Genomic DNA, 55,431 nt, shown 5'->3' with positions numbered 1-55,431 from the left:
GTCGCCGGGACAGTGGATTCTCGCGGAGATATCCGTCGAGAAGGTAGTGGAAGGCTTTGGGATTCCATTTTTTGTTCTTTCGCATTAATAAGGAGAGAACACGACTGATATCTTTGGAAGGAAAATCAAAGCGAACGTCCTCCCAATCAATGACGGTAATTTTCTGCTTTTCCGAGAGCAAGTTTCCGTTGTTGAAATCGCCGTGACACAAGAAATGTCGGGAGGTAGGGAGCTCCCTCCAATTCTGATAGTACGATGATTTTTCCAGGCTCTCCATGGCGATTTTACCGGCGATCAGAAAGAACGGAAGATGCTGATAGATGATCTGATGCTTCGGGTCATTGCTTGACTCGTACTGCTGATTCCAGCGCTGCAGGGCAGTAAAATCATTTCGATATTCCTCGTCCCACGTGTTTGCGGCGTTGTACAGGTGGCTGTACGCAGAGGAAAAGCCGACAGATGCGGCGTGAATTCGCCCGAGGGTGGAGCCGGTTCGCCTGATGCGTGCCGGAAGATTGAGAGCGAGCATGGGACCGGATGCCCAATGCTGGATGAGAAAGGGATACCCGTTCCAATAAATAAAGCGTTGATTGGCCTTCGTTTTTCGTACTTTGGGTATGTGGATCCCTTTCTTTCGCAGATGATCTTCTGCATCCAGGATGAAATTTTGCCGCTCTTCAGTAGTAAACAGGCTTTTGCCTAAGAATTTGCCCTTGCGTGTCCGCAAGACAATCACCAAAGATTTATTGGTGTTCCGCATAATCTCGTAACTGAGAATTCCGAGGTCGTACTCCTCTTCCATGAGTCGGATTAGTGCTTCCATCTCTTCCCTCCTACGAAAAGCGAGTAAGCGACTATCCTTCATCGTACTGCGAACAGAGGGAATGTGATACTCAAGAGAGGGGATGCCATCCTTTTTCCCGCAGAAACTGGCTCAGCTCACTGAACATGGCCAGCCGTTCTTCCCGGGAAAAGGAGGCGTTTGCACCGCTTGTCGAGGGAATGACAAACACATAGCTGCCAGGCCAATCGTCTGTGCCGAATTCGAGCTTGGATTGGAGTCCGAGCGCAATCGTCGTTTTTTTCTGTCCGGTGGCGTGGCGGAAAGCAGTGATACCGTTAAAGCAAATAACGCGGGGACGATAGGTCTGAATCATTTGCACGAACTGCTCCGCTCCGGTCGCATAGTCATCCTCGCGCAGATCGGTAGAAGAGCGAGTCGGACGGGAGACCAGGTCCGTAATGCCATAGTGTAAGTCGAGCAGACGGGCGCTCTCTTCGGGAGCAAATCGATGAGGAGTCAATCCACCCTCGTACAAGCCTCGCCAAAACAGATTGGCGGGGGTGGCATAATGGTATCCGGCGGTTGCCGAGACGCGTCCCGGGTTGATCCCGCAAAACAAAACAGCCAGATCACGCCGAATATAAGTAGGCAGCCATTTTTCCGTAAAGTCAACCAACACACGATCCCTCCTATCCCCTCATCGTAGCATACTACCTGAGCTATGCGAAAAGGGAAGGGGAGATCGTTTGGAGCCAACCCGTTAATGTCCAATAAAAAAAGGCCGTCGCAACGAACGGCCAGCATAAATTTCGTACGAAAATTTAGGGATGCGGCAAACGATTACTCCTCTTCGTAGAACCAGAGAGGGTCTTTGTTATCGACATCGCCGTTGTAGTTGATCAGTACTTCTTCTCCCGCCTTGATGTCCGTATAGGCGTAGAAATCAAAGGTGTGGTTGTCAAAATTGATTTCGTATACAGCATTCGGCTCATAGGAGTGATTGAACAGCATGCCGTAGCCCAGAAGGATACAAGTGTGGTTAGCCCCATATTCAAAAGCGTAGTCGGCAATCATGGTTTTCTCAATATGCTCATGCTCCGCATTGGGATAGGGGAGAACGGGTGCTTCGTGAATCAGTTCGCCTTTGCGAATATCTTGTGTGGCAAATACCCCCCGATTGAGATCGCCATTACTGAGGGAGGAAGTTTTTACGGTAAGCATTTCAATCACCTGCACATTCTTTGTCGAGAACACGTTGTCTCTTATTTTACTTAAGCATGACAGTTGAATGGGATGAAAGCAATGGTTTCCATTTATTTTAATGAAATTGTATAGGGTCATTCGCCAAGCGGGGTACTTATTGAACAAGGGAGTAAGTAGATGGGCTTTCTTCCTGATCGCAGTTTCCCAGTCAATATTCCCCTGATTCAGTGAATGCGGATTTTGTTCAGATAGAAGAAATTTTTAGTCATTGCTTTTTTTTAGTATTAACTAGTGAGAATAGACATTAAAAATTCCTATCTAGCAATATCCCTGTTTGTTCGGCCATGTCACGAGGCGAGAGAGGCATTCCGTTCTTGAACCACCACTCCACTGCACCCACGATAGCTGCCCCAAAAAATTGAAGAAAGACCTCTTCCTGTATCCCTTGATTTTTCCCCTCGGTTATGCCTACTTCAGCCCTATACTCCTCAATGACCAAATCTAGGAATCGATTACGGAAATATGCTGCACTTTTCGTATTCAGCATTGTTGAAAAGAACAAATGATTTTCCGCAAAGTATTCGAACCAAACATAGTTTCCTTCTTTGAAAGTCATTTCCGATGCAGAATGGCAAAGTTCACGGAGACGGCTGATGTGTTCCTCAATTATCTTATCAAGCAAGTCATATTTATCCATGTAGTGGAGATAAATGGTGCCGCGATGAACATTAGCCTTGTCGGAAATATCCCGAATCGTAATGTCATCAAAATTTTTTTCCATCATTAGTTCAAGAATTGCTTTCTTGATTGCAGCTTGAGATTTGAGTACTCTTCTATCTGCTTTGGTCATTCTACTTGTCACCCTTCTCATTCATCAACAATTATGGATGGAGTGTTGATTACTCTACATATTGCGAGGTATTGAACATTGAAAGTACTTTCTTTTACTTTAAAATTATAAACATGAGTTGATTAACCGATCAATGTTCATTGTTGGGGAGTTCCTGAAGCCGTACGGTAACCATAATTTTGAAAAATGCGTCGGAGTCTCTCTACCGCAAAGAAACAAGCAGGAGGCACAGGGATGAATCGAATGGAAAAGAGCCAAGAAATATACAAACAGTTATTTGGGAATGGAGTGCCAGCAGCAAATGCTACAGACCCTGATTTTCAGGACATCCTGAACCCATTCATTTTTGGGGAAGTTTGTTACCAAGGCGATCTTGATATCAAGATTCGTGAGCTTATTACCCTAGTGGTGCTTGCCACAAACCAAACCTTGCCGCAACTAGGGGCGCATGTTCATGCTGCGCTGAATGTCGGACTTACACCGGTGGAAATCAAAGAGGCCATTTATCAATGTGCGCCATATCTTGGATTCCCCAAAGCACTGAATGCCCTCAGGGAGATCAACGAAGTCTTCAAAGCCAGAAATATTGCATTGCCACTTGAGAGCCAAAAGCAGGTCATAGAAGAGAATCGCTTTGACAAGGGGCTTGCAGTGCAGGTAGAAATCTTTGGAGAGGTCATAGCAAAGAATCGACAGAATGCCCCGACCAATCAAAAGCATTTTCAGGACTATCTATCCGCTTTTTGTTTCGGAGACTTCTATACACGCGGCGGCCTCGATTTGAAAACAAGGGAGCTGCTAACGTTCTGTATCATTAGCGCGTTGGGTGGCGCAGAAGGGCAAGTGAAGGCACATGTGCAGGGCAACGTAAATGTGGGCAACAACAAGGAAACATTGATTACGGCGATTACCCACTGCCTTCCCTATATAGGATTTCCGAGAACGCTGAACGCACTAGCATGTGTGAATGAAATCATTCCTGAAATGTAAGAGAATAGGGAATCCCTTATCTGAGATCAAAATGTTCAAGCTGATAAGGATACATGAAACGCTGGAGACTCTAGCGTACAGCACAAGGACAACAAAAAATAGATTCATGCAGAGGAGACAAAAATATGTTAAACGAAACTATCCAATTAGCAAATGGGATAGAAATCCCCAAATTAGGTCTTGGTACCTGGCTGCTTGACGATGAACAGACAGCGCAGGCAGTGCGTGATGCGGTTTCTATCGGATATCGCCATATTGATACGGCTCAGGCTTATATGAATGAAGCTGGTGTAGGTGAAGGGATCCGATCCTGCGGTGTCGCTAGAGAGGAACTTTTCATTACAACAAAGGTTGCTGCAGAAATAAAGAACTATGATGCAGTTATGCAGTCCATTGATGAGTCATTAGCAAAAATGGGGCTGGATTACATTGACCTTCTGATTATCCACAGCCCGCAGCCTTGGAAGGAGTTCCGTCAGGAGAGCCGCTACTTCGAGGAAAACAAAGAAGTATGGAAAGCAATGGAGGATGCTTATAAGGCAGGCAAAGTAAAGGCAATCGGTCTTTCTAATTTCCTACAAGATGACGTGGAGAATATTCTTGCAAACTGTGAGATCAAGCCTATGGTAAATCAGATATTGGCACATGTAAGCAATACACCTTCGGAGCTGATTGAATTCTGCCAGAAGAATGAAATCCTAGTAGAGGCATATTCACCGATTGCACATGGTGCGATCCTTGATCATACAGAGGTTAAAGAACTAGCTGATCAGTATGGCGTATCTGTTGCTCAGCTTTGCCTACGTTATGATATCCAGCTGGGTCTTGTCGTAATTCCTAAGACGGCAAATCCAGATCACATGAGAATTAATGCAGATCTTCATTTTGTTATCAGCGAGGCAGATATGGAGTCTTTGAAGAATGTAGAGCGGATCCAGAATTATGGGGAGCATAGCTTCTTTCCGGTATTTAGCGGGAAATGAAAGTAAACGGACAAGAGCGAGCGATCGGCAAGAGAATCTAAAACGTAATGCTATGTATTGGAGGTACCGAAATGATCAAACATGAAGAAGTAAAAAACGGCGTTATTTTCCCAGTGGGTGAAAAAAATGAAGCATACGCTCGATATTTTGTGGGACAAAGTTATCTTAAAACATTAATTTCCGATCCTAAAGTGAGTGTTGGCGTTGGGAATGTGACCTTTGAACCAGGATGCAGAAATAACTGGCATATTCATCGTGATGGATTTCAGCTTCTATTAGTAACTGGTGGCGAAGGCTGGTATCAAGAAGAAGGTAAACCTGCTCAATTTTTAAAGGCCGGTGATGTTATTGTCACCCATGATGGTGTAAAACACTGGCATGGGGCTACAAAAGACAGCTGGTTTGAACACATTGCCATCACCGCAGGTACACCGGAATGGTTGGAGCCAGTTGCAGACGTGGAATATAACAAGTTGTAAAAACAGAGAACTATGCAAGAAGGCAGCCGGGATTCGGCTGCCTTTTTTAACGTATAGGAATTTATAAGCGTAATGCTTATGAATTTCGGAGCGCATGGCGAAGTGCCTCAGCGTCCGCTTCTGGCATTACTTCGGTAAAACTTTCCGCTAAAACGCGGTCGCTCCTCCTCGAACAGGGCTTGATAGAGGTTTTCTTATCGAATTATCGAATGACGCGAGAATGTAGCAAGGAACGTTTATGGACACTCCCTGCAACCTCGTCCATTTAGCCCTGAGTCTAGCGGCGTGGAAATCACAAAACAAGTATTTTCACTATTCTCCATTTGTGATAAAGTGATTCACATCATTTTCATGCAGAGGGGAAGGAATGGAAGATGGGAAACTTTTGGTTGTTCGTCGTCATGTCTATTTTACTGATTATTCTTCCTGGTCCCGACACTGGACTCGCCACGCAAAACACGATTGCGCACGGAAAAAAGGGTGGGTTTCAAACGGTCTTCGGCATCACGACTGGCTTGGTCTTCCATACTTTGGCGGCGGTGTTTGGGCTTTCGGCGATCCTGGTCAAATCGGCAGTCCTGTTTTCTGTTTTTAAATACGTCGGTGCCGTGTATTTGATTTACCTCGGCCTTACCTCCATCTGGGCGTTGAAAAAGAACAAAGGAACGGAGCAGGAGGAGCAGCAGAGCAAATACAAGCATAAATCTCCGTTTCGTCAGGGGCTGCTGACGAATCTGCTGAACCCCAAGGTGGCGGTATTTTTCCTGACGTTTCTTCCGCAATTTTTATCGGCTGGGACCAAGCCTTTTCTCCAATTCTTGCTGATGGGCGCGACGTACACCGTACTTACGATTCTGTGGTTCATCCTCTACGTGTCGTTCATCAACTACATTCGCACCTGGATGAAGAAGCCGTCTACACAGCGGGCCATACAGGGGATCTCCGGGTTTGTACTCGTCGCATTTGGAATCAAGCTTGCCTTTGAAAAAGCTCCCAGCTAAGCTGTGAGAGATAGCGAGACAACTTCCTGTTTCTACGAAAAAGAAGCGCTCCTCCAAAGAGGAACGCTTTTTTCATGTACAGTAAGAATTTATAAGATTCTTAGCCAGTATAAGTGTAACTAAGGCTCCGTCACAAAGCTTGGCGGAGCCAAGTTTTCTAATCAACGAGGATTCCTTATAGCTGATAGATGGCAGAGAACTTCTTCTCCAGATAATCCATCAGGTAGGTAGCATTGGTCCCTTCACCGGTGATGGCTTGAACAAGCTCTTGAGGGCTCTTCATTTTTCCGTACTGGTGAATGTTCGTTTTCAGCCACTCGCGGATGGGAGCAAAATCTCCTTTGGCAATCAAGTCATGATAGCCACTGATTTGCTGCTCCATCACGTGGGCAAACTGAGCAGCATAGACGTTCCCCAGGGAGTACGTAGGGAAATAGCCGAAGCTTCCACCAGACCAGTGGATGTCTTGCAGCACGCCGAGTGCATTTGTCGGAGGAGTAACCCCCAGGTATTCTTGCATTCTTTCGTTCCAGATTGTAGGCAGATCAGCGACTTTCAGCGTACCGTTGATCAAGCCTTTCTCGATCTCATAACGAATCATGATGTGGAGATTGTACGTCAACTCATCCGCTTCGATACGGATGAAAGACGGAGTGACTTCGTTGATCGCACGATAGAAACCATCTACACTGACCCCGTCGAATTGGGCAGGGAATGCTTTTTGCAGATCGCTGTACAAACCGTTCCAGAAAGGCAGGCTGCGGCCGATCATGTTTTCCCAGAAGCGGGATTGAGATTCGTGAATACCCATGGAAGTACCATCGCACAATGGGGTAAACAGCAGTCTCGGATTGATATTTTGCTCGTACATGGCGTGTCCGGCTTCATGGATGGAACCGAACAGAGCTGTATTGAACTCGTTGGCATCATAGCGGGTCGTGATGCGCACATCTCCTGGGTTGAAAGAAGTACAGAAAGGATGCGCGCTGCGGTCCATGCGACCTGCTTGGAAGTCGTAGCCAATGCGTTCCAAAACGAAGCGGCTGAAGGCTTCCTGTTCTGCTACTGGAAAATGTCTTTTCAAGGAAGAGGTGTCAGGCTTATTCGGTGACTCCGCAATCGCGGCCACCAGCTTCACCGTTTTCTCACGCAAGGTAGTGAAGATCGGGTCTAGCTGATCGACGGTCATGCCGGGTTCGTAGAGATCGAGGAGTGTGTTATACTTGTTTTTTCCGTCGTGACCCCAGTAGTCGATGAACGCAAGCTGGAAGTCGACGATTTTTTCGAGGTAAGGCTGGAACAGAGAGAAATCATCTTTTTCACGTGCTTCTTCCCAGATGGTCTCTGCCTGTGAAGTCAGAACGACATACTCTTGGTATGTGGCTGCGGGAATTTGCTTGTTGCGGTCATATTCCTTTTTGCATTCGAGAACGGTGTGACGGGTTACTTCGTCAAGAGCTTCTAGAGCTGCGGGCTCACTCAGCGTCTCCAGAAACTCTTCCATTTCTTTTGAGGTCGCTAGCTTGAACTGTTCGCCAGCCAATGTACCAATGACCTCGGAACGCGCTTCCATTCCTTTGCGGGGAGCTTGGGTTGCCTTGTCCCAATGAAGGACGGCGATAGCCTGATTGTAGCTCGACAGCTTTTTCACATACGCTCGAAAAGCGGTTGAACGTGCTTCCAGATTGGTCGACATGAGGTCCCTCCTGATATCGTTTTCGTATGTACTTTCTTGAATGCAGTCAAAAAATTTTTACTACTACACATTATAATGGTTTTGCGGAAAAATACTAGGTGGATGCAGCACGAAAATGTCGGTATAATCGTAAGGAAAAGAATGAGGCTACTTACTTGTCATGACAGGAGAATGAAGATGAGTCAAATCAATCCCCAATGGGAGAAGGAAATAGCGAAACGACGCACCTTTGCCATCATCTCCCACCCGGATGCGGGTAAAACAACGATGACGGAAAAACTGCTCTATTACGGCGGAGCCATCCGTGAAGCGGGGATGGTCAAAGGACGGAAAAACTCCAAGCATGCGACCTCCGACTGGATGGAGATCGAGAAAAAGCGCGGAATTTCCGTGACGTCCTCTGCGATGGACTTTGAATACAAAGGGCATCACATCAACATTTTGGATACACCTGGTCACCAGGACTTCAGTGAAGATACGTATCGGACTTTGACGGCTGCCGACGCGGCCGTGATGATTATCGACGTCGCCAAAGGGGTCGAGGCACAGACGATCAAGCTGTTCAAGGTCTGTCGCATGCGCGGGATCCCGATCTTTACCTTTGTCAACAAGCTGGACCGTCACGGGAAGGATCCTTTCGAGCTGCTGGAGGAAATCGAGCGCGTGCTGGGGATTCGTTCGTATCCGATGAACTGGCCGATCGGAATGGGCAGCTACTTTAGCGGGGTATACGACCGGATGAAATCCCGCGTAGAGCTGTACCAAACCGGCACGCAGCACGAGGAGATCTCCTTTTTCCCTGTAGAAGGAGCAGAAGATCCGCTCATCGGAGATCGTGTCGGGCAGGAGCTGTGGCAGCAGCTGCAAGATGAGGTTTCCTTGCTGGATGTGGCTGGGGACGATTACGACGAAGAGCTGATTGCAAAAGGAGAGCTGACTCCTGTCTTTTTCGGAAGTGCGATCAACAACTTCGGGGTACAGACCTTCCTGGACAACTTCCTGCAAATGGCACCGCCGCCGTCGCCTAAGAAAAGCAACGCCGGAATGATCGATCCGTATTCGAATGCGTTCTCGGGCTTCATCTTCAAAATCCAGGCAAACATGAACCCGGCTCACCGCGACCGCATTGCATTCCTGCGCATTTGCTCCGGTAAATTCGAACGCGGTATGTCTGTGAAGCACGTGCGTCTGGGCAAAGATATCAAGCTGGCGCAGCCTGTGCAGTTCATGGCGCAGGACCGCGAAATTGTCGATGAGTCATTCGCAGGCGATGTGATCGGTTTGTTTGACCCGGGCATTTTCCAGATCGGCGATACGCTCTGTGTGGGGCAGGCATTCGAGTATGAAGAAATGCCGCATTTCTCGCCAGAGTTTTTCTCCAAGGTCATGGTAAAAGATGCGATGAAGCACAAGCAGTTCCAAAAAGGAATCATGCAGCTGACGGAAGAAGGGACAGTCCAGCTGTTCCGTACGCATCCGATGGAAGAGCTGATCCTGGGCGTGGTCGGGGTACTCCAGTTCGAGGTATTGGAGTACCGTCTCAAAGCTGAGTATGGAGTCGACATCATGCTGACTCGCATGCCTTACCAGATCGCTCGTTGGCTGGAAGGCGACAAGGCTGCGATCGACGCACTCAAAAACAAGATTGTAACAGATCGCTACGGTCGTCCGGTCATGCTGTTCGAAAGCGAATACCAGCTGCGGGTAGCGATGGATAAGCATTCGTCGATCAAGTTCCACGAGAGCTCGCTGGGCTTGAAATCCGTTCTGTCATAAGGGCAGGGCAAAACTATCATAGAAGGCGAAAAGGGACTCACCGCATAGGTGAGCCCTTTTTTTCACGAAGATAGGGAGGAACGCATGCAAATAGCTGCCCGCCATTCACTTGCTCCCTTATACAAAACGAGGCAGGCACATCCGCTTCACCACCAGCACACATCACCTAGCAGGATACTCCCTAGTCAGTCGTGCTGGCATGAGAAGCATCGTAGACGAACAGCCTCAACATCTCAGAATCATTCGCCATTTGGATCAGAAGCTCAAACCGCAGGCCGAGCTTTTCCAGCAAACGGCCAGACGACTGGTTGTCTTGCGTCGTAATAGCGACCACTCTGGTTAGACCGAGAGTTTCCTTCGCGTACTGCATGACGGCGGATGCGGATTCGTACGCATAGCCTTTGGAGCGATAGTCAGGAAGGAAAGCGAAACCGATATCGACATCCTCCAGCCCCTCTCTTTTGACCAGGCCACACATGCCTAGCAGGTTGTGGTCTTCTTTGCGTTCCACAAGATAAAAGCCAAATCCGTCTCTTTCATACGATTTGATAGCGCCATTGGCAATATAGGAACGCGCATCATCGAGTGTCCGAACACCACGATCGCCGATAAACTGCAGCCAGGCAGGGTCGTTTACCAGCTCGAGTATAAAGGGGGCATCGTCCAGTGTCTGGTAGCGAAGATAGAGGCGTTCGGTTTCCAGTACGATCAAACAGATCACATCCTTTCAGAAATGCAGAAGTTGATGTCTTTGACATGCCTGGCAGAAATTCCTTTATCGTTCTATATTTTCTTTTTTTGGTCACCTACCAACGCCGTTATCCTATTTGGACGACTCCCCTCATATACTGGGACAAAGGTCTGTAACACCCAAGGAGAGGAGGAGAATGCCTTGAGGGTTCTCCTGTTTGTCGTGTTGTTCCTCGTTTCATTTGACATGCACGCACAGACGCCGCTATTGGCGCCGTATTTAAACATCCTGGGAGTCTCAGCAGCCATGATTGGCTTTGTTCTGGGGGGATATGCCATCAGCAATCTGACCGGAAATCTGCTGGCTGGACCCTTTTTGGATCGATACCCGAAAAAGTGGTTCATCTCTGGAGGATTGATGCTAGCAGGGGTCATGCTGATTGGCCAAGGGGTCGTACAGCACACAGGAGGATTTTTTGCCTTTCGTCTCATGCTCGGCTTTTTGATGGCTTTCGTTTCCCCTGCCTGCTCGGCTTTGCTTGGTGAGACGGGCAAGACTGCTGTCGAGCAAGGAAAAATCATGGGCAACAAAGGACTGGTGCTAACGTCGGCAGGGATTGTTTCGCCTGCGGTGGGCAGTTTTTTGGCTGTCCAATTTGGCTATAGTCAATCCTTCATCATCTTGGGCTATATCATGCTGGTCGCGGGTGTATTTGCCGGATTGGTTTTGCCAGCAAGGGTACCCGGCAGTTTGATTGAGCCAAGCCGTTCCGCCGCTGCTGCCAAAAGGAAGCCGGGTGGGAAAGGGACTTTAACGCATGTCCTGGAAAATCGGTTGTTGTATCCCGCATTTCTAGGTGGCTTTGCGATCATCTACGCGCAAGGGACGATTATTTATGAGGTTCCGCTATTGATCCAGAAGCAAGGGCTTTCACCCGCTGTCACTGGAGTTCTCTTCAGCCTGAAAGGGCTGGGAGCGCTGGCAATCCTCGTTCAATTCTGGTTGTACAAGGTATCCATTGAGCAACGTGCGTTTGCAGGACTAGCCGTATTGAGTCTGCTGCTGTACACGATGGCGATCGGGGTAGCCATCCCACTCCAGATCATGATGTTTTTGTTGGGAGCCTGCTTTGGAATGCTGTTCCCGGCATTTGCGACGATGCTTACCGTACATTCTCCACGAGAGCTGTACGGCAGTGTATTTAGCATCTATTCGGCGATCCTCTCCATGGGAGCGGTGCTGAGTCCCATCATTGCTGGGTTGATTGGCAACTGGCACCACTCGTATTTCATCGCCTTTTTCGTGACGGCTGGGGTATGCTTGGCTGGGGGAATTCACCGGCTCATTCTCAGTGGAGTAACCCGTTAGGACAGCTTGAAAAAGAAAAGGCATTCCCAGGTCAGACGGGGAATGCCTTTGCCATGCAGATCGATGGCTAACGCTGCTTCGATTTGGGGTTGCCTTGCGTAATCCGGCTTTTCACATGCTTGAGCTGGGCCACGATAATGAAGCTGACAATGACCAGCAAAAACCACGAGCTGATCTTGCTGAGGTGGACGATTTCCCAGCCGTTTCGCTGGTTCGGGTAGTACCAGGCGCCAAAAAACGTAGCGATATTTTCGGCGATCCAGATGAAGAACCCGATCAGAAAATAAGCGAGGGGAAGAGGCATCCACAGCCGCTCCTCCGCGACGCGAAAATGGACTCGCGAACGCCAGAAGACGACGAAGATCGCGGCCATCAGGTACCAGCGAATATCCACCCAGAAGTGATGGACAAAGAAATTGAGATAGATCGCAGCTCCGAGTAGAACAGCTAACCAAGGAGCAGGCCATGCCGTTAGAGAGACGTCCAGACGGCGCCAAGCCTGACATAAATAGCTCGCGACACTCGCATACATAAAACCGCTGTACAAAGGAACGCCGAATATTTTGCTGTAAGCCTCTTCAGGGTATCCCCACGATCCCATATGGACCTTGAAAATCTCCAATGCCAAGCCGATCAGGTGAAAAACGGTAATCACTTTTAGCTCGTCTTTGGTCTCCAGACCGCTTTTCACCATGACGACTTGAAACAACAGGCAAAGGATAAGCAAGAGATCGTATCTGCCTAGACCGGGTATCGTCACGAACTTGGACAAGGCGAGTGACGCGAAGATAAATACCGGAAACAGACAGGACATAGCCTCCTGGTAGCCAAAGTGCAGCAGGAGGCGAAAGGCACGAATCACTCTTTGATCTCGTCAGCTGGAGTAGGGCCGACTGCAACAGGCAAATCGTAGGAGCTCCAATCGCTCCAGCTGCCTGCGTAAAGCTTCACATCTGTGCGGCCAGCAGCATGCAGGGCAAGCAGGTTCGTGCATGCCGTCACACCGGATCCGCAGTAGACGATGACATCCTGATCGGCAAAGGATGCGACTCGCTCCTGCAGTTTGTCAACCGGCAGCATGGTCATATCCGCACCAAGGTTATCCTTGTAGAAGAAATGACGAGCACCTGGGATATGGCCTGCTTTCGGGTCGAGTGGCTCCACTTCGCCTCGATAGCGTTCACCGGCGCGGGAGTCGAGCAGGATGGTTTCCGGATTTCTTTCGCGAACGCCACGGATATCGACGAGCATTTCGGAGCGTACATGTGGCGTGAAGGTGCGCGGAGTCGGTGTGCGAACCTCTGCCGTAACCGCATAGCCTGCGTTTTTCCAAGCGGCATAGCCACCGTTGAGAACAGCGGTTTTATCGTGTCCCAAATAACGCAGGAGCCACCAGAGTCGACCGGCCATCGCCATTTCCTGATCGTCGTAGGCGATTACGGTTGTCTGTTCATCAATGCCGTTTTGAGAGAGGAACGCAGCAAACGTTTCAGGGTCAGGCAGGGGATGGCGACCGCCATGCTCGGCTTTTGGGCCGGAAAGATCGCGGTTTAGATGGAAGTAGAGAGCGCCTGGAATATGATCCTGCTCAAAGCTTTCAGAACCTGCTTCTGCGAGGCTCAGATTGAAACGGCAGTCTACGATGACGATGTGTTCATCGTGAAGATGCTCGTGCAGCCATTGCGGTGAGACGAGTGCTTGCATGAATCTCCCTACTTTCACTTTTTTCCCTTCATCATAGCAGAAGAGCGATTAGATAGGGTACAATATTCTGGTTAGTTTGTGGGGAAGGAGCCAAGTCATGAGACGTTTTATCCGTTATTTCCTGGAGGGCTTGCTGTACGTCATTCCGCTGGCCGTCACGATCTATATTTTGTATACGATTTTTGTCACGGTAGATAGCTGGCTTGGTCTGGGAATCCCTGGTGTGGGGTTTGTTCTGACCATCGTAGGCATTACGGTCATCGGTTTTCTCGCATCCAACGTGCTGACGCGAGGGGTGCTGTCACTCGTATCCAAAGTATTTGAGCGAGTGCCTTTCATCAAATTGATCTACACGTCCATCAAGGATTTGATCGGGGCATTCGTGGGTGAGAAGAAAAGCTTTGACAAGCCGGTCCTGGTCACGCTATCCAAAGAGGGCAGTGCGAAAGCGATCGGTTTTATCACAAAGGAAAGCATGGAAGCATACGGCTTGGAAGACCATGTAGCCGTCTATCTTCCGCAGTCGTACAATTTTGCGGGGAATCTTTTGCTGTTTCCAAGCGAGCAAGTTCAGCCGCTCGATGTAGAAAGCTCGGAAGCGATGGCGTTTCTCGTGTCGGGCGGGGTTTCAGGAAAGGCAGAGAATGCAGCGAAAAAGCCGATCTCCTAAAGAAAGGAGCATCGGCTTTTATTCGTTTCCCCATCGAGTTCGTTTTTATGATCCAGAGCAGGCGCGATTTTGATTAAAAATGTACAGGAGTGCGCACTTGTGGTTTAGCCTGTGCGTTCGATCTTTGCTATCGAGCTTTTGTTAAGGCATGATCGAACGAATCTAGTATCTCTAAGAAATGAGACGCTTCACGAAACACGTGATCAGCCAATAAAGGAGGGATGAGGCTTTTGATTCTGCACGCCTCGATTAATTCATGGGCGGTTTTCTTGAAATCGCGGAGCTGGCGAACAGAAACGCGGTTTTGATCCACAAACTGGTCGAGAAGTGGCTGGGTTTGGGATTGGGGTCGCATAGAATCGAGATCTATGGCTTGGAACAGGAGCTGGTCAAAGTCATGACTGAAATCTCGTGCCTGCTCTACCAGTTTTCTTTCCGAGGGGTCCAGAAGATGGTTAATAAACTTAGCATGATCGGCCATGATTCGCAGGAAGAACACGTTTTCATTAATAACGGCATCAGGCAAAGCGTCCAGTGTTCCTGTATTGAGCTGCTCCAGACGTTTCATGAAATAGTTGGCTTCCCTGCTTACATGATCGACAAGTAACGGAAAATTATTGCCCAGTATTTTGCAGTGGAGGATGAGGCCAAGTACCTTTCGTTTAAATGCCCAAATATGGCATACTGCCTGATAAACGATATTGTTAAATTCGTAGATCGTTTGTGGATCAGAATCAGAGGAGTAGGAATGGGAGCGGTTTTCAATATCCTCAAAGACCCTATAAAACCGATCAGCCTCGTTTATCAATTGTGTATCGTCGCAATGAAATCCTAATTTCAGAAAGAGAGAATGCTCTTTCATGATTCGCGACCAGAAACGTATCTCTTCTAATGACCTCTCGACAAATTGGTCAGCCATACATACCTCCAAGAATCGCTGAATTTTGATTGATAGCTGTCGCTGCTCCCACTCGGAAACACACTGTATTTCTATGTGTTTACCCATCTCGATGAATAGGCGATAGCCCAAATTTTTTATATGAGGAAGCCCAATTTTACGTGGAGCATAAAAAAGCTGTCCCTCAAAGAGAATACACTCTTCAAAGGACAGCCTTTTTGGATCAGCTGCTGAAAAATCCGCTGTGACTGCTATGCTTCCTGCGGTAATGATGATGCCCATATGATTTATGTCCATGTGACCAAAATGGGCCGCGGCGCTTGTAATCACTGCTGCTGTGGTGCCGGTAGTGTCTCCCGCCCATGTTCCAGAGGAAGCTTGCCCCTTTTTTCAGTAGAACGACGACAATAACGGCAGCGATAATGAAAAGCACCAGGCCGATACCCAATATGGTTAGTATGACTGTCATCCGCATCTTCTCCTTGGCGATGAATCTACCATGTAATACGGATGAGTGGGTGAGTGGTTTCAAAAACGATCAGCTCTCGACGTTCAGGTAATGCTCATAGCGCTTGTAGTCGATCTGCTTGTCCTTCAAGTGCGAGATCAGAAATTTATGGTCTCGTTTTGGCGTAGCGAGGATATAACCTTTGACAATCAGGTCGATGTTGATGGAAGAAGCTTTTTCCTCCAAAGCGAGCTGACCGATTTTTCCTGCGATCGTGCGTCTAGCCACGTCCCGGAAAAGCTGAGGGACAGGATCGACTAGTTCGTTGAGCAGGGTAAGTCCGTCCTCTGTCCAAAGCGAGCGAGTCTGATCGATGTAATAGTCCTGCCAGTCCAGATCGGATTTGCCGTCTTTTTTCGGCATTGATTTTAAAAATTTGCGGAACATGAAATAGCCGCCGATCCCCATTAAACCCACGAGAAGAACGGACCAGCCGACGATAAACAGGGAAAACCCTGTAGACATTTGTGACATGCTTCGGCACCTCGTTAAGCGTACTTTTTACAGGAAAATGTTTGCTAATAGAAGTTTACCGTATTTTTGGCACGGCAACAAACTTTTTATGTAAAAGCCCATCCTGCCGGTTTGCTCTTCCCAAGAACACATACAATTTAGTATGATTAGAATTAATCTTTTTAGGGAGTTGACGCTCATGTTCAAGCTAGGACAACGCGTCGTCATTGTTGCCGACTCCTTTGAGCAAGGCTTGCCATTGGGCGAATACGGTTACTTGATCGCACGCGACCGGAATCCTGACAGTGCGTTTGCTTGGGTGGTTCGCATACCCAAAATAGATAAGCAGTACCCCGTTGTTGAAGAGGATATCGCCCTCGAGGCGAAGCTGCTTGAAGAAGAGGCAGAGAGGATCTCACGTGAAGCGCTGCTCGACTTTGCTCTGGCTACGCGCAACGAGGCCCTTTTCCGTCAGCTGGTGGGCTTGCAGGATGAAGAAGAGGCAAATGACGAACCTGTAAAGGAATCAGTAGAGGACTTTATTCGTAAAGTAAATATGAAGGCTTGGATTTAAAACCAGGGAGCGACAGCTTCTTGAAACAATTGCAGAGGAAATGAAAGCGAGGCCGTTACATGTCTGAATTTGTGTCGTTTACCAATGAGTTTGGTCAAACCATCGATATGTCCCGAGAGGACTACCAGAAAAAAGTGATCCCCCATAACTTGGACATGTACTGGGACAATAAAGAAAAGCTTCGCGATTTTGCGATGGAATTGGTGAAGGAGCAATTTCATGAGCAGGCAGCCGTTGCGGCCAACCGACTTTTGGAATTGTACGGTCCGATTGAGTCTGCGCTCATTTTTCGTGCAGTCGTCCATATGCAGGCGAGGGAGTTTGATCGGGCAAAAGCGATCTTGAGTGATTGCCTCGAGCGCTTCCCTTCGTCCGGCACAGCTTGTACGAACCTGGCAAAAATCTACGCCTATGAAGGCGATGAAGCCAAAGCGTTTGAAACGCTGAATACAGGTCTGCATAAAGACCCGAATCAGGAAAACGGCTTGAATATGTTCGTGGAAAGCTTCCTGCAATCGGGCCGAAAGGAAGAGCTGAGACAGCAGCTCGAGACGCTTGCTGGCAAAGAAGGCGCCTGGCGTCCACAGCTGCACCTGGCGAGATTGGCATTGACCGAAGAGAACCTTTTGAAAGCCATGCATTGGTATACGCTGGCTATTGAAGGTGCCAAGGATCGTTTTGAAGTCGTAATGACTGTGACCGGTGAGCTCGGACAAGCTGGCTACGTCTATCAGCTGATCCAGATTTGCGAAAAGTTTTGGACTCCGGATTTCCCGTTCCCGTATGCTGGATTCAACTATGCCAATGCGCTCATCGCAACGGACCAGAAGGAAAAGGCTATCGCCATTCTCCGCAACATGCAGGAGCAGCTGGCAGACAACTACAAGCCGATGGTCGATCATTTCCTCTTGCGTGTACCTGGCGCCCAGGAAGTGGAAGCAGCGGCGGCCGCAAAAGTGGCACAAAGCCAACCTGCCGATGCAGGCACCAAAAAAAGCTGGTGGAAAATCTGGAAATAGCAAAAAGCAATAAGAGCGCCCGTGCCATGTGTCCGGGCGTTTTTTGTTTTCGGGATATTAGAGTGTTAGATGCAGGAGAAACGCTTGCCAATCGCACTGAATAAGAAAAAAGCGGGCTGGTTCTCATCCCGGAAGAACCAGCGCCGCTGTTTGGTGTTGCCATCTATTTAAACTGGCTGGTGAGCCGCCTTTCCAGGTACGCGACGCCTTGGTACATCAAGGTTGCGACGACTGCAATGATGGCGAGGCTCATCATGACCAGGGTGAAATTAAAGACTTGGAAGCCGTAAATGATCAGGTATCCCAGCCCTTGCTGAGAAACAAGGAACTCTCCCACGATGACCCCTACCCAAGAGAGACCGACGTTTACCTTCAGTGTAGCGAGGATCGTCGGGATGGTAGAGGGGAGGATTACCATCGAGAAAATTTGCCGCTTGCTTCCACCCAAGGTTTGCACGACTTTTACGTAATTGGGATTCACTTCTTTGAAACTGGTGTAGATGTTGATGGTGGTAATGATCACAGAGATCGCGCAGCCCATGGCAATCACGGAGAACAGTCCCGGCCCGAAGCTGACGATAAAAACCGGTCCCAGCGCAACCTTTGGCATGCTATTGGCGATGACGAGGTAGGGCTCCAGAACACGGGAGAGGAAAGGCGACCACCAAATAACGGCGGCGATCACGGTCCCGAGCAGAGTGCCGAGCAGAAAGCCTACGATCGTCTCCCAGACCGTCATGCCAACGTGGGGGAGAAGACTGCCATCCATGAGTCTCGACCAGAATTCTGTCACGACTTTGGATGGGTAGCTGAAAATGAGCGAGTTGATCGTATTCGTCCGTGCGAGCAGCTCCCATAATCCGATGAAAGCGACGAACAGCAGAAGCTGTGTGGAAAGCACCCAGGATCGTGAACGGGCTTCTTGCTTCAGGAACTTTCGATGGGCGGATTCAATGTCCTTTTGCTGCATCAGAAACCACCTCCATCTCTTTCCAGACACGGTGGAACAGATCCTGGAATCCGTCTTGATTTCGTGCGTCAAACGGGATCGCATTGCGGATGTGCGCGGGTATATGGACCTCGCTGTTGATCCGGCCTGGATTGCGAGAGAGGATATAAACCCGGTCACCCATCGCGATAGATTCGGAGAGGTCGTGTGTGACGAGTACGGCGGTCTTTTTGTGCCTGCGAAGAGTTGTGAAGATCAGGTCCTCGAGCTTGAGCTTGGTTTGATAATCGAGGGCAGAGAAGGGTTCATCCAGGAGCAGGACGTCTGGCTGACAGGCCAGCGTACGCACGAGAGCAACCCGCTGTCTCATCCCCCCAGACAGCTGCATCGGAGACGATTTGCGTACATCGATCAGCTCCATCTCCTCGAGCAAATGGAGGGCGTATGCTTCGTTTTCTTTGGTCCGCAGCCCTTGAATATCCAGTCCGAGAAAGACATTGTCTTCGATGCTGCGCCAGTTGAAAAGGTAATCCTGCTGGAGCATGTAGCCGACCTGCCGGGAGGTGCCTGAAACCGGATTTCCGTCGATCAGGACCTTACCTGCCGTAGGTCGCTCCAGTCCGGCCATGATGGAAAGCAATGTTGTCTTTCCACAGCCGCTCGGGCCAACCAAGCAGATGAACTCGCCTTCCTCCACGCGCAGGTTGATATCCCTGACCGCCATGAATGCCCGGGTAGCGGATAGGTAGAGATGGGTCACGTGGCCGAGTTCTATTTTGGCCGGCGTTGAAGGAGCCTGGTTCATCCTCGCCTACTTCCCTTCTTTAGCAGCTTTGGCAAAGGTGGTGTTGACCAGTTTGGCGTAATCCGCGCGCTGCTTTAGTTCTCCTGCTTTATCCATGATGTCCTGGAGCTGGTTCCACTCGGCTTCATCCAGGATGGGGTCTATGGCGTAGGAGCCTTGATCCAGATAGCGTTTGACGGCGCTCTCCAGAATATCGGGCTGGATGGTGTCAAAGTATTTAGCGATTACGGCAGCCGTTTCCTGAGGCGTGTGGCTGGCAACCCATTGTTGCCCTTTGTAGACGGCATTGGTAAACTTTTGGATAGTAGCGGAATTGCTGTCGATATAGCTTTGCTTCGTCATGAAGACCGTGTACGGAACCGTCCCGCTTTCTTTTCCGAACGAAGCGACGACGTGACCGATCCCTTCTTGTTCAAAGCGGGAGGCTTCTGGCTCAAACAGCTGTACATACTCGCCAGTGCCGGAAGCGAAAGAGGCAGCTATATTTTTGAATTCGATGTTTTGGATGAGCTCAAGGTCGCTCTGCGGATTGATATTGTGCTGCTTGAGCACGTACTCGCCAACCATTTGCGGCATGCCGCCTTTGCGTTGACCCAGGAAGACTTTCCCTTTCAACTGGTCAAAGGAGAAATTGTCCACTTTGTTGCGAGCGACGAGGAAAGTGCCGTCTGTCTGTGTGAGCTGGGCAAAATTCACAACCGGATCCGCAGCGCCCTGCTGGGCTACGTAGATGCTGGTTTCAGATCCCACGAGTGCGACTTCGATTCCGCCTGAGAGAAGTGCAGACATGACTTTGTCTCCGCCAGGAATCGTAGACAGCTCGACGTCGAGTCCTTCCTCTTTGAAAAATCCTTTTTCGATGGCGACGTACTGAGGCGCGTAAAAGAGCGAACGCGTCACTTCGCCAATCCGTATTTTTTCCGGGGCACTCGAGCATCCGGCCAGTAGAGCCATGACGGCCAGGCCGGCGGCAAGACCCATAGAGATGAGTCGTTTCATTATCAGGAGTCCCTCCTTGCTAGGCTGTTGTTTGATGTAGCGTATGCGCCCATGGAAAAAAGGGTGAATGCCCATAGAGACTGACAGGCACCCCCCAAGAGGCAGGAGTGGAAGTAGAGCCAAAAAGGAGATGCACAGGACGTGATCGTAACATTTTTGGGAACAGGTTCGGGCGCACCAACCACACGCCGCAATGTCAGCGGCATGGGGCTTCGGTTTTTGCAAGCGGGCAAGTGGTGGCTGTTCGACTGCGGAGAAGGGACCCAGCATCAGCTCCTCCGATCCCCGATGAAAATCAGTCAGCTGGATAAAATTTTTATTACGCATTTGCACGGAGATCATTTGTACGGTTTGATCGGGCTGTTGGCGAGCCGGTCGCTGCGAAATGGAGAAGCCGCCCCTTTGGAGCTATACGGTCCGCCGGGGCTGGATCGCTATTATCGTGCAGTGATGGACACAAGTCCGGTGCATCTGCAATACCCACTGGAGCTCAAGGTCGTGAAGGAAGGCGTGGTGTACGAGGATGAGGAGGTCATCGTCACGTGCCGTTTGGCCAAGCATCGCGTTCCTTCTTATGCATACGCCATCCAAGAAAAGGACAAACCAGGCGCGTTCCAGGTCGAGCGAGCGAAAGCGGCAGGCGTGCCTTTTGGGCCGTTGTATGGTGCTCTCAAGCGAGGAGAGGAAGTGACGCTTGCGGATGGCACCATTTTGGCTGGCAAGGATTTTGTAGGGGAGCCGCAGCCAGGACGAAAGATTGTGTTTAGCGGCGATACCGAGCCTTGTACAGCGGTGCGGGAGCTGGCAGAAGGAGCGGATTTGCTGGTGCACGAGGCGACGTATGCACAGCGGGACAAGGAGCTGGCAGTGCGCAGCGGACATTCCACGGCGCAGGAAGCCGCTGAGCTCGCGAGGCAAGCTTCTGTGAACCAGCTTTGTCTGACCCACTTCAGTCCGCGCTATGAGGATGAGGAGGGCGATTTCACCATGGAGGATCTCTTGGCGGAAGCACAAGCCATCCATCCGTGCACCTTACTGGCTGCGGACTTCATGGATGTACCCGTCAAAAGGGTGCGAAAAACGATGGGAGAATCGGCAGATCCTTGTTATAATGAGTGATCCATTGCGTATGAAAAGAGGGAGAGCATGAAACGGATCGTCTTTGCGACACCCGAAGAGTTGATTCAGCATTGTGAAAACGAACAGGTTAGTCTCGTCGTGGAGTACCGGGATGAAGCGGGCAAACAGCGCCAGGTTGTTCTGGCAGGGGAGCGGCTGCCCGAAGCGAAAACGTACATCGAATCTCCAAAGGCAGAGGCGTACTACCGAAAAGACGGTGTGTTCTATGAAGTAGTGGCCAGCTGGAAGCCGTAAGACAAACGATAGAGAGAGCCGATTTGGCAAAAGCAGGAGAGGATAGGTGAGTGGCAGTGGCGGGTTTACGGATCAACAGACCGATTACCATGCGCTATGTCATGTTTATTTTGGGTCTGTTTATCGGGGCCTTTGGATGTGTCTTGACGATTAAGGCAAATATGGGAGTTGCCCCCTGGGATACCTTTCACATTGGGCTGCAGAGGACGTTCGGGCTTACCATCGGCATTTGGTCGCAAATTGTGGGAGTCATCGTCATTTTATCCTCGTACGTAGTGGCAAAAATCAGACCGAACTTTGCCATGTTTTTAAATATGATTTGCTTCGGGAGTTTTTTGGACTGGATCCTGTGGATGGATGTCGTTCCCGAGCCTCAGGCTTTTGTCACGAGGCTGCTGATGTTTTTGCTGGGCGTGATCGTAATGGCGATCGGAATCGGGATGTACATCTCTCCACGGCTGGGAGCGGGTCCACGGGATAGCTTCATGCTAGCCATGAACGAGCGGATGGGGTGGAGCATTCAAAAGGTCAGACTGATTATTGAAGTCACTGTACTCATCGCAGGAGCCGCACTGGGTGGTCCGGTATCAATCGGGACCGTACTGATCGCATTGCTCACAGGCCCGATGATCCAGCGCACCATCCCGTTTTGGGAAATGGTCATGAAAAAGCAGTACAATTTGCCAGAGCCTGTCAAACGCCAAGCAAGCTAGAGAAATCGAGGCTCGAAAAACGTTTTTGAGAAATGTCGTCAAAAATGGGCCATGGTCCAATCAACGCTAGCCTCCCGCACATACCCTATGATTAGTTGCCGATGAAGGAGGGAAAGCGAATGAGCGGATTCAACGGATTTGGCTTCGACGACTTTGCTTTGGTATTGGTGTTGTTCGTACTGCTGACGATCGTTGCGTGTGCCTGCGATTAAGTTCGCGTGATCTGATTCTTGGATAGCAAGAGGGAGAGCTGAGAGGCTCTCCCTTTTGCTGTTTCGGGAAGGTCCTACTCGGCATCCGGCTCTTTATGAATGTGGTATTTGGCTAGGCGACGGACGAGCATCGAGTGGGTAATACCAAGGGAACGAGCAGCTTTCCTGGTCGATTTGTGCTGACGATAGGCCAATTCAGATCGCTCAGCTCGTCCACCCCTACACGAGGCTACGCCTGCTTTCGGCGCAGCCAAGCTCGCTCGTTTATCCTAAGGCGTCGTGTACCTGTTTTTTTACGCTGGAAATCTGTTTGTCACTCAGCTGGATTCCTACGGCTTTGCTGACTTTTTTGATCAGCTTTTTCAGCTTTTCATCGTCCTTCAAGTCTTTTTTCGAGTAATCTTTCGCGAGTGCTTTGATGTCGCTCATCTTCCATTTTTTCTTGCTCTTTTTGTTGATCTTTTTCAGAATATCGTTTGGTTTTCCTTTGAGCTTGCTGACTTTGATTTTCTTTTTGGCCATCGCGTCATCGCTCCTCTCCAGGATAGAACACTTTCGTCCTATGCAGTTATATGGGAAAAGCGGATAGTCTGCTTGGACAGATGGACTAGACCAATCGCCTATTTTAGCAAGCCTGTGTGTATGCCCAAACCCACCCACCACAAGCGATCATAGGATGTTGTCAGGGCATGCATGACAGGAGGCTAGAAGTGTGAAAATTATCAGCTTTCACCGGAAGACGCCATTCCGTGATATTTTGGAGGACCTACAGGCGCATGTGACCGAGCAGAAGGAAAGGCAGGTTTGGCGCTGCTTTGACGATTTGTCCTGCCTGTGTGTGACAGAGCAGATCTACCAGAGGCACAAAGCGCATTTCAGCCGTTATCCCGCAACAGTCGAGGAGGATGTGACCGTAAGCGTCCATTCCGAGGAAGAAATTCCGTGGGGCGTCCGCTATGTCGGAGCAGAACGGCTATGGCGGAGAGGAAAAGGAACGGGGGTCAAAATTGCCGTCATCGATACGGGAATCTCCCGGGATCATTTTGAATTGAAGGACCAGATCAAGGGCGGAATCAATTTCGTGTCGGGAAGGCAAAACGGGCACGGAACGCACGTGGCAGGCATCATCGTGGCGGAAATGAATCAGCGTGGCATCGTCGGTGTATCGCCAGAAGCTCATCTGTATGATGTGCGCGCTTTTGGCGAGGACGGAAAATCATCGTTGGGGACGATCCTGCGGGCGATCAACTGGTCCATTGAAAACAAAATGGACATCATCAATATGAGCTTTGGCATGCCGCAATACAGTGAAGCGCTGGCCAGGGCAGTCGAGCGGGCAAACAAGCAGGGCATCATCATGGTGGCTTCGGCAGGCAACAACGGGGGAGAAGTGGAGTATCCGGCGAGGTACAAAGGAGTCGTCGGCGTAAGCGCGATTGATCAAAACGGAAAGCTGGCCGATTTTAGCTCGCGTGGCAAAGGAGCAAACACGAAGGCACCTGGTGTGGACATCTTATCGACATGGCCGGGAAATCAATTCAAAACGTTGAACGGGACTTCCATGGCGGCACCCCACGTTACTGGCCTCAAAGCACTCGAGCTTTCGCGTTCGAAAAGGCGAAAGCAACAGGCGTAAGCAAAAGAGCTGTGTACATATTGCACAGCATTTCCTAAAAAACGAGCATGAAAAAAGCCCTGGGATGATCTCCCGGGGCTTTGCTGTTACGTGCTTTCACGACATTATTGATGGACTTTGGTGTCATGATCTTGCTGGACGCGGAACCATATATTAAGATCATTAATGACACTGGCTAATTCGTGAATTTCGCTGTTCAGCTCGCAGGATCGAATGAAGTTTTCTTCTTCGGACATCTGTTTTGTCTTTTCGATGATGACCGTTTCGATCCGGATAATTTGGTCGGGAATCGTAGCGCGGATTTCCTCCCACTCCAACAAAATGTCGGCTCGCTCTTCTGTCGAGTACGACTCCCACTCCATATCCAAAGCGGGGAGTCGAATACCCAGTCGTTCGTCTAGGATAAAATGATTGCGCAAAGATTCGTTCACTCCTCTCCAAGACCATCATACCAAATTTGGCTCGGAACGGGGAGAAAAAAGCTCACGAAAGGGTGGATGTCCATGCACGAATTGCGCGTGCTGATTGATGCAGATGCCTGTCCACGCCAAGCCTTGGCGATCGCGCAGGGCCTGTGCAGGGAGTTTGGCTGGAACTGTTTTACATACGCGAGCTTCAACCACCAGCTGCGTGGAGAAAACCATATTACCGTTGATGCGGGACCACAAGCGGTGGATATGAAGCTGGCAAATGATACACGAGCAGGCGATATTGTCGTCACACAGGACATAGGGCTGGCAGCCTTGATTCTGGGAAAGAAGGCTGCGTCGCTCACCCCGCACGGAACGATCTTTGATCCGGAACGCATCGCGTTTCACTTGGAGGAACGAAATGAAAAAGCCCGGTTTCGCCGCGGAGGTGGCCGGACACGGGGACCTGCGGCTCGCACGCGTGAAGACGACCTGAAATTTGAAGAGGCGCTGCGTTTCTTAATGAAAAAAAGAGAGGGGGAATCGGAATGATCCAGTCGAAAAGAGGGGCAGGACTCATCGTCATTGCGGTAGTTTTTGCAGCCATTTCCGCAGCGATGATTGGTCTGTTCCTGACAGGGAGAGTAAGGGGAATGGACGACGCAGGCTTTGCTGCAGCCACCTTTTTGCGCACAGAGGAATGGACTTCTTTTTTTCACGTTTTCACTTATTTGGGAAGTGCAGTGGTACTCGCTCCTTTAGGGGTCACGATTATCGTATTCCTCTTCGTAAAAAGGTGGAAGGCGGAAGCCATAGCCCTACTGCTGGTGCTCGGTGGCGGCGAGCTTCTGAACGAAATCATGAAGGCCATTTTTGCCAGACCCCGCCCGACCGATTTTCACTTGATTCCACTGCCTGAATCTTTTTCGTTTCCGAGTGGGCATGCCATGATTGCTCCCGCCTTTTACTGCATGCTCGCTTTCTTCATCAGTCGCTGGCAAGAGAAAAAGGGCTGGGCTGTTTTCGTACAGCCGCTGATGCTTGCGCTGGTTGTCCTGTTGTCCGCTAGCCGGGTTTATTTGGGCGTGCATTTTCTCAGTGACATCGTGACGGGCTTTAGTCTGGCCATGTGTGGCTACTGTTTTGTTCGCTACGGCTATGAACGGCATCTGGAGAGAAAACGCGACACCGTACAGCCTGTTATACCGACGAGGTAGGACTACGTGGAATATCCCAATTCTTTCATCAAACCCAGCCATTTCTCTACGCTGGGTTTGTTCTTTTTTTCGCGCGGCAGGACGATGTAAGCGGAGCGCTTCGGCGGTTTGTTGCCGCTGATCTCAATTTCAATCAGCTCGCCAGCTGCCAAATCTGCCTTTACGGCTGATCGCGTCATCAGACTCACTCCCAGGCCTTCCTTGATCAGGTCAATGGCCAATTCCGCTTTGTCCACTGTCAGCTTCGGTACGTAATTCCGAGGGAGTGTCTGACGAATCCATTCGTTAAAAGGTGGGCCCCAGCTCATGTGGATGAGCGGTAGTCGGCGTAGCTCGCGGGAATCGATTTTCGGCGCCGTGATGTAGGTACAGCCGGGGCGGCTGACGAGGACGACCTCATCCTCCCAGGTGGGGATTACCTCAAAGTTCGGCAGAGATGGCGGCACGTATACAATCCCGATCTGAATCACGTTGTCGAGTAAATACTGAATGACATCCGAGGAGTGTCCCGTTTTTGTGCTGATGGCAATTTGTGGGTACCGGTAATGATATTCTTTGAGGATCGGCTCCAGAGTCGAGGTCCAGATTGCGTTCAGACTGCCAATCGATAAATAGTCCTCATAAGGCTGCAGGGAGGCGACCTCATTGAGTGCCTCATGGGAAAGCTTCAAGATTCGTTCAGCATACGGCAGCAGCGTCAGTCCGGCCTGGGTGATTTCCACACTTCGTTTATCCCGAATAAAGAGGGGTTTTCCTACTTTTTCTTCCAGTTGCTTGATGCGCATGGTCACGGTAGACTGAACAAGATGGAGCATTTCTGCAGCTTTTGTAAAGTTCTTTGTCTGTGCTAGCGTGTAAAATGCGCGTAATTGTTCAAAGTCCATAAAGTAAAACCCTCTTATCTAAATATTTGATTACCATATACAAAATTGTTCGTTTCTCAAATTATACCCTGTTCTTTAAGCTGAGAATATCCCTATTTCAAGCATTCTAAAGGGAAGAACGAGGGGTATTTCGATGAAGCGGGAAATCTGGAGGGAAACACCGTTTGGCGTAAAGCTGCTGTTGTCCACCTCTTTCATGATGAACCTAGGTTTTTACGCATTAATCCCGTATCTTACACTGTATTTGACTGGCAGTATCGGTTGGGCGTTGGCGATGGCCGGATTGGTCTTGAGTGTAAGGCAATTTGCCCAGCAAGGTTTGGCTTTTATTGGCGGAGTTGCAGCTGATGCATTTGGATATAAAGGAACCATGGTCCTTGGGATGGCCGTGCGTGCAATCGGGTTTGCCATGTTCGCGTTTTGTACGGAGACATGGCAGTTTTTTGTGGCGGCGATCTTGTCCGGCTTGGGTGGCGCCTTATTCGATCCGGCAGGGTCTGCTGCTTTTGCCGTACTGACACCGGAAGCCATCCGTAAAGAAGTATTTGCTTTTCGCAATGTTTTGACCAATATTGGCGTCGTAGGGTCACAAATCATCGGCACTGCCCTGTCTGCTGTCGATTTCACGTATTTGTCTCTCTTTGCAGGAGCTGTCTTTGGAATCTGTGCCTTGGTGTCGTTTTTCCTCTTGCCTCCAATTGCTGCTACAAGTACGCGTCACAGTATATGGGAGAGCATGGTTCACGTTTTGAAGGATCGGCAGTTTGTCCGTTTCACGGTTATCCTGATGGGGTATTACTATTTAAGTAATCAAATTTTCTTGACGATTCCGTTGTTGGTGGAAAATGTAACGCACAACAAAGGGGACGTAGGGATTGTCTTATCAGCTGTTTCGGTGTCAGTCATCCTGCTGCAGATGAAGGTCAGCCAGTGGATGGAGGGTTTTTCTCAGCGATTGACGCTGATCGGTGTTGGCACGCTGATCATGGGAACAGGACTGTTCATGCTGACGTTTGCGAGCTCGCTGTGGATGCTGCTGCTTGATGTGTTCCTCTATGCGCTTGGAACCATGATCGCGGTACCCAATCTGGTGGATGTCGTTCCGCGTTTTGCCCCGCGAGACCTGGTGGGTGCATATTACGGCTTTAACGGGTATTCGATCGCTGTCGGCGGCTCTGTCGGGCAGATTGCCGGAGGGTGGGTCTATGACCAGTCTATCCAGCTAGAAGCGACGTGGCTGCCGTGGACAATCTGTCTTTTGGTCGGGGTTCTGGTGGCGTGGATGCTGTATCAAATGGAACATAGCACAGGAAAAATTGGCAAAGACTATGCGAAAATCGCTCGGTCATAAGAAGGCAGGCAGTATTCACATTTGTCACAAAAAAAATTTGGGCTCTTTTTGAAACATTTTCCATTCGTGGTACGTATATAACGATAGAGATGATTGGAGCTAGAAAGTGAGGGAATGTTTCATGGAAGATATGAAGAAGCTGAAACGCATGCTGCTGGTCACGAGTTCCCTAGGATTTGCTGTCTTTGCAATGGTAGTCGTTACCGAAATCGTACGCATTTCCTTGTAGTTTGAAAACAAACTTACGTGTCATAAAGAACGAAAAGCTTGCATGCCCGGTTGAGAGGGCTGCAAGCTTTTCTTTTTCCACGGGAAAACCTATGCTGCGTTCTTCTGCAAAGGCTCGAGCTTCTTTTTGAAGTGCAGCTGGTACACGATAATCGCGATGATCATGAAAGGAACACCGCAATAAAGGGCGATTCGCTGCTCAGGATCAAACGCCAGGCTGACGAGAACGGTCAGGTTCAGAATCAGCGACAGGAGTGGAACGATCGGATACAGCGGAGTGCGGAATTTCAGATCCTCGAGCTTGCCGCCGTTTTTCAGGTAATGACGTCGGAAAGCGAGCTGAGAAGCAGAGATCGAGATCCAGCCTACCTGGGCACCGAGCCCGGCAATGGACAACAGAACCATGAATACGGTATCCTCTGCAAAAAATCCGGACAAGAGGGACAAAAGCGCGATGACGAAGGTAATGAGCAGGGCGTTCATAGGAATGCCTTTTTTGTTGACCGCTGCAAGCTTTTCGGACGCCATCCCTTCTTTTGACAAAGCGAATAGCATGCGAGTCGCTGCGTACAAGCCGGAGTTGGCAACGGACAAGAGTGCCGTCAGGACGACGAAGTTCATAATATCCGCCGCATAAGGAATTCCGATGCTGTCAAAGACGACGACAAAGGGACTCTCCACGACACCTGCTTGCTCGTAAGGAATCATTCCCGCCAAGATAAAGATCGCGAGGACAAAGAAAACCAGCGTGCGCCATACGGTGTTGCGAATGGACTTCGGTATCGTTTTTTCCGGTTCTTTGCTTTCACCGGCGGCGATCCCGATCAGCTCTGTTCCTTGAAACGAGAAGTTCACAGTAATCATCGTCATCAACAAGCCGGTAATTCCGTGCGGGAGCAAAGAGCTTGTGGCAAAGTTGGAAAACATCGGTGCAGGCTGACCATTTTTCAAGTCAATCAGGCCGAACATTGCCGCGCCACCCAAAATGATAAACAGAATGATGGCGCTTACTTTAATGCTGGAAAACCAAAACTCGGATTCGCCAAAAGCACGGGCAGATAAAGCGTTAAGCAGGAACAACACACCGCCAAAGAGGGCGCACCACATCCAGACAGGGGAGTCTGGGAACCAGCGCTGCATCAGAAGACCAGACGACAAAAGCTCCAAAGCAACTGTGACAGCCCAGCCTAACCAGTAAAGCCAGCCGACGCCAAAGCCGAGAGAGGGACTCACAAAGCGGGTCATATACGTCTGAAAGGATCCGGAAACCGGCATGGCAACGGTAAGCTCACCGAGGCAGAGCATGGTCAGGTACATAATAAAACCACCGACCAAGAAGGAGAGAATCGTCCCAACCGGTCCAGCTTGACTAAGCGTATAACCTGAACCGAGGAACAGGCCAGTCCCAATGACACCGCCCAAGGAAATCATGAATAGATGCCGGCTGTTCATACTGCGTTTGAGTTCGTGCTGTTGATCGTTGTGTGTGGTCATGTAGTCGACTCCTTCGTGCAAAATATAGGGTTGATGAATGCGTTTTCAGGATTCTGATATGTTCTGCAAGAATGATACCAAATAAAATAAGCAGAAAATTCATGGTTTCATCAACCTTATAATGGAGGAGTGCAATAAAAATTTGCATTTTTGTGCAAAATAATTAAAAAATACGCCAAGAGTTTTGGCGTATTTAAAATCGCGATGCTGTATTAACCTCTGATTCCCAGTTTGCGCAGGCGGTACTGAAGGCTCTGTCGGCTGATTTGCAATTCTTTGGCAGCTCGTGAAATATTGCCGTTGTACTTATCGACGACGTGGTGAATATAGGAAGTTTCAAATTCCAGCATCGTTTCCTTCAGCGGCTTTCCTTCGTCTGGAAAAGGGAGAAACGGCTGCTTCTCATGCTCGGCAATGATGGCAGCAGCAGGTGTGCGGCGCAGAAAGTGCAGGGGCAAATGCTCATACCCAATAATCGTCTCATCGATCATCAAATTCATGGCACCTTCTATTAAATGCTGAAGCTCACGCACATTCCCAGGCCAATCATGCTCATTGAAAAATTTGATAACCTCGTCGCTCAGACCACGCACTTCCATCTGAAACAGCTGGTTGTACTTCTCCACGAAATGATTGGCTAACAGGGGGATATCTTCTTTGCGCTCCCGAAGAGGAGGAATGAACAAGGTGACGACGCCAAGCCGATAATACAAGTCTTTTCGCAAATGCGAATGGGCAATGGCCTCTACGGGATCCTCATTGATGGCTGCGATGATGCGCACGTCGATGGAACGGTCTTTCGTGTCCCCAATCCTGCGGATGGACTTCTCCTGCAGAGCACGTAACAATTTTGCCTGCAGAGGCATACTAAGCGAGTTGATTTCATCGAGAAAGAGTGTTCCTTTTTCGGCTTGTTCAAACAGTCCTGGGCGCTCGATGGCTCCGGTAAAAGCACCGCGTGCCGTTCCAAACAAAAGGCCCTCGATCAAGCTGTCGGGAAGAGCCGCACAGTTTTGAGAAATAAGGGGCCCGGACGCGCGCAGACTAGCATTGTGAATACTTTGTACAAACAGCTCTTTGCCAGCTCCCGTTTCGCCGACGACCAAAACGGAGGAAGAGGTACGGGCTGCCCGTTTGGCGCTTTCGATGACGTCGAGGATCGCTCCGCTTCTCCCGATGATTTGATCAAAGGTATAGCGAGATCCGTTTTTCTCGAGCAAATTTTCACGAATCAGCCGCTCCATTTTGGTGATGTCGTCCGCTATTTCCATCGCACCCACGATTTTTCCGTTTTCCATGATGGGATACGTATTATTGATCGTTGTGATCTCTTTTTGTTTGTCATTGAAATACGTTTGGCGCGTATTTCGAATGCTTTTTCCCGTGTGAAGGCAGGTGAGCAGCGTGCTTTCCTGACCGTCCGGAAAAGCAAAGACTTCAGACAATGGCTTGTGCAGCACATCCTGAACCGTCATGGATTCAAGCTCCGTCATCTTCTGATTGTAGACAATCGTGGTTCCATTCGCGTCAATAACATGGACACCTTCATTCATTCTGTCCAATATTTGTTCGTAAATGCGTAAAAAAGTGTCGAGTGAAGAATGTTGCAGGGGAGACGACACAATTGTTCACCAGCCTTTCCTCATGAAAGTATCATATCACAGGAAGAGGAGAGTGCAAAATGATTATGCAGGTGCCGAAAAAATCAAAACGATATGCAAAAGATTTTTGCGGTTAGGGCTCGATTTTTTGCATCTTACACGGTAAATTCTGTTGGCATCATTTTTGCAAGTATTGGTGGTATGTGAAAATAAGGAGGTCGTCAACATGGAACAAACCAAAAAAGTCATTGACCAAACAGAAAAATACGGTGCACACAACTATCATCCACTACCAATCGTGATCTCCAAAGCAGAAGGCGTATGGGTAGAGGATCCAGAAGGCAACAAGTACATGGATATGCTGAGCGCTTATTCCGCTCTGAACCAGGGACACCGTCATCCACGTATCATTCAAGCTCTGAAGGATCAGGCAGACAAAGTAACCCTGACTTCCCGTGCTTTTTACAATGATCAGCTGGGTGAATTCTACGAAAGACTGTCGAAGGTAACTGGCAAGGACATGATCCTGCCGATGAATACAGGTGCTGAAGCTGTGGAAACCGCACTCAAGGCTGTTCGCCGCTGGGCATACGATGTGAAGAAAGTACCTGAAAACCAAGCGGAGATCATCGTATGTGAGGGCAACTTCCACGGCCGTACGGTTACCATTACTTCCTTCTCATCCGCAGATGAGTACAAACGCGGATTTGGACCATTCACACCAGGCTTCAAAATCATTCCTTACGGCGACATCGAGGCACTGAAACAGGCAATCACGCCAAACACAGCTGCTTTCATGCTCGAACCAATCCAAGGGGAAGCGGGCATTATCATTCCACCAGAAGGCTTCCTGAAGCAAGCGTATGACATTTGTAAAGAAAACAACGTTCTTTTGGTCAGCGACGAAATCCAAACAGGCTTCGGGCGTACCGGTAAGCTGTTTGCGAGCGATTGGGACGGCGTAAAGCCAGATATGTACATCATGGGGAAAGCACTTGGCGGCGGCGTGTTCCCAATCTCGGCAGTAGCGGCTGACAAAGAAATCCTGTCTGTTTTTGAACCAGGCTCCCATGGCTCTACCTTTGGTGGGAACCCACTCGGTTGTGCAGTTGCTGTAGCGGCAATGGACGTACTACAGGATGAAGGCCTCGTACAGCGCTCTTTGGAAATGGGGGAGTACTTCCTGGCGAAGCTGAGGGAAATCAACAACCCATTGATTGCAGAAATCCGTGGACGCGGGTTGTTCATCGGACTGGAACTGAAAACAGCTGCTCGCCCTTACTGCGAGAAGCTGAAAGAATTGGGCTTGCTATGCAAGGAAACGCATGAAACGACCATCCGTTTTGCGCCACCGCTCGTCATTTCCAAGGAAGATTTGGATTGGGCAATCGCACAAATCAAGCAAGTCCTGCATGTAACGGAAACAGCAAACGCATAAGGTCCCTTCGACAAAAGGCTATTCTCTTTGGAGGATAGTCTTTTGTCATGGAAAAAGAAAAACATGCCTCGATTTCGAGAATAATTTTTCGACAATTTTCGACTGTCTGTGGATAAAGTTGGAAAGAAAATCCACATGGGTACTTCAAGGATTTGGAAAGTTGCGCACATCTTACTCACACCTTTTCCACAACTTTTCCACATGGCGTGTGGATATCGGAACGGTTGTTCGATTCGAATGCATTTGATACAATGGGCTCATAACCAAGGTGGAGGTGAGCAAAGGTGAAATACTTGAGTGACCAAATGTTGATAGAAGTATATCATCGAGCTGTCGACCTTCAACTAGATTCAGCATTTATTGAGTTGCTCCGTTCTGAATTGGACCATCGAGAAATTCGGATTGCGCAAGTAAGTGCGTAAAAAGCGGGCTAGCATAAGATTGGCAAAGCCATCCCCTATTAGGAGGATGGCTTTTTCTGTGTCTGTTCATCATGGAGAGTTTCAAACAATGAATTCAATGGCATAAATGCGATCGATCGGTGCTTCCTTGGCGAGCAGGGTCTCCGGCAAATAAAAATAGACGGGTCCATTTTCGCGAATCGGCTTGCCGTCTTTTGCGAACTGCAGGATGGCACGTCTGGCATCAGCGATGGTCAGCTCATACGGTTCGAGACCTTCGCGGTGCAGGAGAACACGCGTCGCATCCGCCGAGGGCTCAGCATTGTTGATGAAGGGCGCCAGGAGAATGCCGTAATCGCCCTCGAGGACTTTCCGTTCCTCCGCGAGAGTTTTTTTGCGTTCGGATGGGGGCTGTGCCCCTTCCGCGAGCTCCTTGTCCCATTGGGAGCCAGTTCCTTGCAAATATTTCGCCTGCCTGTGATCAGCACTCTCATGCTCTCCTACGTACTCACGCAGGTCAAACTTGCGATCATCAAACACCCAGACAGTAGGGTCTAACGTTATAGGGTAGGAAACTGCCCCTTTAAACACGATAACATCTGACATGAAGCATTCCTCCGTAATCTATCAATCTCATCTTACATTTTACTGCAAGTTCACAGAGGTCGGCAAACGAATGCAATATAGCGAAAATTTCAGAAATTATTCCAAAAATTATTGACACTCAATTCTGAGTTTATATAATTGTAATAAAATAATAGATTGCTTATATGAGAGGAGTGTAAAAATCCACCCGGTTTTCTTATTCGTTATATCCCATTGTGAGAGGAGATTTCCCCCGATGAATCCGAGTTCTGTCTCATCATTGCTAGAATCCGTGCGCCAAGAAGTGATTACGTGGCGTCGGTACTTGCACAGGAACCCAGAGTTATCCTTTCAAGAGGAAAAGACGGCAAACTTCGTCTATGAGCAGCTGCAATCCTTTGGCAATCTGGAGCTCTCACGACCGACTAAGACCAGTGTCATGGCGAGGCTGATCGGGGCTGCACCAGGCAGGGTCATCGGATTGCGTGCTGATATGGATGCACTGGCGATCACGGAAGAAAATGATTTCGAATTTGCCTCTTCAGTGCCAGGGGTGATGCATGCTTGCGGCCATGATGGACATACGGCGATGCTCTTGGGAGCTGCCAAGGTGCTTTCCCAGCTGAGGGAGAATCTCGCAGGAGAAGTACGCTTTCTTTTTCAGCATGCGGAAGAAATGCATCCAGGCGGGGCGAGGGAAATGGTGCAAGCCAACGTGACAGAGGGCGTCGACCTGATGCTGGGAATTCACCTGATGTCCCATCTTTCTGTCGGCAAAATCGGGCTTACCTACGGAGCGGTCACAGCCAATTCGGACCGTTTTGACATCACCATCCAAGGTAAGGGTGGACATGCCTCTACACCGAATTCATCTGTTGACCCGGTGGCTATCGGCGCGCAGGTTATTGCGAATCTGCAGCAAATCGTATCCAGAAACGCGGACCCACTGGAGAATCTGGTCATCTCCGTAACGAATTTTCATGGGGGCTCAGGAGCCTACAATGTCATCCCGGATCGGGCGACGCTGAGCGGTTCTGTACGCAGCTTCGCCCCAGAGGTGAGAGAGCTGGCTGTCAACGGGATGGAGCGGATCATCAAAGGGATCACACTGGCGCATGGAGCGACTTACAGTTTTGACTATCGCTACGGATACGGCTCCGTCATCAATGATGAAGAGGTGACCCGATCGGTTGAGGAACTGATCGTGGAGGAATGGGGAGAAGATGTGCTTCTGCAGCATCCACCGATGATGGGTGGAGAGGATTTCTCAGCCTTTTCAGACGTGGTGCCAAGCTGTTTCATCCTCGTGGGTGCCGGAAATGAAGAGAAGGGCATCGTCTATCCGCATCACCATCCGCGTTTTACGATCGATGAAGACGCGCTGCAGGACGGGGTCAAGCTGTTTGTTCGATACATATGCAAGGCTTTGGCAGGGACACCAGGATCGTAAGGACATGTGAAATGGAGGCGGAGGAATATGGCAAATGGCGCAGCAGGACTGAATACGGAGCTGCAAAATCAAAAAGGAATCTTAAAATGGATCGAAACGGTTGGGAACAAGCTTCCCCATCCGTTCATGCTCTTCATCATCCTTTGCGGAGTATTGATGGTCATCTCGGCGATTCTCTCGGCGATGAATCTATCCGTCATTCATCCCGGAAAGGGCGAAGCGGTCGCGGTTAAAAACCTGCTCAGTGTCGAGGGGATACACTGGATTTTGACCAGCATGCTGAAAAACTTCGTCGAGTTTCCCGCGCTCGGCCTCGTCTTGGCGATGACGCTCGGGATCGGTCTGGCGGAAAAAGTAGGGCTCTTGACGACAGTCCTTCGCAAGATGATGTCACACGTACCCACAGCGATCGTCAGTTACGCGGTTGTCTTTGTAGGAGTTTTGGGAAACCTCGCTTCTGATGCAGCTATGGTGATTATTCCTCCGCTTGGCGGGCTCGTCTTCCTCGCCATGGGACGCCATCCGATTGCCGGGTTTGCCGCCGGGATGGCGGGAGTATCGTCCGGTTTTACAGCAAACTTGTTTATCGCAGGAACGGATGCTCTCTTGTCCGGAATCAGTACCTCCGTCGCTCAAACGATTGATGCGAATGCCCATGTCACACCTGTTGACAACTGGTTTTTCATGTCTGCCTCTGTATTCATTCTCGCTTTTATCGGTGGATGGATTACGGACAAGGTGATCGAGCCGCGCCTTGGCACTTTCAAGGGTGATACCAGCGTGCAGTTTGATGAGCTGACTCCCCAGGAAAACAAGGCGCTGCGCGTGACTGGGCTCGCCGCCTTGCTATTTATTGCCGTTCTGGCTGTACTGGTCGTGCCAGAAGGAGCACTGCTTCGCGACCCGAAAACAGGCGACTTTCTGACCTCGCCTTTCCTGAAAGGCATCATTCCGATCATTCTCTTGTTCTTCGTGACTATTTCGTTTGTTTACGGGAAAGTAATGGGACTGATCAAAACCTCAAAAGACATGCCGCATTACATGTCCGAGGCGATCAAGGACATGTCCGGCTTTATCGTTTTGGCATTTACGGCAGCCCAGTTCATCGCCTTTTTCAACTGGAGCAACATTGGCATCCTAATGGCCGTGAACGGTGCTGAATTTATGAAGAGCATCGGATTGACCGGCCTTCCCATCGTGATCGGCTTCACGCTGTTCACCGGGATTTGCAGCTTGTTCATTACGAGTGGTTCGGCCCTGTGGGCGATTCTTGCCCCGGTGTTCATGCCGATGCTGATGCTGCTGGACTACAGCCCTGCTTTCATTCAGGTCGCTTATCGGATCGCCGATTCTGCGACGAATACGATCTCACCTGTCAATCCATACCTCCCGCTCATTTTGGCCTTCTATCAAAAGTACAACAAGAATGCGGGGATGGGAACGATTTTCGCCACGATGACGCCATACGCGCTAGTCTTCCTGGCGATCTGGATCGTTCAGATGGCAATCTGGTATTTTCTCGACTTGCCAGTTGGACCGGGCGTATATCCGCGCTAGGAAGCAAATAGAGTCGTGCCTTTGGGTGCGGCTCTATTTTTATCCGTTCCCTTCCTTTTGGACAGCCTGAGAGGAAGTAGAAATGCTGGGAGTTTGACAGGGATAAATTTCCTCTTTACAATTTGGTATAATAGCGAAAAGAAATTTGTCAAGAGGGGATAGAGGATGAACATCGAGGATGCAACAAAACAGCTGGAGCAAATGCGCCAAGAAGCCTACGCTTATACGGACAAAGGGAAGGTGGCCTCCTATATTCCTGAGCTGGCAAAAGAGGATCCTTGCCAGATTGGCGTTAGCGTCTGCCTGCCAGATGGGACTATTCTCTCTGCTGGGGAAACAGATAAGCCTTTTACCCTTCAAAGCATATCAAAGATCTTTTCCCTGATTGTGGCGCTCTGCCAAAACGGTCAGTCTTATGTGTTTGAGCGGGTGGGGAAAGAGCCGACCGGGGATCCGTTCAACTCGATCATCAAGTTAGAGACAATCAAGCCTCACAGGCCGTTAAACCCGATGATTAATGCAGGGGCGATCGCGGTGGCGGGGATGATTCGAGGAAAAGATGTAGAAGAGCGGTTACATAGCGTGCTGGAGCTTTTGCGCAAGATGACCGGGAACCCGCAAATTGGCATAAATGAAGCCGTCTATTGCTCCGAAAAGAAAACGGCGGACCGAAATCGCGCGCTCGCCTGGTTTTTAAAAGACAGCGGAGTGCTGACCGGTGACGTGGAGGAGACGCTGGATCTGTATTTTCGGCATTGCTCGATTGAGGTCACGGCCAAGGAAGTAGCGAGACTGGGCATGGTACTCGCAGCGGATGGCATGGATATCATGACCAAAGAAAGAGTGTTTCCCGCAGAAGTAGCGCGGATTTGCAAGACGTTCATGGTTACATGCGGCATGTACAACGCCTCTGGCGAGTTTGCCATCGACGTCGGCATTCCGGCAAAAAGTGGCGTGGCAGGTGGCATTTTAGCCACAGTTCCAAATAAGATGGGCATAGGGGTATTTGGCCCGGCTCTGGATGAAAAAGGAAACTCAGTAGCGGGAGTCAAGCTGCTTGAGCTTCTATCAAAGGAATGGAAACTTGGTATCTTTTAGATACTTGCAGTTGATGTACCTTCTCCCCTTTTCAAATGGCCCAGAATCGCGTACTATGGATGATAAGGATGGAGGCAAACGGAGGGATAGGTTTTGACAGAAATTAAGGTTCCCGATCTGGAACAAAAAGCGCTAGCGTTGCTTCAAGCAGACGCGGACAAAATTTACAAGCTGATCGACGTACAGATGGAAAACCTGACCATGCCGCAGTGCCCGCTGTATGAAGAGGTTTTGGATACGCAAATGTTCGGGCTTTCCCGCGAAGTAGAATATGCGGTTCGCCTTGGACTTATTGAAGATGAGGTTGGGCGCGAAATCATGGGTTCCCTGGAACGAAAATTGGCCCATCTGCATGAATTGTATAACCAAAGGTAAGGCGAGGAGAACGGCGATATTCCTCGCTTTTCATTTTGCTTGGGACCACTATGCAGCCTCCTGAAAAAAGAGGTTGCATATTTTTTATGCGTACATTAAATTAATAGATATGATTTTTAATAATAAGTAAATGCGTGGAAAGAGAGTAGTAAGCAGACCAACAACTTGTCAGGGAGAAGCTGTCTAAGACTGAGAGCAGCTTTGAGGTTGTCCTGTTGAATTCACTCTGGAGCATTTGGGTCATTCCGTTACCAATGTGAGAGCGAGACCGTCAGTGAGAGCAGCTGATGTCTAAGTAGGGTGGTACCGCGAGAAATGAAATGAACTCGTCCCTTTTTGGGGGCGGGTTTTTTTGTGTAAAGAGGAATTTGCAAGATTCCTATCCAGCACAAGCACAGCGAAGGCTTCGCCAAATCACGGCGAAGCCAGGAAGTTTCAATCTTGACAACCAAGAAAGACAGATGGAGGAGTGTAAGCAGTATGAAGCAGACAGAACAGTGGACGAGTCGGCTCGGATTTATTTTGGCCGCAGCCGGTTCTGCGATCGGACTCGGAGCGATTTGGAAGTTTCCCTATATTGTTGGGACGAGCGGGGGTGGAGCTTTTTTTCTCCTGTTCCTGATCTTTACCCTTGCGATCGGCATGCCGCTCTTGCTGGGCGAATTTGTGATTGGAAGAAGTACACAAAAGGAAGCGGTCAGCGCCTACAAAGTGATCGCGCCAGGCACGCTGTGGCATTGGGTTGGACGGCTTGGGGTCGTAACGTGTTTCCTCCTGCTTTCCTTCTACAGCGTAGTGGGCGGCTGGATCCTTACGTATTTGGCAAAAGGCATCGCAGGTCAAATCACGGGCCCTTCCTACGACAAGCTATTCAGCTCAATCATTGGTGATCCGCTGGGTGCGGTATTCGCGCAGCTGGTGTTCATGGTCATCACGGCTTGGGTCGTAGCCAGAGGCGTACAGAGCGGAATTGAGTCTGCGAACAAATACTTGATGCCGGGACTGTTCATCCTTTTTGTCATTTTGATGGTTCGTTCACTCACATTGGATGGGGCGATGGAAGGGGTTTTATTCTTTCTCAGTCCCGACTTCTCGAAGCTGAATGGAGATTCGATTTTGTATGCTTTGGGCCAATCGTTTTTCGCACTGAGTGTAGGTGTATCCGTCATGGTAACCTACAGCTCCTATCTGGCGAAAAAGGAAAGCCTCGTGCGCTCTGCCGGCTCGATTGTAGGATTGAACCTGCTGGTATCCCTGTTTGCAGGGCTAGCCATTTTCCCAGCTGTATTTTCCCTTGGGATGGAGCCGACAGCGGGACCCGGATTGCTCTTTATTGTCCTGCCTTCCGTGTTTGAAAAAATTGCGTTAGGCAGCGTGTTCCTGTGGATTTTCCTCGCCTTGTTCCTGTTTGCGACGTTAACCTCAGCGTTTTCCATGCTGGAAATCATCGTAGCGTCTTTGGCAAAAGGAGAGGAGAAGCAGCGCAAGCGTCTTTCCTGGGTGATTGCCCTATTGATCTTTATCGTCGGGATTCCGTCGGCCCTCTCCTTTGGAATCTGGAGCGAGTACACCATTTTGGGCAAAGCGATTTTCGATGCCTTTGACTTTTTGGTAAGCAATATCCTCATGCCGCTCGGGGCGCTTTTGATCGCTGTGTTTGTTCCTTTGAAAATGAAGCGCGAGACCTTGCTTGAAGAGCTGAAAGTGAAGAGTGGTGCGGGACGCAAAATGTTTGTCCTGTGGCTGCTGTCACTAAAATATTTGGCGCCCCTTGCGATCTTGTGTGTATTTTTGTATATGGTTGGCTTTATGTAAGGAAGCAAACGAAAAGGACTGCGAGGCGAAATGCCAGAGCAGTCCTTATTTATGCATCCAGGAAAGCTTTTATGCAAAGAAGAATGCCGTGCCTAGGATGATGTAGACGGTGAGCAACAGAACTCCCTCAAACCAGTTGGTGGCCCCGTCCTTGGTGATCGAAATCGTAATAAAGGTCGCGACGCCGATTGCGGCCAGTTCATAGGCAGTAAACACGATATCCATTGGCTTTCCGATCAATAGGCTGACGAGCACGAGGGTCGGAGCGACGAACAGAGCGATTTGCAGGCTGGAGCCGATGGCAATCTCGACGGCGGCTCCGATTCGGCCTTTCATGGCGAGCAGCAGGGCAGCGCTGTGTTCCGCTGCATTCCCGATGATGGCGATCACAAAAGCACCGACGAACAGCTCTGACCAGCCCAGCGATTCCGAGACGTGCTGGACACCGTGGACGAGCCACTCGGAGACGATCGCCACGAAGACCGTGGATATACCGAGCATCAGAATCGAAATGCCTTTGGACCAAACGGCTTCGCTATCGTGCTCCTCGATATCCGTCAAAAAGTCGCTATGCGTGATCATCGAGAAAATCAGCCAGAGAATGTACGCGATGATCAAAAGAACGGCGATGACGATGCTTAAAGTCTCGATCTTGACTGGCGGCAGCTCACGCATGAAGACAGCGGGGATGAACAGAGCGACAATCGCCAGGGTCATCAGGGAGGCATTATGTCCCGCAAGCTTGCTGTTGAACTTCTGTTCCTTGAATTTAAGCCCGCCCATCAGAACGCTCAGTCCCAGTACCAGCAGCATATTGCCGATGATAGCGCCGGTGATGGAAGCCTTCACCATTTCAAAAAGTCCTTCTTTTACAAGGAAGAAGGCAATGATCAGCTCGGCAGCATTTCCGAAGGTAGCGTTCAGAAATCCACCGATTCGATCCCCCGCATAATGGGCCACGCTCTCTGTCGATTTTCCTAGCCAGGCAGCCAGAAATACGACGCAGATGGCAGCGGTGATAAACTGGAACATCTCGCTTTCGGTAAAATAGTGTGCAAACGCGGCCAGGAGGAAGCTTCCTCCCACTAAGCTGAAAAACAAACGCAAATTCATACGGTCACCTCGATTATGTACGTTCAATTCCTTCTACAAATTACCATATTTTTCATGAAGATGCCTATAGGTATAGAGTTCCTCTTGTGGAAGAAACTAAACGATGAATATGGAATGGGAGGTGGCAAAGCATGACCATGCCTTACTTGTGTCCAACGTGTAAATCGAATCGCATGCGATTTACGGTAATCGAGCAGACTCCGCGCTACATGCGCCTCGACCCGCAATCAGGAGAGGTAGTAGCCGAGTTGAGCGCTGATCAGCTGGATATGTTCCACAAGCCTTATAAAGGTGACGCATACATGATTCAATGCGGCGTGTGTGGGACTACGGAACCGGAAGAGAGATTCGTCAAAATGGCGCAGCACATGCAAAATCAGCGTTCCTAGAGGATATAGGATAAAAACAGGCACGGAGTCGACGGCTCTCGTGCCTGTTTTTTTTGAACGTATAGGAATTCATAAGCGATGGGCTTATAAATTCCGGAGCGCATGAAAACCTTCCGCTAAAAGGCGGTCGCTCATCCTTGAAAAGTCGTCGATAGAGTTTTTTTATTTAACGGCAGAAAATGTGGCGGCCAATCTTCTTGATTTGCGGACGGCTCCAAATCCATCCGGAAGTCGCCGTGTCCGGGTTGAAGTAGTAAATGGCGCCACCAGTAGGGTCCCATCCTTTTAAGGCGTCGTTAACAGCCCGCTTGGAGGTTTCGTTGGGTGTGAGCCAGATTTGTCCGTCTGCAACAGCGGTAAAGGCGCGTGGCTCAAAAATGACGCCAGCCGGCGTATTCGGGAACGCTGGGTTTTTCGTGCGGTTGAGGATGACGGCTGCTACGGCAACCTGGCCGATGTAGGGTTCTCCACGAGACTCGCCGTATACGGCATTCGCCATCAAGCGCAGGTCGTTCTCGGAAATGCCTGCTGCGTGATACGTCTGTTTGCTGGGAGTGCCTGTATTGCTCGGCGTCCCTTGAGAGGTTTGCGGTACCCCCAAATCAGAGGCAGTAGGCTTGTAGTTCTTCGTTGCGTTATAAAGCTTCACTTTTGTTTTGGCACCGAGAACACCATCGACAGGAAGCCCAAACTCGTACTGGAAGTTGCGTAGAGCCCAGTAGGAGCGCCATCCGAATACGCCATCTACAGTCCCTGTGTAAAAGCCTAAAAATTTCAGGCGGTATTGCATCTCACGGACATCGGAGCCTTGTGCGCCAACTTTCACGATCTGTTGGCTGAATGCATCAGAACGATGAGGGTACACCACTACTGCAGTCGTGATGAGAATTGCAAGTACCGCTACGGCCATCAGCCATTTAAAAGGCTGTTTCATGGCAAATCCTCCTTCGTAAGGGTGCTGAACACCAGATGATAGAGATTAGGTTCTCCAAGAAGTGAAAAAGGGCCATTAGTAAAATACTGGAGGAAGTACACACTAGCTTTGTACAAAGAAAGGAGGGCGCACGTATGCGGAAAGTCGCTTCATTCATTACGGAGCAGTTGCAAGCTTGGGGGGTTACACGAATCTATGGTGTTACCGGGGACGCACTCTTTGCCTTCTTGGATTCGCTGGGAAAGCAAAATTCGATTCATTATGTACCTTGCAAGCACGAGGCGGCAGCAGCCTTGATGGCGAGTGCAGAGGCAAAGCTCACAGGGCGTCCCGCTGTCTGTATCGCCACAACAGGCCCGGGAACCGTTAACCTTTTAAATGGTCTCGCAGATGCGTGGGCCGATCATGTGCCCGTCGTTGCCATCACAGGACAGGTCGAAACGTACAAAATGGGAGGAGCGTACAAGCAGTATGTTCCCCAAGAAGACCTGATGCGACCCTTGTGCAAGTACACGACGACCGTCACTCATCCAAAAGCCATTGGGTCCATCCTGCACAAAGCATTTACGACAGCTGCCCAGCAAAAAGGAGTCGCGCATGTAGCTATCTGCAAGGATGTTTTCGAGGAAATGACCTCTGCAGAGATTACTCCGGAGCTGCCGCGGGTTTCTCAGGCTGTCAGACCGGATCGGATCGAGATGGAGCATGCTGCACAGCAGCTGCTGCTGGCAAAAAGGCCGTTGGTTCTGGTAGGTGCGGGAGGGCGGGCAGATGCCGAGAGCTGCCGCAGGTTTGCAGAGACGCTCGGTGCTGGCATTCTCTTGTCGCTGGGGGCGAAAGGAAGTATAGAGGATTCTCATCCGCTTGTACTGGGGGGACTCGGAGAAGGTGGCAGCGAAGCGGCGCTCCAAGCACTTGCGGAGGCGGATCTGCTGGTCATTTTGGGAGCGAGCTGGTTTCCTCAATCGTTTATTCCCAAGCACCTTCCCATCATTCAAATGGATTCTCATTCGGAGTCCATTCATGCGCAGCCGCATCTTGTTTCTGTGACCGCGAATCTCGATGACGTCCTTCCGTTATGGCAGAGACGTTTAGAAATGCGCGCAGTCGAACATGCTTGGGAAGAACAGGTAGAAAAATGGCATGCACGTTTTTGGGAGGAGACGCAAAGCATCACCAATCAAGGGGGAAGCGAGCAGATCAAGCCCGAAACCTTGCTGCACACCTTGGGAAGGCTGGTGAAGGATGACGCGATCATCGCCTTAGACACAGGGGAACACACGCTTTGGTTTAACCGTGCGTTTCGTACGCGTGCACAAACTCCATTGTTTTCGGGAAAATGGCGTACGATGGGCTTTGGCTTGCCTGCAGCGATCGCAGCCAAGCTTACTCATCCAAAGCAGCAGGTCGTCTGCATCACAGGGGACGGCGGCCTGCAGATGCATCTCGCCGAGCTGATGACAGCGGTGGAACAGCATACGGAATTTCTCCTGATCGTCGTCAATAACGCGTCATTAGGCTTGGAAGAAATCAAAATGAAGCAAGCGGGCTATCGCTCATTTGGTACAAAGCTGCATAATCCCGACTTCGTCATGTGGGCACAAGCCTGCGGCGTTTCCGGGCGTCATGTACGTACGGTCGGTGACTTGAGCAGCGCCATCAGTGAAGCTCTTTCGACCAATGAACTGACACTTCTCGACGTGACATGCACTTCTCCGACATTAACGGAGAGAAAAAAACAAATCCCCTTCCAAGCCCAAGCATGATTTGTTTATAATGAGAGAAAAGTCAGATAAAACGGGTGGGAGAGCGTAAAAATCGGGCAAGGAGGAGGGCGTCCAGGTGGTTGAAAAACTCGGTGAAATCAGAGTCGCAGATCAAGTCATTGCAGTCATAGCAGGAGTGGCGGTAGAAGAGGTGCTGGAGGTTTCGGTCCGTTCGGGGGGACTGTATCAGGATTTAGCCAAGAAAATCAATGGCGGATCCAAAGGAATCAGCGTCTCGATGGTGGAAGACAAGGTGACCATCGACATGCGGGTTTCCGTCAAATACGGGGCGCCCATCCATCATGTCTGTCACACTCTCCAGGAAAAAGTAAAGGATGCGGTTGAAACACTGACGGGTCTCTGGGTGGATGCAATCAATGTCCGTGTCGAAACGATCGAAATCAAATAAGAACGACCTGCGACAAAAGCAGGTCGTTTTTTCTTTCCTCAAACGGTATAGGTCGTTTTCGTTACTTGCTCGTCCACTTTTTGACGGCTGACTTCACGGGACACATTCAGCAGGATTCCTGTCGAGATCAGGCAAACCAACAGGGAGGAACCTCCGTAGCTGATAAAGGGAAGAGGGACACCCGTCAAAGGAATGATTCCCGTCACCCCCCCGATGTTGACAGCAGCCTGGAGGGCAATCATGCTGATAATGCCAATTCCGACGAGGCTGGCAAAGGTATCCTTGACGCGCAGACAAATGTGGATCCCCCGCAGCAAAAATAGCAGATAGATGAGCAGGAAGATGGAAGCCCCGATAAAGCCCAGCTCTTCGGAAATAATCGAAAAGATGAAATCGGTATGCGCTTCCGGCAAGTATAAATACTTCTGAATGCTCTTTCCAAATCCCGTACCAGATAGGCCGCCATGGGCGATAGCAATCCACGACTGAATGATATTGTAGCCCGTATTCAGGGGATCGCTCCACGGGTCCAGATAGGAGTGGATTCGGTTGAGGGCGTGCTGCTTGACGGTGATGTAAGCGGCCAAAGCTAGCGCAACTACAGGGCCGCCAATTCCAATCAAATAACGGAGCCGGGCACCACCACATACCATGACAATCAGGCCAGTCCCAAGCAAAATGGCGGCTGATCCCAGGTCAGGCTGGGCAACAATCAAAAGAAAAAACAGCCCGGTCACTAAAAGGGGAGGCATCAAGCCGGATTTAAGCTTTCGTATCCCATCCCCTTTTTTGGAGATAATGGCAGCCAGGTACAAAATCAGCCCCAGCTTCGCGAACTCGGCAGGCTGGAGGTTGGAAGAACCGATGCGAAACCAGGAGCGAGCCCCTTTGATGTTCTCCCCGATACCTGGCACCAGAACCAGCAGCAAGGCGAAAAAGCTTACCGTGGCGATCAGCAAGAAATTGCGTTTGTAAAAAGAAAAGGGAATGTTCATGGCAACCAGCATCCCGACTATGCCTAAAACTAAGAAGCGTATTTGCCGTTTCACAAAGTACAGTTCATCGCCATTGCAGTAATCACAGCCGTTTGAGGTGAAGCTGGTCAGAGCAAAAATCGAACTGGAACTGAGTACCATTGTGATGCCGAACCCCACGATCAGGGCGGTTAAAAACAGTAACAAAAAATCAGGGACGCCCCGTGTTTTCATCGTAGAACCCCCTTCTACGTGAAACAGAGAGGGGACACCTCTCTGTTTCGCAGCACTATTTCAATTGTCGCAATGCAAAGGCTTAGTGCGAAGACAGCTTTTCGTTCAGCATTTGCAGCTTCAGCTTGGCCGATTTGATAACAGAATCTGGAATCGGATAGTCGTAGTCCAAGCCATGCGGGAACAGATGCTTACCCATATAAGGATCTTCCAATTTCAGGACAGCGTGGGAGTCTTCCAGCTTTCCTTCGGTCACGTTTGCTTCCAGACGCAGGTAGTAAACGTTTCCTTTATCTTGGATTTTATAGTCGTATGTAGCGTGTTTGTAATCCCAAGCACCACGATCGAAACCGAGATCACTCATATAGTGTTCCAGATCGGCGAAAAAGACTTCCTTGGTGCTTACCCCAGTATCCTTGATAACCATTCTTTTTCCTCCTACAAAAAGGTAAGATTTTCACATCCTAATGATAGTCTGTTTTTGGAAGAAGCGCAATGTATAAGTCAATCTTACGAGTAGATGACCGGAATTGCCATGATATGGTATAATTTGCTACACAATGGATTGATTCTCAAGGGCGGTCGGCATCCCCGAATGAAAGGGGGTGATACTATGACAGTATTCGAAGCACTAAGTCTGATGTTGACATTTGGGACTTTAGTAATAATGCTGTCATCTAGTAAGAAAAAGTAGACCTCCCTTGAGCTTCACAGCCGGGAGGTCTACAGGCAGGTACTAGGAGCCGACTCCCCCGAAAGGAACGACCATTGTAGCTTACGGACCGCGCGGGTGTTGCAGCACCCAGCGGTCTTTTTTTGCTACTGTCCAAAAGCACCATGCTTCCATCTTATCACAGTCAGACAGGTCAGCTCTAGTCGAAAATCATGACGCATGTCCCAGTTGAGCGAATGAAGGAATAGGTAACAGGACACACTACAAGCGTTCATTAGCTAAAGGAGGAGAACATAGATGGCGAAAGTAGAGAATCGTACATTGCGCGAAATCATGACAAAAGATATCGCGACCGTGACGCTGAAGGATAATGTGTATGAAGTGGCATGCAAGATGCGTGACTGGAACGTAGGTGTGATCCCGGTCGTCAACGAGAAAAATGACGTGATTGGAATCATTACTGACCGTGATATCGTCATTCGCGGGTTGGCTGAGAAGCACGAAGGGTCAACAGCGACAGAAGTCGTGATGACGCGTGATATCATACTGGGTCAGCCAGGAATGACGGTGGACGAAGCGGCGAAAATCATGGCACAGCATCAGATACGTCGTCTGCCTGTCGTAGAGAACGGCAAGCTCGTGGGGATCGTTGCTTTGGCTGACATGGCCATTCGCCAGGTGCATCACGACGAGGCGAGCGACGCCCTCCAGGAAATTTCGGAGCCCGCTACGCATTAATCCATCTGTGGGGAACGCTCATTTGTACGAGGCTGTCGGCGATAGAGTCCGTCAGCCTTTTTTACATAAGAAGTTGTCAGAAATGTGTTGAAAATGAAAAAGAAAGCTATTATACTACACAAAAGATCGTACCGTTTGTTGGTGTAAGGAAAGGATTCGTTTGATGATGAAAGGAAGAGTTACAGCAGACGACGTCGCCAAAAAGGCGGGAGTGTCGCAGTCAACCGTTTCCCGTGTATTGAATAATTACCCGTTTATCAAGGAAGGGACACGAGAAAAAGTGCTGGAGGCGATCAACGAGCTAGGTTTTACCCGAGACGAGATCGCGCGAAGCTTGGTTGAAAAGAAGACCAGAACCATTGGCCTGATTATCGGGAATATTTCAAACCCCTTCTTTGCCGAGTCTGCAGGTGTGATCATAAGCAAGGCGCAGAAGGAAAAGTACGATGTAATCATCTACAATACGAACCACGATGACTACCAGTTGGAAAAGGCTATTTCCACCTTAATCGGAAAGCGGGTCGACGGGATTCTGGCAGCAGCCGTCAACCGTAATAATGCAAGGGTAAAGCAGCTGTACGAAAACGGCTTTCCCATCGTTCTGTACAACAGCCGATTGGATGACTCCGAGGTCAACTCGATTTCGCTGGACAACAAAAAGGGCGCGATGCTTGCGGTTGAGCATTTAGCCGAGCTTGGGCATAAAAAAATTGCTTATATTGCAGGTCCATCGAAGTATTTAACGGTTTATGAGCGATATGTTGCTTACAGAGAAGCCTTGCAAAAATATGGCCTTTCCTATGACAGCGAGCTGGTGTTCAAGGAGGAGCTTACCCACGACAAGGTAGTGACGTTCACCAAACGTATTTTGAGCAGACCTGACCGCCCGTCCGCGATATTCGCGATGTCCGATGAGATGGCTCTGGCCGTGATGGATGGGGTAGCAGGATTGGGACTCAAGATTCCAGAGGATGTATCGATCATTGGATTTGACAATATCAACATCGCCGCAAACAGCTATATAGGACTGACAACGATCTCGCAGCAAAAAGAAAAAATGGCATTGCTGGCCTTGGATAATTTGATCCAGCTGATTGAAAGCGATCAAAAGGACGTGCAGCCTGTTCACGTAATCATCGAACCGGAATTATTGATTCGAAGGACAACGGGTGTGTGCAACGGTTCATGAGTAGAATGAAGAAAGCATTTTTTCGTTTTTGTTTGAATACGCATTCAATAAATCGAAGTGGATGCGTTTCTTTTTATCACCTTTTGAATGCGTATTCAAAAATTCATTGGGTACATATAAAGCAAAGGAAAGTCTCCTTGCAGCTTGTTTTGCATGCGCATTCAAAATCCTCACAATCATCATTATCGTTATTGAATACGCATTCAAAAAGAGCATGTAAGCATTTCTTGGAAAGGTGGTGATGCAAGTAATCCCCGTACAGGTAGGCTGTTTTGACTTTTTTACAATATAGGAGGAAAAGAAGATGAGTACTGTGATTTCAAAAGAGCAAATGTTGAAAAGAGTCATCCGATTTGAAGATTTGGTTCCGGACCGCTCTGCCTTTATCGATGCAAAAACGCCCGGCTCCGATCGGAAAGAAAATTACACGATTATCGGACCTGGCGTATCGGAGAGCAGCAACCGTTTTGTGAACCTGGAGGAGCCGCACGGGTTTAATTTTGGAGCTGCAGCGATGCCACACGGAACCAAGAACTCCCTGCACTCTCACCTGACTGCAGAGGTGTTTATCGTTGCAAAAGGAGAATGGCGGTTCTTTTGGGGGCAGGACGGTACAGATGGCGAAGTGATTTTAAAAGAAGGCGATGTTTTCACGATCCCCACCCATATTTTTCGCGCGTTTTCAAATTGTGGTCCCGATGACGGCTTTCTGTATTGCATACTAGGAGAAGACAATCCCGGAAAAGTGACTTGGGCCCCGCAGGTACTCAAGGCGGCAGAAGGGCATGGATTGGTATTGCTGGAGGATGGACGCCTCATCGATACGACGATCGGAATGGAAGTACCGAAAGATGCCGAGATTGTCCGGCCGCTGACAGAGGCAGAGCTTTCGGCTTTTGATAAAGTCACGGTTGAAGAAGTGAGCAAACGGATTTTCCGATTTGCAGAGCGCGTCGGTCACGAAAACTCTTATATGGATTGCCGACTCCCAAAAGGCCGGAAGAAGAGCTATGGGATCATCGGAGCGGGTATGGCGGATGCCGCAGACAGAACACCACTGGTTCAACATCCTCATTCGTTCACCTTTGAAATGGTAGAGGCTGAGCCGGGGCATGGTTTTTATCCCTTCAAGCAATCAGCCAAGCAGGTCATTTTCGTGCAGAAGGGACAATGGAAAGTGCGCTGGGGAGTCGATGGCACCGAAGGAGAAGTCGTGCTTCAGGCAAAAGATATCATGTCGATCCCGGCTGATGTTTACAGAAGCATGGAGAGTGTGGGGGAAGAAGCAGGCTCTCTGTTCATCATCAACAGTGGGGATGAGAAACCGGTCGTGGAATGGGCACCAGCCGTAAAAGAAGCAATCTCCAAGCTGTAAACGCTGGGAGGGGATTCGGAGTTTCTATTGGCAGGTTTGATGGAGGCTCCCCTCCTTTTTGTGAAAATAGTAAGCGGTTTCAAATAGTTGGTTGTCAGTGGATCAGATGTCGAGAAAGAAGGAAGACGAGATGACGAAAATTCCCTTGATTCTTCTCGCAGGAACGCTATGCAATTCGTTGCTGTGGCAGCATCAAAAGGAGCATCTTTCCGATATTGCCGAGATCTTTGAGGGTGATGTAACCCGAGATCGTTCGATTCAAGCGATGGCTTCCACCGTATTACGGCAAGCTCCCGAGCAATTTGCACTCGCTGGCTTGTCGATGGGAGGAATCGTCGCAATGGAAATCATGAGGCAAGCTCCTGAGCGTGTCAAAAAGTTAGCTTTGCTGGATACGAACGCCTATCCTCCTCGATCCGACCAGATCAGCAATTGGGAAAGATTTATCCAGATGGCGAAAAACGATCAATTTATCGAGATTACGACTCGGTATTTGCTTCCGGGGCTCTTGCATCCGCAGCATTTGCAAAACAAGCAGCTCGTCGAGACGGTCATTCAAATGGCGGACAGTATCGGCCCGGAAGCGATGATCAATCAGATGACGGCATTGATGACAAAGCCGGATGCTCGCGACGTGCTCACAACGATTACCTGTCCTACCTTGGTGGCAACAGGGAGAGAAGACGCTTCCTGCCCGCTGCAAGCTCATCAGGAAATGGCTGACCTGATTCCTCAGGCGAAGCTCGTGATCTTTGAACAGTGCGGACATTTAAGCACGCTGGAGCAGCCACAGGCGGTCACGGCGGTATTGCGGTATTGGCTTTTGCAGTAAGACGGATACGAAGAAAAGAATGGGGTGGCTCTATGGAAAAGGCGTTTACCAAAAAAGACATGGTATTGTTTTTTATCATCAGCTTGCTGTTTTTTATCAGTGTTTCGGCATTCGATCCGTTCATTTCGACCTATGCCAAAGAGCTGGGGATCAATTCGATCGTGATCGGGAGCATTATCGGGGTAACGGGTCTTGCTTCTTTGTTTACTCGCTTTCCGATTGGGATTGTCTCCGATGCCTTGAATAAACGCAGAATTTTTCTGCAAATCGGTCTGGTCATCACCGCAGTGACGTGGACGCTTGCCTTTATCGCTCCTAATTCTACGACGCTTTACCTCGGAAAGATTTCAGATGGATTAACCAGCTCTACCTGGGTGATTTACAATGTCATGTTTGCCTCGTTTTTTGGCAGAAAAGAAGCGGCCAAGGCGGTAGCGATCCTGTCTGTTGCCTCACCGGCCGGTTCCTTGCTCGGCTCTACGATCGGCGGTCTCATCGCCAACAGCTATGGCTACCAATACAGCTTTCTCGTCGCGGTGGTCGCAGCCGTTACCGCGCTCATGTTAACCTTCTTCATTAAAGAGAAAAGCGTGGATCTCAAGGAGAAATACGATAAGAAGATCTTTGTTGAGCAGGTAACGGATCGCAAAATTTGGCTGATTGCCATCCTCGCCACGATCGCTATTATGGTGCCGTTTGGTACGCGTGATACGTTTACACCGCTAGTCGCCAAAGATTTGGGTGCAAATGCCATAGCGATCAGCTGGCTCTCCAATACGCATCTCATCGTCTATGGACTTGCTGCCGCTTTGTGTGGAAACTTTTTTTACAAGAAGCTGGGAATTATCAATACGGCTATCACCGGAGCTACCCTGCAAGGGATTATCGCCATCGTGATTCCCTACGCACCGAATTTGCCAACCTTATTTGTTCTGCAAGCAGTAGCTGGCTTCGCCTTCGGATTGATTTTTACCGTGGTCACATCGCTCAGCGTTCACAACATACCGGAGAATAAGCAATCGACGAGGATGGGACTGTTCCAGAGCATCTACTCGGCGGGGATTTTCTTTGGCCCGGTGATGATGGGTGTTTTGACGGAGTCCTTCTCCCGACAAACGGGCTTTCTGATCATTGGGGTCATCTCGCTGATCTCCGTGATCTTTATCAAGCTGAATCTGGGGACAAATATAGGAATTGATAGCTTTAGGGAGCCACGCAGCAAGCTGGAAGAGATTACGGAATAGAGAGGATGAGCGAGATGGGGAACCTTGTAAAGGAAAAAATAAAAAATGGGGAAAAGACAGTCGGCGCTTTTATCGGGATTTACTCGCCGGCTATTGTAGAAATGGCCGGACATGCGGGCTTTGATTTCATCGTCATCGATGACGAGCACGGCGCCTTTAGCTACTCAGAGCTGGAAAATATGATTCGTACCGCAGAATCGGTCAACCTCGTGCCCATCGTACGCGTTTCCTATGATCCATCCAGTATCCAAAAAGCTTTGGATCGAGGAGCAAAAGGAGTTCAGGTACCGATGGTAAACACCAGGGAGGCTGCCCAAGCTGCCGTTGCGCTGGCGAAATATCCCCCGTACGGCACCAGAGGAGCGGCGTATTCTCATCGTGCAGCCCGTTATGGGAAAGACAGCGGGCGAGCGTTTCTGGATCGTGAAAACGAAGACACCTTGGTAATCGTTCATATTGAAACACCGCAGGCAGCGGAACATTTTCCGGAGATCATGAGCGTACCGGGTGTTGACATCGGGTTCATCGGGACGACCGACCTTTCCGTCAACATGGGGAAAAGCAGCCCGAACGATCCGGAAGTGCAGGCACTCGTTGACAAGCTGTTTGCACAAGGCGAGGAGATGGGGGCAGCAGTCGGGATCGTCGCTGGCAATCTGGAGGGCGTACGTGAAGGGATGCAGCGCGGTTCAGCCTATATCGGAGTTGTCGGCACATCCATCATCACAGCCGCGTTCGCTTCCGTTGTCAAGGAAGCTGAAAATAGCAAATAGCTGCCTTCGCTCACACTGTCGGTGCCTTCACCGGCAGTTTTTTTCTGTTCTGCTGCCTATTTCATTTAGCCCTCTAGAGTTCTTGATCCGTTTCTCCTATCCTTAAAGAAAGAGCTTCTCTTTACTTTGACGTAACGGAAAGGTTTAGAATACGACTGACGAGGAAAAAAACAAGCAGGGAGTTGTACCTGATGCAAATAAAGGACATGGCACAGCGACTGCAAATTACGCCGCGAGCCATCCGCTATTACGAAGAAAAAGGATTAATTCACCCGCAAAAGGCAGATGAATCGGGGTATCGCCAATTTTCGGAGGAAGACCTGTGGCGCTTGCAGACGATCATCACCCTGCGTGAGGTAGGGATGCCTATTGAAGACATCGGTGAGCTCCTGCGGCAAATGGAGGAAGGGCAGGGGAGTCTGCTGAACTACCTGGAGCTGCAGCGATCCTTTATGTACGACCGGTGGGTAGAGCTGAGCAAGGTGATCGAGACGACCGAGGCGATGATTGAGCGGGTCAAAAGCGATACGGTCATCGACCCTGCTTCGCTTTTTGAGCTGGCGGAAGGAAGCAAGCGCCTACGTCAGACACGGGCGGATTGGGTAGATCGATGGAATTTTAACCAGATCGCTGAAGTGTATGACGAGCTGGTAACGCGAAAACAGGATGGCTTCAACAAACACGAAAACTACGAGGAAGTGCTGGATGCTGTCCTCCAAGCGGCAGCTCCCATGCCAGGCGAATGGGGGGTGGATGTCGGAACGGGAACCGGCAATCTGGCGGGACGCTTTGTCCGTGCGGGTGTCAAGATGAGCGGGTTTGATCAATCCTTGGAAATGCTGCGGCAGTGCAGGCGCAAGCATCCTGAGGTGGAGACGAAGATCGGGACCTTTTTCGCGTTTCCGTTTTTGGAGAACCGCTTTGATTTTGCTGTTTCCAGCTATGCGCTCCATCATTTGACCGATGAGCAAAAGCCGCTGGCGCTGGCGGAGTGTCGGCGTGTACTCAAGCCCGGCGGACGTTTGGTAATCGCTGACCTGATGTTTATAAATGAAGAAGAACGTCTTGCCCGTCTGCAGCAATTGGAAGCGGCAGGGGATGAGCAGGCGGTGGAGCAGATGAGAAAGGAATGCTATGCGAATCGTACTCGCATGCAAGAGGAGTTGACAAAGCTAGGCTTTGAGAACCAAGCACAGCAAATCACCCCATACGTGCACGTAATTTCTGCCAAGCTGCTATAGAACATCTTTTTCACTTTTGGGCTCTTCCACCTACTGACACGCGTCTAGTCTTTTGCATAGGCTGTAGCGAGAAGGAAAGGGGGACTCCGAAATGGGTCTGTTTGACAGTTTTTTTGATCGAGACAACGACGAGCTTCTTTGGATTATTATTGTGGTGGTCGTGTTGCTGTTCTTATTTAACGCGGATCGTGACTAATCCACATGTATAGACAAAAACGACCTCATCGGATAGGTCGTTTTTTCCGTGCGTTTGCGCGGCTGCGAGCTTGATTCTTGACCTGAGAAGGAACTTCCACTACGCTATAAGCCGATGCAACGTGGGAGAAGGGAAGGAACGAGATGAAACGTATTGCAATCTGCCTGGCATTGTTCTCTGCTTTGCTGGGTGCCTGTTCTTCATCGACGGGACAACCTGTGGCAAACGGGGAAATGGAAGCGACCGTCCAGCGGGTAGTGGATGGAGATACAGTTGAACTTTCAACAGGAGAGAAAGTGCGGCTCATCGGGGTGGATACGCCAGAATCGGTCAAACCGAATACGCCAGTCCAGCCGTATGGAAAAGAAGCAAGTGAGTTCTCCAAGCAGCTGCTGACAGGCCAAAAGGTCAAGCTGAAGTTCGATGTAGAGCCATACGATAAATACAAGCGCTTGTTAGCGTATATGTACCTGCAGGATGGCACCTTCGTCAATGAAAAGCTGGTGCGCGACGGTTACGCTCGCATCATGACGATTCCGCCAAATGTAGCCTATGCCGATCTGTTTTTGGAAGCGGAACGAGAGGCGAGGGAGAACAACAAAGGGCTCTGGGGACTATCCGAAGAGAAGGCCGCGAAGAAATCGGCAACGGCCAAGCCTGCCAAGGAGGCTGCGCCAGAGGGCAAGACAATCAAAGGAAACATCAATGCCAAAGGCGAAAAAATCTATCATGTGCCTGGCTCCGCAAGCTATGAGCAAACCCATGCGGAAATGTGGTTTGCAACAGAGGAAGAAGCGAAGGCTGCCGGTTTCCGAGCGCCGAAACGCTAATGACGGTCATCGTTTGTGAGAATTCTCGCCCTTTTGAGAGATGAACAAGACAAAATGCCACCCCAGTAACGTAGAAAATGGGGGTGGCATTTTGTTTTCGGAATAGAACGAGTAGAAAGGTTGTTCGCTCGACTGTTCTTTACAACGAACGAAAAGCTGGTACAATAGGGGGTATAGCCATTGCTTTGATATCGGGGAGGGACCGTACGAGTGAAAACGAGTGTAACAAGCTGTTATCCGGTACAGGATTCATGACGATTGCAAATACAGGAAAATCAACAC

At 49.7% G+C, this 55,431-nt stretch carries 62 protein-coding genes (2 of these 62 running past the window's edge); 37 read left to right on the top strand and 25 right to left on the bottom strand.

The window, feature by feature from the left end; genetic code table 11:
- The 4 genes from EDM59_RS09050 to EDM59_RS09035 form a co-directional block, all read right to left on the bottom strand.
- Window positions 1-823, bottom strand: partial view of a phosphotransferase gene (locus EDM59_RS09050; RefSeq protein ID WP_122923251.1) — the 5' portion only. It extends 164 nt beyond the left edge of the window; the window shows 823 of its 987 coding nt (coding positions 1-823); it begins with the start codon at window positions 821-823; its stop codon lies off the left edge, out of view.
- A 70-nt stretch (window positions 824-893) separates the two neighbouring features.
- Window positions 894-1,460 (bottom strand): mismatch-specific DNA-glycosylase, encoded by a 567-nt coding sequence (locus EDM59_RS09045; RefSeq protein ID WP_122923428.1) that lies wholly within the window; start codon window positions 1,458-1,460, stop codon window positions 894-896.
- Between the two features lie 164 nt (window positions 1,461-1,624).
- The gene (locus EDM59_RS09040; RefSeq protein WP_092268209.1) at window positions 1,625-2,005 is read right to left on the bottom strand and encodes an SET domain-containing protein; all 381 of its coding nucleotides are present in this window, start codon (window positions 2,003-2,005) and stop codon (window positions 1,625-1,627) included.
- A gap of 286 nt (window positions 2,006-2,291) precedes the next feature.
- Complete coding sequence (locus EDM59_RS09035; protein WP_122923250.1) at window positions 2,292-2,837, bottom strand: TetR/AcrR family transcriptional regulator; 546 nt, start codon at window positions 2,835-2,837, stop codon at window positions 2,292-2,294.
- A gap of 234 nt (window positions 2,838-3,071) precedes the next feature.
- Between EDM59_RS09035 and EDM59_RS09030 the strand changes: the two genes are divergently transcribed.
- From EDM59_RS09030 to EDM59_RS09015, 4 genes are all read left to right on the top strand, one after another.
- Window positions 3,072-3,827 (top strand): carboxymuconolactone decarboxylase family protein, encoded by a 756-nt coding sequence (locus EDM59_RS09030; protein ID WP_122923249.1) that lies wholly within the window; start codon window positions 3,072-3,074, stop codon window positions 3,825-3,827.
- A 125-nt stretch (window positions 3,828-3,952) separates the two neighbouring features.
- A complete protein-coding gene (locus tag EDM59_RS09025; RefSeq protein WP_122923248.1) occupies window positions 3,953-4,810 on the top strand; it encodes an aldo/keto reductase in 858 nt (285 codons plus the stop codon).
- Window positions 4,811-4,881: 71 nt separating this feature from the next.
- On the top strand, window positions 4,882-5,289 hold the full coding sequence (locus EDM59_RS09020; protein ID WP_122923247.1) for a cupin domain-containing protein: 408 nt from the start codon (window positions 4,882-4,884) through the stop codon (window positions 5,287-5,289).
- A gap of 374 nt (window positions 5,290-5,663) precedes the next feature.
- A complete protein-coding gene (locus EDM59_RS09015; protein ID WP_122923246.1) occupies window positions 5,664-6,290 on the top strand; it encodes a LysE family translocator in 627 nt (208 codons plus the stop codon).
- A gap of 175 nt (window positions 6,291-6,465) precedes the next feature.
- Here EDM59_RS09015 and EDM59_RS09010 read toward each other — a convergent pair whose 3' ends face one another.
- Complete coding sequence (locus tag EDM59_RS09010; protein ID WP_122923245.1) at window positions 6,466-7,986, bottom strand: carboxypeptidase M32; 1,521 nt, start codon at window positions 7,984-7,986, stop codon at window positions 6,466-6,468.
- A gap of 177 nt (window positions 7,987-8,163) precedes the next feature.
- Here EDM59_RS09010 and EDM59_RS09005 point away from each other — a divergent pair, with 177 nt between their 5' ends.
- Complete coding sequence (locus EDM59_RS09005) at window positions 8,164-9,762, top strand: peptide chain release factor 3 (RefSeq protein ID WP_122923244.1); 1,599 nt, start codon at window positions 8,164-8,166, stop codon at window positions 9,760-9,762.
- 181 nt (window positions 9,763-9,943) lie between these two features.
- Here EDM59_RS09005 and EDM59_RS09000 read toward each other — a convergent pair whose 3' ends face one another.
- On the bottom strand, window positions 9,944-10,474 hold the full coding sequence (locus EDM59_RS09000; protein WP_122923243.1) for a GNAT family N-acetyltransferase: 531 nt from the start codon (window positions 10,472-10,474) through the stop codon (window positions 9,944-9,946).
- A gap of 180 nt (window positions 10,475-10,654) precedes the next feature.
- Here EDM59_RS09000 and EDM59_RS08995 point away from each other — a divergent pair, with 180 nt between their 5' ends.
- Complete coding sequence (locus EDM59_RS08995; RefSeq protein WP_122923242.1) at window positions 10,655-11,821, top strand: MFS transporter; 1,167 nt, start codon at window positions 10,655-10,657, stop codon at window positions 11,819-11,821.
- Between the two features lie 67 nt (window positions 11,822-11,888).
- Here EDM59_RS08995 and EDM59_RS08990 read toward each other — a convergent pair whose 3' ends face one another.
- Both EDM59_RS08990 and EDM59_RS08985 read right to left on the bottom strand, forming a co-directional pair.
- Window positions 11,889-12,683, bottom strand: coding sequence for a DUF817 domain-containing protein (locus EDM59_RS08990; protein WP_122923241.1), 795 nt, complete (start codon window positions 12,681-12,683; stop codon window positions 11,889-11,891).
- Entirely contained in the window at window positions 12,680-13,525 is an 846-nt protein-coding gene (locus EDM59_RS08985) for a sulfurtransferase (protein ID WP_122923240.1), read from the bottom strand. Before EDM59_RS08985 ends, EDM59_RS08990 begins: the two co-directional genes overlap by 4 nt.
- 97 nt (window positions 13,526-13,622) lie before the next feature.
- On the opposite strand from EDM59_RS08985, the gene EDM59_RS08980 reads away from it, so the two are divergent.
- Window positions 13,623-14,195, top strand: a complete 573-nt coding sequence (locus tag EDM59_RS08980) for a DUF502 domain-containing protein (RefSeq protein WP_122923239.1) — start codon at window positions 13,623-13,625, stop codon at window positions 14,193-14,195.
- Between the two features lie 127 nt (window positions 14,196-14,322).
- On the opposite strand, the gene EDM59_RS08975 is transcribed toward EDM59_RS08980, so the two are convergent.
- From EDM59_RS08975 to EDM59_RS08965, 3 genes are all read right to left on the bottom strand, one after another.
- Window positions 14,323-15,114 (bottom strand): DUF2935 domain-containing protein, encoded by a 792-nt coding sequence (locus EDM59_RS08975; protein WP_122923238.1) that lies wholly within the window; start codon window positions 15,112-15,114, stop codon window positions 14,323-14,325.
- A 202-nt stretch (window positions 15,115-15,316) separates the two neighbouring features.
- Entirely contained in the window at window positions 15,317-15,562 is a 246-nt protein-coding gene (locus EDM59_RS08970) for a hypothetical protein (protein ID WP_122923237.1), read from the bottom strand.
- 69 nt (window positions 15,563-15,631) lie between these two features.
- A complete protein-coding gene (locus tag EDM59_RS08965) occupies window positions 15,632-16,075 on the bottom strand; it encodes a DUF2621 domain-containing protein (protein WP_092268030.1) in 444 nt (147 codons plus the stop codon).
- A 178-nt stretch (window positions 16,076-16,253) separates the two neighbouring features.
- Between EDM59_RS08965 and EDM59_RS08960 the strand changes: the two genes are divergently transcribed.
- Window positions 16,254-16,628 carry an ATPase gene (locus tag EDM59_RS08960; protein ID WP_092268031.1) on the top strand — a complete coding sequence of 125 codons (375 nt, stop codon included), beginning with the start codon at window positions 16,254-16,256 and terminating at the stop codon, window positions 16,626-16,628.
- Between the two features lie 59 nt (window positions 16,629-16,687).
- On the top strand, window positions 16,688-17,647 hold the full coding sequence (locus EDM59_RS08955; protein ID WP_122923236.1) for a tetratricopeptide repeat protein: 960 nt from the start codon (window positions 16,688-16,690) through the stop codon (window positions 17,645-17,647).
- A 163-nt stretch (window positions 17,648-17,810) separates the two neighbouring features.
- Here the strand turns inward: EDM59_RS08955 and EDM59_RS08950 are convergent, their stop codons facing one another.
- The 3 genes from EDM59_RS08950 to EDM59_RS08940 are packed head-to-tail and all read right to left on the bottom strand — an operon-like array spanning window position 17,811 to window position 20,400.
- Entirely contained in the window at window positions 17,811-18,617 is an 807-nt protein-coding gene (locus EDM59_RS08950; protein ID WP_122923235.1) for an ABC transporter permease, read from the bottom strand.
- Window positions 18,598-19,401, bottom strand: coding sequence for an ABC transporter ATP-binding protein (locus EDM59_RS08945; protein WP_122923234.1), 804 nt, complete (start codon window positions 19,399-19,401; stop codon window positions 18,598-18,600). The genes EDM59_RS08950 and EDM59_RS08945 overlap by 20 nt, the downstream gene beginning before the upstream one ends.
- Window positions 19,402-19,407: 6 nt before the next feature.
- Complete coding sequence (locus EDM59_RS08940) at window positions 19,408-20,400, bottom strand: ABC transporter substrate-binding protein (protein WP_122923233.1); 993 nt, start codon at window positions 20,398-20,400, stop codon at window positions 19,408-19,410.
- 141 nt (window positions 20,401-20,541) lie between these two features.
- On the opposite strand from EDM59_RS08940, the gene rnz reads away from it, so the two are divergent.
- The 4 genes from rnz (at window position 20,542) to EDM59_RS08920 (ending at window position 22,699) form a co-directional block, all read left to right on the top strand.
- Complete coding sequence (gene rnz / locus EDM59_RS08935; RefSeq protein WP_122923232.1) at window positions 20,542-21,519, top strand: ribonuclease Z; 978 nt, start codon at window positions 20,542-20,544, stop codon at window positions 21,517-21,519.
- A gap of 27 nt (window positions 21,520-21,546) precedes the next feature.
- Window positions 21,547-21,774 carry a hypothetical protein gene (locus tag EDM59_RS08930; RefSeq protein ID WP_092268037.1) on the top strand — a complete coding sequence of 76 codons (228 nt, stop codon included), beginning with the start codon at window positions 21,547-21,549 and terminating at the stop codon, window positions 21,772-21,774.
- An 89-nt stretch (window positions 21,775-21,863) separates the two neighbouring features.
- The gene (locus EDM59_RS08925; protein WP_122923427.1) at window positions 21,864-22,487 is read left to right on the top strand and encodes a YczE/YyaS/YitT family protein; all 624 of its coding nucleotides are present in this window, start codon (window positions 21,864-21,866) and stop codon (window positions 22,485-22,487) included.
- Between the two features lie 119 nt (window positions 22,488-22,606).
- A complete protein-coding gene (locus EDM59_RS08920) occupies window positions 22,607-22,699 on the top strand; it encodes a sporulation protein YjcZ (protein WP_236707873.1) in 93 nt (30 codons plus the stop codon).
- Window positions 22,700-22,773: 74 nt separating this feature from the next.
- On the opposite strand, the gene EDM59_RS31010 is transcribed toward EDM59_RS08920, so the two are convergent.
- Complete coding sequence (locus EDM59_RS31010; protein ID WP_246010972.1) at window positions 22,774-22,893, bottom strand: hypothetical protein; 120 nt, start codon at window positions 22,891-22,893, stop codon at window positions 22,774-22,776.
- A 70-nt stretch (window positions 22,894-22,963) separates the two neighbouring features.
- Window positions 22,964-23,221, bottom strand: coding sequence for a stage VI sporulation protein F (locus tag EDM59_RS08915; RefSeq protein WP_092268039.1), 258 nt, complete (start codon window positions 23,219-23,221; stop codon window positions 22,964-22,966).
- A gap of 190 nt (window positions 23,222-23,411) precedes the next feature.
- On the opposite strand from EDM59_RS08915, the gene EDM59_RS08910 reads away from it, so the two are divergent.
- On the top strand, window positions 23,412-24,335 hold the full coding sequence (locus EDM59_RS08910) for a S8 family peptidase (protein WP_122923231.1): 924 nt from the start codon (window positions 23,412-23,414) through the stop codon (window positions 24,333-24,335).
- Window positions 24,336-24,439: 104 nt separating this feature from the next.
- On the opposite strand, the gene EDM59_RS08905 is transcribed toward EDM59_RS08910, so the two are convergent.
- Window positions 24,440-24,697 (bottom strand): hypothetical protein, encoded by a 258-nt coding sequence (locus tag EDM59_RS08905; protein WP_373863265.1) that lies wholly within the window; start codon window positions 24,695-24,697, stop codon window positions 24,440-24,442.
- Window positions 24,698-24,838: 141 nt separating this feature from the next.
- On the opposite strand from EDM59_RS08905, the gene EDM59_RS08900 reads away from it, so the two are divergent.
- Both EDM59_RS08900 and EDM59_RS08895 read left to right on the top strand, forming a co-directional pair.
- Window positions 24,839-25,297, top strand: coding sequence for a DUF188 domain-containing protein (locus EDM59_RS08900; RefSeq protein ID WP_122923230.1), 459 nt, complete (start codon window positions 24,839-24,841; stop codon window positions 25,295-25,297).
- Complete coding sequence (locus EDM59_RS08895) at window positions 25,294-25,962, top strand: phosphatase PAP2 family protein (protein ID WP_122923229.1); 669 nt, start codon at window positions 25,294-25,296, stop codon at window positions 25,960-25,962. Before EDM59_RS08900 ends, EDM59_RS08895 begins: the two co-directional genes overlap by 4 nt.
- A gap of 2 nt (window positions 25,963-25,964) precedes the next feature.
- On the opposite strand, the gene EDM59_RS08890 is transcribed toward EDM59_RS08895, so the two are convergent.
- Complete coding sequence (locus EDM59_RS08890) at window positions 25,965-26,846, bottom strand: LysR family transcriptional regulator (protein WP_092268044.1); 882 nt, start codon at window positions 26,844-26,846, stop codon at window positions 25,965-25,967.
- Window positions 26,847-26,979: 133 nt separating this feature from the next.
- Between EDM59_RS08890 and EDM59_RS08885 the strand changes: the two genes are divergently transcribed.
- Window positions 26,980-28,197 (top strand): MDR family MFS transporter, encoded by a 1,218-nt coding sequence (locus tag EDM59_RS08885; protein ID WP_183192846.1) that lies wholly within the window; start codon window positions 26,980-26,982, stop codon window positions 28,195-28,197.
- Between the two features lie 318 nt (window positions 28,198-28,515).
- On the opposite strand, the gene EDM59_RS08880 is transcribed toward EDM59_RS08885, so the two are convergent.
- Together EDM59_RS08880 and EDM59_RS08875 are read right to left on the bottom strand one after the other, a co-directional pair.
- The gene (locus tag EDM59_RS08880; protein ID WP_122923227.1) at window positions 28,516-29,919 is read right to left on the bottom strand and encodes an amino acid permease; all 1,404 of its coding nucleotides are present in this window, start codon (window positions 29,917-29,919) and stop codon (window positions 28,516-28,518) included.
- Window positions 29,920-30,131: 212 nt separating this feature from the next.
- The gene (locus EDM59_RS08875) at window positions 30,132-31,541 is read right to left on the bottom strand and encodes a sigma-54 interaction domain-containing protein (RefSeq protein ID WP_122923226.1); all 1,410 of its coding nucleotides are present in this window, start codon (window positions 31,539-31,541) and stop codon (window positions 30,132-30,134) included.
- Between the two features lie 205 nt (window positions 31,542-31,746).
- Here EDM59_RS08875 and EDM59_RS08870 point away from each other — a divergent pair, with 205 nt between their 5' ends.
- Together EDM59_RS08870 and sda are read left to right on the top strand one after the other, a co-directional pair.
- Window positions 31,747-32,958 (top strand): ornithine--oxo-acid transaminase, encoded by a 1,212-nt coding sequence (locus tag EDM59_RS08870; RefSeq protein ID WP_122923225.1) that lies wholly within the window; start codon window positions 31,747-31,749, stop codon window positions 32,956-32,958.
- A gap of 284 nt (window positions 32,959-33,242) precedes the next feature.
- A complete protein-coding gene (gene sda / locus EDM59_RS08865) occupies window positions 33,243-33,380 on the top strand; it encodes a sporulation histidine kinase inhibitor Sda (RefSeq protein ID WP_092268048.1) in 138 nt (45 codons plus the stop codon).
- An 81-nt stretch (window positions 33,381-33,461) separates the two neighbouring features.
- Here sda and EDM59_RS08860 read toward each other — a convergent pair whose 3' ends face one another.
- Window positions 33,462-33,965: a hypothetical protein gene (locus tag EDM59_RS08860; protein ID WP_122923224.1), complete on the bottom strand. Its 504-nt coding sequence runs from the start codon at window positions 33,963-33,965 to the stop codon at window positions 33,462-33,464.
- Between the two features lie 235 nt (window positions 33,966-34,200).
- Here EDM59_RS08860 and EDM59_RS08855 point away from each other — a divergent pair, with 235 nt between their 5' ends.
- The 5 genes from EDM59_RS08855 (at window position 34,201) to EDM59_RS08835 (ending at window position 40,239) form a co-directional block, all read left to right on the top strand.
- Window positions 34,201-35,394 carry an amidohydrolase gene (locus EDM59_RS08855; protein ID WP_122923223.1) on the top strand — a complete coding sequence of 398 codons (1,194 nt, stop codon included), beginning with the start codon at window positions 34,201-34,203 and terminating at the stop codon, window positions 35,392-35,394.
- A 27-nt stretch (window positions 35,395-35,421) separates the two neighbouring features.
- Window positions 35,422-36,951 carry an AbgT family transporter gene (locus EDM59_RS08850; protein WP_122923222.1) on the top strand — a complete coding sequence of 510 codons (1,530 nt, stop codon included), beginning with the start codon at window positions 35,422-35,424 and terminating at the stop codon, window positions 36,949-36,951.
- A gap of 165 nt (window positions 36,952-37,116) precedes the next feature.
- Window positions 37,117-38,049 (top strand): glutaminase A, encoded by a 933-nt coding sequence (glsA, locus tag EDM59_RS08845; RefSeq protein WP_122923221.1) that lies wholly within the window; start codon window positions 37,117-37,119, stop codon window positions 38,047-38,049.
- 93 nt (window positions 38,050-38,142) lie between these two features.
- A complete protein-coding gene (locus EDM59_RS08840; protein WP_092268053.1) occupies window positions 38,143-38,424 on the top strand; it encodes an Fpa/YlaN family protein in 282 nt (93 codons plus the stop codon).
- Window positions 38,425-38,904: 480 nt separating this feature from the next.
- Window positions 38,905-40,239 (top strand): sodium-dependent transporter, encoded by a 1,335-nt coding sequence (locus tag EDM59_RS08835; RefSeq protein ID WP_122923220.1) that lies wholly within the window; start codon window positions 38,905-38,907, stop codon window positions 40,237-40,239.
- Window positions 40,240-40,308: 69 nt separating this feature from the next.
- On the opposite strand, the gene cax is transcribed toward EDM59_RS08835, so the two are convergent.
- Window positions 40,309-41,352: a calcium/proton exchanger gene (gene cax / locus EDM59_RS08830; protein ID WP_122923219.1), complete on the bottom strand. Its 1,044-nt coding sequence runs from the start codon at window positions 41,350-41,352 to the stop codon at window positions 40,309-40,311.
- Window positions 41,353-41,483: 131 nt separating this feature from the next.
- On the opposite strand from cax, the gene EDM59_RS08825 reads away from it, so the two are divergent.
- A complete protein-coding gene (locus EDM59_RS08825; protein ID WP_122923218.1) occupies window positions 41,484-41,741 on the top strand; it encodes a hypothetical protein in 258 nt (85 codons plus the stop codon).
- Window positions 41,742-41,907: 166 nt separating this feature from the next.
- On the opposite strand, the gene sleB is transcribed toward EDM59_RS08825, so the two are convergent.
- Entirely contained in the window at window positions 41,908-42,675 is a 768-nt protein-coding gene (sleB, locus tag EDM59_RS08820; RefSeq protein ID WP_122923217.1) for a spore cortex-lytic enzyme, read from the bottom strand.
- A gap of 134 nt (window positions 42,676-42,809) precedes the next feature.
- On the opposite strand from sleB, the gene EDM59_RS08815 reads away from it, so the two are divergent.
- Both EDM59_RS08815 and EDM59_RS08810 read left to right on the top strand, forming a co-directional pair.
- Window positions 42,810-44,441: a thiamine pyrophosphate-binding protein gene (locus EDM59_RS08815; RefSeq protein WP_122923216.1), complete on the top strand. Its 1,632-nt coding sequence runs from the start codon at window positions 42,810-42,812 to the stop codon at window positions 44,439-44,441.
- A gap of 76 nt (window positions 44,442-44,517) precedes the next feature.
- Window positions 44,518-44,850: an Asp23/Gls24 family envelope stress response protein gene (locus EDM59_RS08810; protein ID WP_122923215.1), complete on the top strand. Its 333-nt coding sequence runs from the start codon at window positions 44,518-44,520 to the stop codon at window positions 44,848-44,850.
- Window positions 44,851-44,888: 38 nt separating this feature from the next.
- On the opposite strand, the gene ftsW is transcribed toward EDM59_RS08810, so the two are convergent.
- Window positions 44,889-46,058: a putative lipid II flippase FtsW gene (gene ftsW, locus EDM59_RS08805; RefSeq protein WP_122923214.1), complete on the bottom strand. Its 1,170-nt coding sequence runs from the start codon at window positions 46,056-46,058 to the stop codon at window positions 44,889-44,891.
- An 82-nt stretch (window positions 46,059-46,140) separates the two neighbouring features.
- Window positions 46,141-46,485, bottom strand: coding sequence for a YugN family protein (locus EDM59_RS08800; protein WP_092268061.1), 345 nt, complete (start codon window positions 46,483-46,485; stop codon window positions 46,141-46,143).
- Window positions 46,486-46,578: 93 nt separating this feature from the next.
- Here EDM59_RS08800 and EDM59_RS31745 point away from each other — a divergent pair, with 93 nt between their 5' ends.
- From EDM59_RS31745 to EDM59_RS08750, 10 genes are all read left to right on the top strand, one after another.
- Window positions 46,579-46,752 carry a putative holin-like toxin gene (locus tag EDM59_RS31745; RefSeq protein WP_220388411.1) on the top strand — a complete coding sequence of 58 codons (174 nt, stop codon included), beginning with the start codon at window positions 46,579-46,581 and terminating at the stop codon, window positions 46,750-46,752.
- 276 nt (window positions 46,753-47,028) lie between these two features.
- On the top strand, window positions 47,029-47,469 hold the full coding sequence (locus EDM59_RS08795) for a CBS domain-containing protein (RefSeq protein ID WP_092268062.1): 441 nt from the start codon (window positions 47,029-47,031) through the stop codon (window positions 47,467-47,469).
- 163 nt (window positions 47,470-47,632) lie between these two features.
- Entirely contained in the window at window positions 47,633-48,658 is a 1,026-nt protein-coding gene (locus EDM59_RS08790) for a LacI family DNA-binding transcriptional regulator (protein ID WP_246010942.1), read from the top strand.
- Between the two features lie 304 nt (window positions 48,659-48,962).
- The gene (locus EDM59_RS08780) at window positions 48,963-50,033 is read left to right on the top strand and encodes a cupin domain-containing protein (protein ID WP_122923212.1); all 1,071 of its coding nucleotides are present in this window, start codon (window positions 48,963-48,965) and stop codon (window positions 50,031-50,033) included.
- Between the two features lie 130 nt (window positions 50,034-50,163).
- Entirely contained in the window at window positions 50,164-50,865 is a 702-nt protein-coding gene (locus EDM59_RS08775) for an alpha/beta fold hydrolase (RefSeq protein ID WP_122923211.1), read from the top strand.
- Between the two features lie 32 nt (window positions 50,866-50,897).
- The gene (locus EDM59_RS08770; RefSeq protein ID WP_122923210.1) at window positions 50,898-52,109 is read left to right on the top strand and encodes an MFS transporter; all 1,212 of its coding nucleotides are present in this window, start codon (window positions 50,898-50,900) and stop codon (window positions 52,107-52,109) included.
- Window positions 52,110-52,123: 14 nt separating this feature from the next.
- Entirely contained in the window at window positions 52,124-52,882 is a 759-nt protein-coding gene (locus EDM59_RS08765) for an HpcH/HpaI aldolase family protein (protein WP_122923209.1), read from the top strand.
- A gap of 191 nt (window positions 52,883-53,073) precedes the next feature.
- Window positions 53,074-54,123, top strand: coding sequence for a MerR family transcriptional regulator (locus EDM59_RS08760; protein WP_122923208.1), 1,050 nt, complete (start codon window positions 53,074-53,076; stop codon window positions 54,121-54,123).
- Between the two features lie 339 nt (window positions 54,124-54,462).
- On the top strand, window positions 54,463-55,149 hold the full coding sequence (locus EDM59_RS08755) for a thermonuclease family protein (protein WP_122923207.1): 687 nt from the start codon (window positions 54,463-54,465) through the stop codon (window positions 55,147-55,149).
- A gap of 185 nt (window positions 55,150-55,334) precedes the next feature.
- Window positions 55,335-55,431: the 5' portion of a 4'-phosphopantetheinyl transferase family protein gene (locus tag EDM59_RS08750; RefSeq protein ID WP_183192845.1), read on the top strand. 737 nt of this gene lie beyond the right edge of the window; 97 of the gene's 834 nt are visible here — the first part of the coding sequence; it begins with the start codon at window positions 55,335-55,337; its stop codon lies beyond the right edge, outside the window.

It is taken from the genome of Brevibacillus nitrificans (assembly GCF_003710965.1).
Lineage (GTDB): Bacteria > Bacillota > Bacilli > Brevibacillales > Brevibacillaceae > Brevibacillus > Brevibacillus centrosporus.
The sequence above is the reverse complement of the archived record's forward strand: the minus strand, read 5'-3'. Positions and strand labels throughout refer to the sequence as shown.

Bases quoted from the DNA above. Each gene is read 5' to 3' on its own strand.
- EDM59_RS08905 (WP_373863265.1), bottom strand. From the start codon at position 24,697: ATGGAGTGGGAGTCGTACTCGACAGAAGAGCGAGCCGACATTTTGTTG.
- EDM59_RS09010 (WP_122923245.1), bottom strand. From the start codon at position 7,986: ATGTCGACCAATCTGGAAGCACGTTCAACCGCTTTTCGAGCGTATGTG.
- EDM59_RS08930 (WP_092268037.1), top strand. From the start codon at position 21,547: ATGAAACGGATCGTCTTTGCGACACCCGAAGAGTTGATTCAGCATTGT.
- EDM59_RS08975 (WP_122923238.1), bottom strand. From the start codon at position 15,114: ATGGCTGACCAATTTGTCGAGAGGTCATTAGAAGAGATACGTTTCTGG.
- EDM59_RS09015 (WP_122923246.1), top strand. From the start codon at position 5,664: ATGGGAAACTTTTGGTTGTTCGTCGTCATGTCTATTTTACTGATTATT.
- EDM59_RS08850 (WP_122923222.1), top strand. From the start codon at position 35,422: ATGGCAAATGGCGCAGCAGGACTGAATACGGAGCTGCAAAATCAAAAA.
- EDM59_RS08900 (WP_122923230.1), top strand. From the start codon at position 24,839: ATGCACGAATTGCGCGTGCTGATTGATGCAGATGCCTGTCCACGCCAA.
- EDM59_RS08835 (WP_122923220.1), top strand. From the start codon at position 38,905: ATGAAGCAGACAGAACAGTGGACGAGTCGGCTCGGATTTATTTTGGCC.
- EDM59_RS09005 (WP_122923244.1), top strand. From the start codon at position 8,164: ATGAGTCAAATCAATCCCCAATGGGAGAAGGAAATAGCGAAACGACGC.
- EDM59_RS08915 (WP_092268039.1), bottom strand. From the start codon at position 23,221: ATGGCCAAAAAGAAAATCAAAGTCAGCAAGCTCAAAGGAAAACCAAAC.
- EDM59_RS08790 (WP_246010942.1), top strand. From the start codon at position 47,633: ATGATGAAAGGAAGAGTTACAGCAGACGACGTCGCCAAAAAGGCGGGA.
- EDM59_RS08880 (WP_122923227.1), bottom strand. From the start codon at position 29,919: ATGACCACACACAACGATCAACAGCACGAACTCAAACGCAGTATGAAC.
- EDM59_RS08920 (WP_236707873.1), top strand. From the start codon at position 22,607: ATGAGCGGATTCAACGGATTTGGCTTCGACGACTTTGCTTTGGTATTG.
- EDM59_RS08765 (WP_122923209.1), top strand. From the start codon at position 52,124: ATGGGGAACCTTGTAAAGGAAAAAATAAAAAATGGGGAAAAGACAGTC.
- EDM59_RS08855 (WP_122923223.1), top strand. From the start codon at position 34,201: ATGAATCCGAGTTCTGTCTCATCATTGCTAGAATCCGTGCGCCAAGAA.
- ftsW (WP_122923214.1), bottom strand. From the start codon at position 46,058: ATGAAAACACGGGGCGTCCCTGATTTTTTGTTACTGTTTTTAACCGCC.
- EDM59_RS09025 (WP_122923248.1), top strand. From the start codon at position 3,953: ATGTTAAACGAAACTATCCAATTAGCAAATGGGATAGAAATCCCCAAA.
- EDM59_RS08770 (WP_122923210.1), top strand. From the start codon at position 50,898: ATGGAAAAGGCGTTTACCAAAAAAGACATGGTATTGTTTTTTATCATC.
- EDM59_RS08815 (WP_122923216.1), top strand. From the start codon at position 42,810: ATGCGGAAAGTCGCTTCATTCATTACGGAGCAGTTGCAAGCTTGGGGG.
- EDM59_RS08955 (WP_122923236.1), top strand. From the start codon at position 16,688: ATGTCTGAATTTGTGTCGTTTACCAATGAGTTTGGTCAAACCATCGAT.
- EDM59_RS08775 (WP_122923211.1), top strand. From the start codon at position 50,164: ATGACGAAAATTCCCTTGATTCTTCTCGCAGGAACGCTATGCAATTCG.
- EDM59_RS08895 (WP_122923229.1), top strand. From the start codon at position 25,294: ATGATCCAGTCGAAAAGAGGGGCAGGACTCATCGTCATTGCGGTAGTT.
- EDM59_RS08890 (WP_092268044.1), bottom strand. From the start codon at position 26,846: ATGGACTTTGAACAATTACGCGCATTTTACACGCTAGCACAGACAAAG.
- glsA (WP_122923221.1), top strand. From the start codon at position 37,117: ATGAACATCGAGGATGCAACAAAACAGCTGGAGCAAATGCGCCAAGAA.
- cax (WP_122923219.1), bottom strand. From the start codon at position 41,352: ATGAATTTGCGTTTGTTTTTCAGCTTAGTGGGAGGAAGCTTCCTCCTG.
- EDM59_RS08950 (WP_122923235.1), bottom strand. From the start codon at position 18,617: ATGCAGCAAAAGGACATTGAATCCGCCCATCGAAAGTTCCTGAAGCAA.
- EDM59_RS08945 (WP_122923234.1), bottom strand. From the start codon at position 19,401: ATGAACCAGGCTCCTTCAACGCCGGCCAAAATAGAACTCGGCCACGTG.
- sleB (WP_122923217.1), bottom strand. From the start codon at position 42,675: ATGAAACAGCCTTTTAAATGGCTGATGGCCGTAGCGGTACTTGCAATT.
- EDM59_RS09040 (WP_092268209.1), bottom strand. From the start codon at position 2,005: ATGCTTACCGTAAAAACTTCCTCCCTCAGTAATGGCGATCTCAATCGG.
- EDM59_RS08795 (WP_092268062.1), top strand. From the start codon at position 47,029: ATGGCGAAAGTAGAGAATCGTACATTGCGCGAAATCATGACAAAAGAT.
- EDM59_RS09020 (WP_122923247.1), top strand. From the start codon at position 4,882: ATGATCAAACATGAAGAAGTAAAAAACGGCGTTATTTTCCCAGTGGGT.
- EDM59_RS08825 (WP_122923218.1), top strand. From the start codon at position 41,484: ATGACCATGCCTTACTTGTGTCCAACGTGTAAATCGAATCGCATGCGA.
- EDM59_RS09035 (WP_122923250.1), bottom strand. From the start codon at position 2,837: ATGACCAAAGCAGATAGAAGAGTACTCAAATCTCAAGCTGCAATCAAG.
- EDM59_RS08800 (WP_092268061.1), bottom strand. From the start codon at position 46,485: ATGGTTATCAAGGATACTGGGGTAAGCACCAAGGAAGTCTTTTTCGCC.
- EDM59_RS08870 (WP_122923225.1), top strand. From the start codon at position 31,747: ATGGAACAAACCAAAAAAGTCATTGACCAAACAGAAAAATACGGTGCA.
- EDM59_RS08960 (WP_092268031.1), top strand. From the start codon at position 16,254: ATGTTCAAGCTAGGACAACGCGTCGTCATTGTTGCCGACTCCTTTGAG.
- EDM59_RS08885 (WP_183192846.1), top strand. From the start codon at position 26,980: ATGAAGCGGGAAATCTGGAGGGAAACACCGTTTGGCGTAAAGCTGCTG.
- EDM59_RS09030 (WP_122923249.1), top strand. From the start codon at position 3,072: ATGAATCGAATGGAAAAGAGCCAAGAAATATACAAACAGTTATTTGGG.
- EDM59_RS31745 (WP_220388411.1), top strand. From the start codon at position 46,579: ATGACCGGAATTGCCATGATATGGTATAATTTGCTACACAATGGATTG.
- EDM59_RS08925 (WP_122923427.1), top strand. From the start codon at position 21,864: ATGCGCTATGTCATGTTTATTTTGGGTCTGTTTATCGGGGCCTTTGGA.
- EDM59_RS08940 (WP_122923233.1), bottom strand. From the start codon at position 20,400: ATGAAACGACTCATCTCTATGGGTCTTGCCGCCGGCCTGGCCGTCATG.
- EDM59_RS08760 (WP_122923208.1), top strand. From the start codon at position 53,074: ATGCAAATAAAGGACATGGCACAGCGACTGCAAATTACGCCGCGAGCC.
- EDM59_RS08965 (WP_092268030.1), bottom strand. From the start codon at position 16,075: ATGTCACAAATGTCTACAGGGTTTTCCCTGTTTATCGTCGGCTGGTCC.
- EDM59_RS08780 (WP_122923212.1), top strand. From the start codon at position 48,963: ATGAGTACTGTGATTTCAAAAGAGCAAATGTTGAAAAGAGTCATCCGA.
- EDM59_RS08985 (WP_122923240.1), bottom strand. From the start codon at position 13,525: ATGCAAGCACTCGTCTCACCGCAATGGCTGCACGAGCATCTTCACGAT.
- EDM59_RS08980 (WP_122923239.1), top strand. From the start codon at position 13,623: ATGAGACGTTTTATCCGTTATTTCCTGGAGGGCTTGCTGTACGTCATT.
- EDM59_RS08970 (WP_122923237.1), bottom strand. From the start codon at position 15,562: ATGACAGTCATACTAACCATATTGGGTATCGGCCTGGTGCTTTTCATT.
- EDM59_RS08860 (WP_122923224.1), bottom strand. From the start codon at position 33,965: ATGTCAGATGTTATCGTGTTTAAAGGGGCAGTTTCCTACCCTATAACG.
- EDM59_RS08755 (WP_122923207.1), top strand. From the start codon at position 54,463: ATGAAACGTATTGCAATCTGCCTGGCATTGTTCTCTGCTTTGCTGGGT.